This window comes from Microbulbifer sp. ALW1, from assembly GCF_009903625.1.
Taxonomy (GTDB): Bacteria; Pseudomonadota; Gammaproteobacteria; order Pseudomonadales; family Cellvibrionaceae; genus Microbulbifer.
In genome coordinates this window covers 3,820,686-3,878,356 of the sequence record NZ_CP047569.1, presented here as the reverse complement: position 1 = coordinate 3,878,356, position 57,671 = coordinate 3,820,686, and the positions used below count along the sequence as shown (strand labels likewise).

Here is a 57,671-nt window from a genome sequence, read left to right as displayed (position 1 = left end):
TCGCCACAGCGCCACACAGCAGCAGGCTGTGACATACGCCAACTGCGGTGACTGGGTCGACTCCATGACTGCGGTGGTAGAAGACAAACATGGTGCCCTGGATATTTTGCACTGGCACCGCACACCCAAAATTGCCCGTATCATGACAGAGGCGGTCGCCGCATGATTCAACTGGAAAACCTGTTACAGAAAAACCCCTGGTACAGTGCCGCACCGTCGAGCCCGACACGACGCCTGGTATCTGCCACGGTAAAGAAAATCTGCTGTGAACAGCAGTTGCAGCAGTTTGGTCGCGACTACCCCCATCTCGGCGGGCTGGATTTTATCCGCCAGGTGTTTCGTTCCTTCGATTTCCACTATGACATCAACCCCGCGGAGCTGGAGCGTATTCCGGCCCAGGGCCCGCTGGTGATTGTTTCCAACCACCCGCTGGGCAGCCTGGACGGCCTGGCCCTGATCGATATGGTGGCGCGGGTGCGCAAGGATGTGAAAGCGGTCGCCAGCCAACTGCTGTGGAATATCGAGCCTCTACGCAGTTATCTGTTGCCAGTGGACAACTTTAACGGCCGCACGCGTCGCAGCGATGTGGAGGGGATTTACCAGCACTTGCATTGTGGCGGTGCCATTATTGTTTTTCCCGCTGGCGAGGTTTCACGTCTTACGCCACAAGGGGTGCGCGATGGTCGCTGGAACCCGGGTTTTATCCGCTTCGCGGAAAAGACCGGGGCGCCGATTCTGCCGGTGCAGGTGCGCGGGCGGAATTCCCTCTGGTGGTACGGACTCTCGATGGTGAATAAACCACTGTCGACCCTGTGGTTGGTCAGGGAAATGTTCAAGCAGGTGCGCCGCGGCATCGATATTCGCATCGGCACACCGGTAACGCCGGAACACTACCGCAACTGGCCGATGGCGCCGCGTGCCCAGGCCAAGCTGTGGAAAAAGCAGGTGTACCGCCTGCACAAGAATTCGCAGAGCCTCGCGCCCGAACCCATTGCCTGTGCTGAGGTTGCTACAGAAGTGGCGGCAGTGTTGAGCCACTGCAAAACGCTGGTGGAGCAGGGCGAGTTCGCCGTCAAGCTGTATCACCAGCAGGCCGACTGCCCGGTAATGCGCGAGCTGTCACGCCTGCGGGAAATTGCCTTTCGCGCTGTGGGTGAAGGTACCGGCAACAGTCGCGACTGGGATGCCTTTGATGCCTACTACGACCACCTGCTGCTGTGGGACAAGGACCGCCAGCAACTGGCGGGCGCCTACCGACTGGTTAATACCGATGGCCTGAGTGCGGACAAGATATACAGCACCACGCTATTCAACTACTCGGGCTCCCCGGAACAATGTCTGCCGGGCTCTGCGGAGCTGGGCCGCAGTTTCCTGTTGCCGGAATACTGGCGCAGCCGCGGGCTGGATTTGCTCTGGTGTGGTATCGGGCAGTGGATTCAGCGCAATAATCGCCGTTACCTGTTTGGCCCCGTATCCATGCCGGGCAATTTCTCCCGCCGTGCCAAATCCGCCATAGTGCGCTATTTCCTGCATCACTTCGCCGCAGAAAAATCCATGGGCAATGCCCGCTTGCCATTTGTGGAGGCGAGGGATGACCTGCCCGAACTGACTGGCGATGCTCACCAGGACATGCTGCAACTGAAACAGATTTTGAAAGAAGACGGGGTAGTGCTGCCGCCACTTTTCAAAAAATACACCTCGGTAACCGTCCCCGGCGGCACCAGCTTCCACGCCTTTAACATCGATCCGGACTTCTGTGATTCGGTAGATGGGCTGGTGGTGGTTGACCTGGAAAAGATGGACCCGAAGTTTGCCAGGCGCTACCTGGCACGTGGTTAGTGTAATTGGATAGAGCGCCAGCTCACCATAAGGCCGACATTCCCGACTTCATGCGCGTTAAGGTATTCCATACTTTTTTGCCAGGCGATCGATGTCTTCCTGTGATCGCCGGGTTTTGGTGCACTTGATGTTGAAGCGCTGAGTGACATTGCTGTCGATATCTCCTGGTAGCAATTTCCTTTCTTTCCAGCAATGATTTCCTTCCTGAAAAAAACATCCTGCTATCGGTGGTGATCTCCATATCGGGAAGTTCAAGTTTCCGTACTCTTGCGCGCTCATGAATGCGTTATCTGGTGAGTTCCCGGTGGCGCCTCATGGTTTATGCCGGCGCAGGAAGTGTCGGCCGGTGAGTGGATTGGGCATCGCTTTCCTTATGCGTCCAGATGGTTCTGTTACGCTTGTAGTTTCCGTCCAGGCTTTCGCACCCGGAATAAACATCATGCTCAAGTGGTGGTCGAAAGAATTAATTGCCTGTCTGCTTGCTGTAGTGGCGCAGCTCATCTCTATTAGTATTTCTGCCCAGGAAAGCGAATCCGCAGAGCGGAAGCCGCATATTGCGCAGCTTTCTATCAATGGGCCAATAGGACCTGCAACAACGGATTACCTGACCCGTACCAGTGACAAGGCGCGGGAGCAGGGCGCACAACTCATTATCATCAATATGGATACGCCGGGCGGTCTTGATGCGGCAACCCGGGATATCATCCAGCACATTCTCGCTTCCGATGTTCCCTACGTTACCTATGTCACCCCCGCTGGTGCCCGCGCGGCCAGTGCCGGTACCTATATTCTTTACGCCAGTCATGTGGCCGCCATGACACCGTCCACCACCCTGGGCGCAGCGACACCAGTACAGATCGGCGGAGTGCCGGGGCAGCAGGAACCGCAGAAAGAGCCGCGGAAAGAGCCTGACAAGACAGCTGACAACTCCCCGGAAAAGCAACCGGAGACGAAGTCCGACAAAGCGCCGGAAGGCGCCGGTCAGTCGGGTTCCGCGGAACAAGCGAGTGCGCCGGAGTCAGAAGGTCAGGGCGGTACCGCCATGGAGCGTAAGGTCATCAACGATTCGGTCGCCTATATCCGGGGGCTGGCCAATCGCCACAAGCGCAATGCGGACTGGGCAGAAAAAGCGGTGCGTGACGCGGCCACCCTGACGGCAAAGGAGGCGCTGGCAGAAAATGTCGTGGATGTAGTTGCCGACAACCAGCAACAACTGCTGGCACAGCTTGCCGGCCGAGAAGTGGTCATGAGCTCTGGCAAGCAGCGCATCGCCGCAGAAACGACGAGACTTCCGGTAGTGACTTACGCGCCGGACTGGCGCAACGAATTACTGTCGCTGATTACCAATCCCCAGGTGGCCTACATACTGCTGTTGATCGGGATTTACGGGCTGATTTTTGAAGGCTACAGCCCTGGTGCCATAGTGCCCGGTGTGGTCGGGGTCATTTGCCTGCTACTGGCTTTTTATGCGCTGCAGGTGTTGCCAATTAACTATGCAGGCCTGGCTCTGATTATCGTGGGGGCGCTGCTGATTGCGGCGGAACTCTTTGTGCCAAGTTTTGGTGCCCTGGGTATTGGTGGGGTCATCGCGCTGATCATTGGCTCGGTAATGCTGATCGACAGTGATGTGCCAGGTATGCAGGTCTCCAGGGGTTTGATTGGTGCTATCGGCGGTGTCAGCGGGCTTGCGTTACTCGGTGTCCTGTACGCAGTAGGGCGCAGTTTGCGCAAGCCTAAAATTGCTGCCAACCAGGCGATGGTGGGGCGCACCGCGGTAGTCACCGAAGTAGAGCCTGAGTTGTTGGTGAAAATTGGTGGTGAAATATGGCGTGCTCGCTGCGACAACTTGTTGGTCGAAGGGCAATTGACGACGGTGGTGGCGGAGCACGGGTTGCTGTTGCAGGTTGCACCCGAATAGGGAATAGATGGGAGGCTAGGGATGATTAGCTACTTCGGAACGTTATTGGCGCTAGCGGTTGTATTGTTGGTTATGTACGCGATTCGTGTCTTGCGAGAGTACGAACGCGCGGTGGTGTTTTTTCTGGGGCGTTTTCAGTCGGTGAAGGGGCCTGGTCTGATCATCATTATTCCGATCATTCAGACCATGGAGCGGGTCGACCTGCGGGTGGTGGTCATGGATGTGCCAACTCAGGATGTGATCAGCCGCGACAATGTGTCGGTGAAGGTCAACGCGGTGGTGTATTACCGCGTGATCGATCCCGAGTCGGCGATCATCAATGTGGAAAACTACCACGAGGCCGTGAGCCAGCTGTCACAGACGACACTGCGTTCTGTATTGGGCAAGCATGAATTGGATGAAATGCTTTCCGAGCGCGACAAGCTCAATGTGGATATCCAGAAGATCCTTGATGAGCAGACGGATGCCTGGGGTGTGAAAGTCACCAATGTGGAGATTAAGCATATCGATCTGGACGAGAGCATGATCCGGGCGATTGCTCGCCAGGCGGAGGCCGAGCGTTCGCGGCGGGCGAAAGTGATTCATGCGGAGGGTGAGGCGCAGGCGGCGCTTAAGTTGACGGAGGCTGCTGACCAGCTATCCAAAAACCAGAATGCGATGACGTTGCGCTATATGCAGACGTTGATTGATATTGCCGGCGAGAAAAACTCAACCATTGTATTCCCGCTGCCGATGGATTTGATTAAGCCGCTTCTTGATCAGGGGGCAAAGCGCAGTGGTTCCGTTAGCTAGTTGAGTGGCGGCGGAGCACCGCCACTGGACTGCCTAACTTAATGCCAATACATCTGAAGTTACTTGAGAAGTAGCTTCAGAAGATGGGCCGTAGAACTATCCCAATCCTCCGGAATATCCCCCTCAATGGCCGCATGCACGCCATTACCAAGTACCTTGCCTAACTCCACACCCCACTGATCAAACGGATTGATATCCAGCAGGCAACCGAAGGTAAACACCTTGTGCTCGTAGAGCGCGAGCAGGCTACCCAGGTGGAAGGGGTCCAGCCTTTCCACAACCAGAGTGTTGCTCGGGCGGTTGCCGGGTACCACTTTATGGGGCGCCAGTTGATGAACCTCTTTGTGGGTATGGCCGGAAGCCTCCAGCTCTTTGCGTGCTTCTGCCAGGGACTTGCCCTTGAGCAGCGCCTGACTCTGGCTCAGGCAGCAGGACAGCAGCCACTGGTGCTGTTCTTTCAGCCCAGAGGTCGGTTCCTTGATGGCAACGAAGTCCGCCGGAATCATATCCGTGCCCTGGTGTAGCAGCTGGTGGAAGGAGTGCTGGCCATTGCTGCCTTCAGCCCCCCAGATGACCGAGCCGCTGGGGTAGGGCAGGTGTTCGCCACCGCGGGTTACGCTCTTGCCCAGGCTCTCCATGTCCAGCTGTTGCAGCCATGCCGGGAACTTGGCCAGGCGCTGGGCGTAGGGCAGTACGGCAAGGCTGCCGGCGCCCCAGCACTGGCGGTACCAGAAATGGATCAGCGCCATCAGTACCGGCAGGTTTTCCGCAAACTCCGCTTCGGCAAAGTGGGTGTCCATGGCATTGGCGCCTTTCAGCAAGTCGCAGTAAGCCTCGAAGCCGCAGGCCAGTGCAATCGGCAGGCCGATGGCTGACCAGAGGGAGTAGCGGCCGCCCACCCAGTCCCACATGGGGAAAATGTTCTGTGCGGCAATGCCGAAATCCTGGGCAGCGACAATGTTGCTGCTCACGGCAACGAAATGCTTTTCCAGATCAGATTCTGCACAGCCCGCGTCGAGTACCCACTGGCGTGCGGAAAGTGCGTTCTGGCGAGTTTCCAGGGTGGAGAAAGACTTGGATGCGACAATGAACAACGTTTCGTCAGCGGGCAGGCCAGCCAGGGTGTCGCTCAGGTCCGCGCCGTCGATGTTCGCGACAAAATGCACCGTGAGGGCCTGGGTGTGCCAGGGGCGCAGTGCTTCGCAGACCATGCGCGGGCCCAGGTCAGAGCCGCCGATACCAATGTTCACTACATGGCGGATACCCTTGCCGGAGAAACCGGTCCAGGCACCGCTGTGCACGCGCTTAACAAACTGTTCCATTTGCGCACGGCAATCGGCTACGGCCTGCTCGTGCTCGCTCCGGGGTTCTCCCTGAAAGCGCAGTGCGGTGTGCAGCGCAGGGCGGTGCTCGGTGTTGTTGATATTGGTTCCGGACAGTAGCGCGTCGATACGCAGCCTTAGTTGCGCCGTGTCGGTGTACGCCAGCAGCTGTTTCAGGGTGTCTGCGCTGAGCAGGTTTTTGCTGTAGTCCAGGTAGATGCCCGCAGCGGCCGCGCTGAACTCCTGGGCGCGTTTCGGGTTGGCAGAGAACAGCTCTCTGAGCGACCAGCGCTGCTGATCTTTGTGCTGTTGCAGGCTGGCGATGGCGGCGGAAAGAGGCAGAGCATCCATGGTCAATTATTCTTCACTGTCTGAGGAAAAGAGTGGTAACGGAAAGACGCAAATATTAGCGACAAATCCGCACTGCGGCCAGCGTGTGGCATGGGTGCAGCTTAGTTGCGGCCTGGGTGGATATGTCGAGTAAACGAAGCACAATAAAACAGCAATGGATTACTGTGGTTGCACCCGAATGGCGCGGTTACTGGTAAGTGCGGATGGAAAAACAGCCGGAGAAGCGGGTGTTTACAGGCAGTTTTGGGGTCGATAAATCGGTGGGAAAATTGGTGGGTAAGTCGGACGTCACGCTCACTGAGGCGTTGAGCGGGAGGTGTCGCCAGCATCACAAATGGATGTGGCAGAAATGCAAAATGCCGCTCCTAGAAGCGGCATTTGCATGAACCTGCTATGAACGTGATTATTTAACCACTTTCATACAGCGAACATTATCGGATGCCATCCAGCAATCCGCGTCCGCAGGACAGGCCATGGAAGTCGGAATTTGTTCTGACCCCGGAGGGCAGGCGGCCGGCATCGGAGCCGGTGCACAACAACCTGCGAGGACCAGTGCACATATAATTCCGGTTAAGTACTTGGCTGGAGTGAAATTCATCCCCTAACTCCTTTCCGTTGATGTTAGTCAATAGCATAGACAATAAAACGTCACCTGTTTGGTGTGCTTTGTAAAAATATTTTCTACAAACATACCGCCCAATGGAGTGTAATAGGCACGCGGTTAAAATAGCCGCCACAGGTGAATTCAGGATAAAACTGCCGCCAGTTTGTCACGCTCATCGGCCCTTATTTAAAGGGTTTTCCGCCAAATTGCGGTCTGATGTGTTGCGGAGCGGAGAATAAATTTTTTCAGCCAGGTGAAATAAATTTTATTTTCTTCTGGTGAATTGGTTTTTTGAATGGATTGGCGCCAGAAAAGTAAAAATTTATTTCCGTTGCGCGCAAAACAAGTGAATGAATTACGCGCATATTTTTTGTTGGCTGTGGAATCAGGGTAGATCAGCGGGCGTAGCCGTGCGGGTACGGTGGCGCCAGATCTCTCCTGTTGGAGAGGCGAAGACAATGGCTAACCGCGCAAGGCTTAGGAGCTGCCACCTGGGTGCAGGAAATTACCGAAGGCTTTGGCGACGGGTTCCGGCCTTTCCGGGTTGCGTAATACCCCAAGCAGGACATTGCGCAGCTGCGGTAAAAACAGCAGGTCGGTAAGCAACAGGTTGAAGGTTTCCTGCGGCTGGCTGCTGCTGAGTCGTTCCAGCCACAGCTGGGCGATCTCCGGTACCAGAAGGTCGTCACAGCACCGGCTGCCGATGGCGGCGAGTATTTCCCCCTCAGTAGCGGCTTCTGATTGCAGTAACCGAAGGAGAAATTGCTGGCGCATGCCCTTGGCGGGGCTGTGTGATAGGCCGCGAACGACCGCCGTTATCAGGTTGATATCGGGCTGGTCGCTGGCCAGCGACTGTTCCGCGCGGCGGATCAGCGGCTCGGCCAGGGGGTGATCAATGGCTTCACTCTCCAGGCACTGGCAGAGGGGAATCAATACCGGTGTGGCAAACCGCGGCAGGGTGTTTGCCAGGTTTGCCTGCTCGTCCTTCCAGCGCATCGCCAGGTCTGCAATACCCTGGACTGCCAGTTGTTCCCAGGGGAAGGCTGCGGGATCCTTGGCGTAGGCTTTGGCGGCCGGGTAGTGATCGCTGGCTGGCCGCTTCAGGAAGCGGGCGGATTTTGCGTGGAACACCGCGCGCCTTTCGGGGGGCGGGGCGAACATCAGGCCGCTATCGTCCAGTGCCCGCTGCAATTGCTTGCCAGGGTCCCGGCTCTGGTCTTTATCCGGTTGCGCTGCGGCCGCAGGCTGCAGTGCTTGCTGTAGCTGCTTGAGAAACCGATCGCGGATCGGAAGTAGCAGCTTGCCCTGCTCGTCCAGTGGCAGGCGTAAAAACCACACGATTGGCTCGGCGCTTGCCTTTTGCTGCTTTTTCTCTTCCTGCTTCGCGTTCTCTTCCTGCTTCGCAGTCACTGGCCAGAGCAATAGCCCACACCAGGCTTGGCGCAGGTAGGGGCTGGGCCAGGGGGCAGTGCCGGCTTCAAATGCATCACTGTCTTTTTTACTGATGGGCGTTACCCGCCGCCCCAGGTCAAACCAGCGCAGATTGAAGTCGGCGGCGGCAATGAATTCGGAAAGGGTGCTGGGGGGCAGGGGAGATGAAGTCATCTGGCTCACGGTGATAGGTCTGAAATCGTAAAAATGGCGGCGGGTAGCGAAGGTATTAACGGGTATAAGCAGGGATGTTGTTGCTGGCAAGCGAAAGGCACCGGGTTGGTCACTGGCGCCTTTCGCAGAAGAGGTGAGCCGGGTTAGCTTGCGCGGGTCTCTTCCATCGCAGGCTCGGCCTCAGGCAGAACCTCCTGTTTGCCCAGGGGCATCTGCTTGAAGTGCAGCCAGCCATAGGCGATGGCCAGCAGCGGGCAGATGATGTTGAACAGGGCGAAAGGCGCGTAGGTAAAGGTAGCGATGCCCAGGGTGGCGCTCATATAGGCACCACAGGTATTCCAGGGGATAAGTACCGAGGTAATGGTGCCGGAGTCTTCCAGGGTTCGGGACAGGTTGAGGCCGTGCAGCCCTTTGCCCTCAAAGGCTTCGCGGAACATGCGCCCGGGAATGATGATGGCCATGTACTGGTCGCCGGCGGCGGCGTTCATGCCGAAGCAGGTCAATACGGTGGAGGTAATCAGGCCGCCGACCGAGTGTACGCCAGAGAGCGCCCAGTTAACGATGCGCTCGAGGAATCCCGCTCGCTCCATCACGCCACCGAAGGCCATGGCGGAGATGATCAGCCAGATGGTATTGAGCATGCTGCTCATGCCGCCTTTGGACAGCAGCGATGCGACCGCTTCGTTGCTGGAGGTGGATTTATAACCATCGAACAGGCTGTGCCAGGCGCCTTTCAATAGGCTCAGTGGGCCTTCACCACCGGCCAGCTGGCGAGTGGCATTGGGCTCGAAAATGATGGCGATCAGGCAACCAACCAGGGCGCCGATGATGAGCGTCGGGTAGGCCGGGATCTTCTTCCAGGCCATGAACAGCAACAGTGCCAGCGGCAGCATGCTGACGATGGAGATGCGGAATTCTTCCTGGAGGGCGCCCAGCAGCTTCTGGATATCATCCGCGGAAGCGTGCCCCGTATCTGAGGAGAGACCAATGGCAGCGAAGATGACCAGGGCGATGGTAAATGCCGGGATGGTGGTCCACAGCATATGGCGGATATGCAGGAAGAGGTCGTTGGAGGTCACTGCGGCCGCCACGTTGGTGGTGTCGGACAGCGGCGACATCTTGTCACCAAAATAGGCGCCGGAAATGACCGCGCCTGCGGTAATCGCGGGGTTCAGCCCCAGTGCTGCGGCGATGCCCATCAGGGCCACACCCAGGGTGCCCGCCGTGGTCCAGCTGGAGCCGATACTGAGACCGACCACGGCGCAGATGATACAGCTGGCGGCGTAGAACCACTGGGGTGACAGCATCTGTACCCCGTAGTAGATCATCGACGGCACCGTGCCGGCGAGAATCCAGCTGCCAATTAGCGCGCCCACCGCCAGCAGAATCAGGATGGCGCCAAACACCAGGCTCATGCCGTGCAGCATTCCCCCTTCCATTTCCTTCCAGGTAAAGCCGTTTTTCATACCCATCAGGGCAGCGACACCGGCACACAGGAGCAGGGCGATCTGGTTAGGGCCGTAAGAGGAATCGGCGCCGTAGAAAAAGACGGACAGGAAGAGCAGGGCAATAAGAACAAGCAGGGGGATCAGAGCATCCAGCAGGCTGGGTTTGCGGTGGTCACTGCCGCGCGTGTTGCTGTTCGCGGGTGTGCTGGAACTGGTCTGGCTCAAGGTGTTCTCCTGCGTTTTTGGCAGCCCCGCTTGTGGCCGGTCCGCCGGGTCAGTTTCTTGTTATCTAGCGCACAAAGCGCCCTATTCTCGGGGGAGGCCCGGCAGAAGTCTATAGCCGTGCCCCAGCGGCGTATGTCAGTCGCGCCGCGGCGGCGCATATCAGTCGCGCCCCGGCGGTGCACATTCGGCGGGCACCCCGTGCTTCCGGTGTGTGGAAATCACACGCCGTGGAATTACCGGCCAGTCTGCCGCAAGACTGGCAGTTCTTCCTAGCATCCGGTATGTTCTGCGCCGTTTCGCCGGCTATACCCTGTGGGGACCTTTAGCTGGGCCACAATAAGAATTGGCCAGAGCGCAGCGTCCGCAGAGTTCGCGCGCTGAAGTTGGCAGGTAGCAATATCCCATGAATGCGAGAAATTTGGATCCCAGTCTCTTTGAAGATATCCGCCCTTACCGGGACGATGAGGTGCGCCCGGCGCTCCGCCGCCTGGTAGACGATCCGGAGATGTCCCGGGTGGTGGCACACTTCCTGTTGCCCGGTATGGCGAGCAAGCTCGAGCGCCCGCTGGCCTGGCTGGTGCGCCAGTTTGTCCGTTTTGAATTCCGCAAGGCCAACAATGTGCGTGGGGTTCAGGATGTTATTGCCCGCTATCTGGACAAGGCGGTCAATCGCACCAGCTGCGGACTCAGCATATCCGGGCTGGATACCCTGCCGAAAAATCGCGCCTGCCTGTTTGTGAGCAATCACCGGGATATCGCCATGGATCCCGCACTGGCCATCCTCGCCATGTACAAAGAAGGGCACGAGACCTCGCGCATCGCCATCGGCGACAACCTGCTGTCCAAGCAATTCGCCAGCGATATCATGAAGCTCAACAAATGCTTTGTGGTGAAGCGCAGTTCCGGCAGCCGCCGCGAGAAGCTGACGGCGGCCACCACCCTGTCCAACTATATCCATCACTCCATCGTCAACGACAACGAGCATGTATGGATTGCCCAGCGTGCCGGCCGCGCCAAAGACGGCCGCGACCGCACCAACCCGGCGCTGGCGGCGATGTTCGGTATGGCAAAGCCCAAGGAGCAGCCGTTTGCAGATTTCTGGCGCGAGTTGCACATAGTGCCGCTGTCCATTTCCTACGAGTGGGACCCTTGCGACCGCTACAAGGCGCGGGAGCTGTACATCACCGAGCACCAGGACGAGTACCAGAAAGAGGCGCACGAAGACCTGGGCAGTATTGCCAAGGGCGTCGTGGGGCAGAAGGGGCATATCCATGCGGCCTTCGGTACCCCGATCGAAAATGACTTCAACGATGTGACCGCACTGGCGGAAGAGATTGATCGCCAGATCATTGGCAATTACGTGCTGCACCCCACCAATCTCATCGCTTACCAGATGATTTATGGTGAGGCCCCGGCGCTCCCGGTGGGCTACCCGGCCAAGCCGTGGCACCCGGATGAGCACCAGGAGATTCGCGAAAAGTTCGAAGCACGCATGGCGGCGATCGACGAGCGCTGGCGCGACAAGGCGATTCAGGCCTATGCCAATCCGGTGGTGTCCCGCCTGGCGTTCGAGTCCTGATACCCGGTCTCTGTGCAATGTCAGCGGGTTTTGTCATTGGCTAAACCCTGAGCAAGCGTGGATAATGCCCGGCTGATTTAACCCCAATGTATTTTCAGCCGGTCCCCAGTGCTCAGCGATAAAGACAAAGAATCCATCCAAACCGCCTATCGTCAGTTTCTCAACGGTCGCGAACTGAAAGCCCGTTATGGGCAGAAACTGATGATTGCCTCGATCGCCCGCGCCCTGGGCGGAATCCAGCGCAATGGCGCCGGTGAGCGGGATCACGGCAAGACCGATGGCCAGCACATTTGCGTGGTCGAGGCGGGCACCGGTACCGGTAAGACGGTCTCCTACCTGCTGGCCGCGATCCCCATGGCCATCGCCCACGACAAGACGTTAGTGGTTTCCACGGCCACGGTCGCGCTTCAGGAGCAGATCATCTACAAAGATCTGCCCGAACTCATCCGCCACTCCGGTCTCAAGTTTGAAGTCTCCCTGGCCAAGGGCCGCGGCCGCTACCTGTGCCTGTCGAAACTCGACCAGCTGCTGACCGAGCTGACCTCCAGCGGCGTCGGTGCTTCCCTGGCACTGTACGAAGACGAAAAGCCGCAGGTCGATGAGGTGGGGATCAAGCTGTACCGGGAAATGGCTGATCAGCTCTCCACCGGCAGCTGGGATGGCGACCGCGATAACTGGAAAGACACCATCGAGTCGGAAGACTGGAGCCGCGTCACCACCGATCACCGTCAGTGCAGCGGCCGTCGCTGCCCCCATGTCAGCAGCTGTAGTTTCTTCCGCGCCCGCGAAAGCCTCGGTAAAAGCCGGGTGATTGTTGCTAATCACGATCTTCTGCTGGCGGATTTGGCCCTGGGTGGCGGCGCGATTCTGCCGCCGCCGGAAGACACTATCTATGTCCTCGATGAGGCGCATCACCTGCCGGACAAGGCTCTGAACCACTTTGCCCACCACAGCCGCGTCGGTGCCACCACCGGCTGGCTGGACCAGGCGAACAAGAACCTGAGCCAGTTGCTGGGTGAAATCGGTGATGGCGGTGAACTGGATCGAGCGGGTGAAGACTTGCCCGCGCTGTTCACTTCCGCCAAGCAGAAACTGGAAATGGCCTGGCCGCTGCTGGAAGACCTGTGTGACTTCGAAGAGGAGCGCGGCCGCTCTGGTGCCAATGGCCCCGGGCGCAGTGCCCGTCACCGCTTTGAGGGTGGCGTGGTGCCGGAGTCCCTGATGCAGCTGGCCGATCAGCTGCGAGAAGACTTCGATGAAATGGAAGCCTTGCTCAGCAAGATGGTGCAGGTGGCCCAGCGCATGATGGAAGACGCCCACAGCCCCGTACCTATTGTCGATCTGGAGCGCTGGTACCCGGTACTCGGCAGCTGGCACGGTCGCGCCGAGGCTAATCTGGAGCTCTGGGCCAATTATTCGAGAGTGGATGAGGGTTCCGTACCCCAGGCGCGCTGGGTAACACTGGTGGACTGGGGTGGCTCTTTTGATTTCGAGGTATGCAGTTCTCCCATCCTCGCGGGCAAGACACTGGAGTACAGCCTGTGGCGTCGCTGCTACGGAGCCGTGTTGACCTCCGCCACCCTGACCGCCTTGGGGCGCTTCGACCGGCTGAAAATGCGCGCCGGCACGCCGGACAATGCCAGTTATGAAGTCGTGCCCAGCCCGTTTGATTTTTCCCGCGCGGAATTGCGTGTTCCCAGGGATGCGGTAGAGGCGAATAACGCAGACCTGCACACGGACGCGGTGATTGAAGCGCTGCCGGGGCTGCTCGATACCTCGACGGAATCGTCCGGTGGCAATGGCGCGCTGGTGCTGTTTGCATCGCGTCGGCAGATGGAAACCGTCTACGAATCCCTGCCGGGCACCTGGCGCAATCGCATCCTGATGCAGGGGCAGCAGTCCCGGCAGCAGCTGCTCGACAGCCACAAAAAAAGTATCGATAGCGGCGGCCACAGTGTGCTCTTTGGCCTCGCCAGTTTTGCTGAAGGCCTGGATTTACCGGGTAATTACTGCAGTCATGTGGTGATTGCCAAGCTGCCCTTTGCGGTGCCGGATGATCCCATCGAAGCGGCACTGGCGGAGTGGATCGAAGCCAAAGGCGGCAATCCGTTTATGCAGATCACCGTCCCTGATGCTGCCCTCAAACTGGTACAGGCCTGCGGTCGCTTGCTGCGCACCGAATCGGACAGTGGCACCATCACCTTGCTGGACCGGCGGATTGTTACCAAGCGCTACGGTCGTGCCATGCTGGATTCGTTGCCGCCATTCCGGCGCGGAATTAACTGAGCGCCCCATTAACTGAACTAATTTGAATCAATGAAGTCGATTTACCCCGATATTGCCACCCTGTTACTGGAGCTGGAAGCGGAGCTGCGTACGCTCAATCTATGGGATGAAGAGTGGCCTTCGCCAGAAGCCCTGGCCAGCACCCAACCCTTTTGCGTGGATACCCTGACACTGCCACAGTGGTTGCAGTTTGTCTTTTTGCCGCGCATGAGCCACTTGGTGGAGTTCGAGCAACCACTGCCGCAGAAATGCGGTGTAGCGCCCATGGCAGAGGAGTTTTTCCGCGGTGGCGAGCTGCCGGTGGCCGCGTTGGTGCGCAAGCTGTCCGAGATCGACGAGCGCCTGGAGCAGGGCGAGGGCTGAGTCGTCGAGTTGGACGATTGGGGTGGTCAATTGGCGGCGCAAATAGTGCCGGAAACGGCCAGTGGATTCACTGTCGGGCCGGATGTCGCTTGATTCGTTGTGACCAATTGGTACCATCTCGTCTTGATTTGCGCCGGAGACTATCCTTCACCGGTTGCATTGGGTGCCGCTGGCCTTGGGAGTCCACCCTGGCTCCGGTGCAGCCTGACGGCGGATGAGGTACTATCCGGGCTTCGCAAAAATCGGGCGACATGGACGGTCCGACCCCCATACCGCCAGGAATACACAAAAAACATCGCACAGGGCCGGCTTTTCCGCCCCTTAAGGTAGTAATAAACAGATGCGGTTTTTGCCTTTAGTTTGCTTTTTACTGGTTGCGCAGCTGCTTGCCGGTTGCCAGAACCTGCCAGATATCGGTGCCGGAACCCCGGCAACGGATGAATCCCCGACCCTGACAACCGCCGATTTCGATCCGAGTCTCTGCCCTGCGGCGGAAACCGTGGTGTGTGCTGAGCCCGAAGTCAAAGTGGTGGAGCGGGTGATTGAGCGCAATTTCGAAAAAGTGGTGGAAGTGCCGGTTGCCAAAGACAAGCTGGTGCTGGGTTCGGAAGAGCTGTTTACCGTGGAGCCGGGCGGCGTGCGCCTGCGCGCACTGGTGGATACCGGCGCAGCGACTTGTTCGCTGAGTGTGCTGGACCTGACCCCATTCGAGCGCGATGGCAGCGAGTGGGTACGCTTTAAGCTGGGTGACGGCAGTGATGTCGAACCTGTCAATGTCGAGCTGCCCATCAAGCGCCATGTGCGGGTTGCCCGCCCGGGTTTCGATCGCCAGCGCCGCCCCATTGTCGACATGAGCCTCACCGTGGGTGAGGTGACCCATATGGTCGAGGTCAACCTGATCGAGCGCGGGGAGTTTGAGTTCCCACTGCTGGTGGGGCGCAACTTCCTGAAAGACGCCGCAGTAGTGGATGTCAGCCGCAAACAGGTACAGGGTAAGCCGCAATTGCCTTCCTTTAGCAAATAATTCCAGTACTAAAGCCCCAAAATGTGTGCCGGGCACTGGCAGATCCGCCAGTTACCGGCAAGAATAAGCAGCCACAAGCTGTACACAACAACTAAGCGGGGAATGGCGAATGTCGCCACGGGCTCAGGTCTATATTCTCGCCGCGCTGCTCGCACTGATGGGCGCCGGCCTCACCATCTATAAACATTTTGAACTGGGCTTCCCTCTGTTGCCCGGTGAATACCGCACCGTCTGGACTATCGAAGCCAAAGTAGGCTTTACCGCGGACGGCGGTCCTGTCAAAGCGGCCCTCACCTTGCCGCGCGCTCAGCGCAATATGGAAGTGCTGGGGGAAACCTTCAGTTCATCCGGCTACGGGTTCAATATCATTCGTGCCGATGACGAATATCGTGCGGTCTGGGCCAAGCGTCACGCGGCGGGGTCGCAATCCCTGTTTTATCAGCTGGATGTGCATCAGACACCCGGCGCAGCACTGGAACAGCCCCTCGATCTGAGTACGGAAGTCACCAAGCCCTTGCTCGGTGCCCGTGAGCAGGAAGCGGTGCGCCAGGCGATTTTCTCGCTGGTGGAAACCGCACGTGAGCGCTCCTCCGATATTCGCACCTTCACCTCCGAATTGCTGATTGCCCTGGGTGACAATCGCAATCAGGACCGCAACCTGATCTTCGGCTATTACCGCGATCAGTCCTTTGTGGATGTGTCGCTGCTGGTGCTGGCTGCCGCGGATATTCCCGCGCACCGGATTCGCGGGCTTTACCTGGAAGATGACCGGCGCCGCCTGGATCCGGAAGACCTGCTGGAAATCTATGACGGCAAGCGCTGGGTAGTATTCGAGCCGCTGAGCGGTTCTCCAGGGGTGCCGAAAAACTTCTTTATCTGGCAGCGCGGCGGTAAGAGCCTGTTGGATGTGGAAGGCGGGCGCAATTCCAAGGTCACCTTCTCGGTAATCTCCAACGATGTGCCGGCCCGCGATGTGGCCATGCTCAGCACCAGCCAGGAGAAAGAAGCCCTGGTGGACTTCTCCATTTACAGCTTGCCCATCGAGCAGCAGAGCATCTTCAAGCTGATCCTGCTGGTGCCGGTGGGTGCCCTGGTGGTAGTTCTGTTGCGCGTTTTTGTGGGCTTGCGCACTTCCGGTACCTTCATGCCGGTACTGTTGGCCATTGCCTTTATTGAAACCCAGCTGCTCACCGGCCTGTCCATTTTTGTGCTGATCCTGATTCTGGGGCTGTGGGTGCGCTTCTATTTAAGCCGGCTCAACCTGCTCCTTGTGGCGAGGATCGCCGCCGTGGTGGTGACGGTGGTGATATTGATGGGCGCCATCAGCGTGGTGAGCTACAAGCTGGGTATCGAGCAGGCGCTGACGGTGACTTTCTTCCCGATGATCATTCTCGCCTGGACCATCGAGCGCATGTCCATCGTGTGGGAAGAGGATGGCCCTTACGAAGTGGTGGTGCAGGCCGGCGGCAGTCTGCTGGTGGCAGTGCTCGCCTGGTGGGTAATGACCAACCGCTTTATTGAACACTGGACATTCAACTTCCCGGAATTGCTGCTGGTACTGCTGGGGGTAATCCTGATCATCGGCAACTACACCGGTTTCCGCCTTGGTGAACTGGCGCGCTTCCGCCAGCTGGTGCGCTAATGCAGTTGCCGTCCTTTTTCCGCGGCGGGCTGGTCTCGCCATTCCAGTTGCGCAAAATTGGTGTGTTGGGTATGAATGCGCGTAACGTGCGTTATATCGCACGTTACAACGACCGGGACAAATACCCGATTGTCGATGACAAACTCAACACCAAGCGCCAGGCCAAGCGTTTCCGTATTCCGGTCCCCGAGCTGATTGCGGCCTTTGAAACCCAGCCCAGCCGCACCCGGGTTATGCAGGTGATCGAGCCGCTGGAAAAGTTCGTGATCAAGCCGGCGCGCGGCTCTGGCGGCAAGGGTATTCTGGTTATTGTCGGGCGCGATGGCGACGATTACCTCAAGCCCTCGGGAAACAGGGTGACGGCACTGGATATCCAGCGCCATGTCAGTAATGTGCACAGTGGCCTCTACAGCCTCGGTGGTAAGCCCGACCGGGTGATGATCGAAGCACTGGTGGATTTCGATCCGATTTTTGACAAGTATTCCTTCGAAGGCGTGCCCGATATCCGCGTGATTGTATTTCGCGGTTTTCCGGTGATGGCCATGCTGCGATGTTCCACGCACGACTCCGATGGCAAGGCGAACCTGCACCAGGGCGCTGTGGGGGTGGGAATTGACCTCGCCACTGGCAAAGCCTCCCATGCGGTGCAGCGCGGTATCCGGGTGGATATTCACCCCGATACCCAAATGCCGTTTTCCGATCTTGAGGTGCCGGGCTGGGCGGAACTGGTGCGCCTGGCGGCCAGCTGCTATGAAATGACCGGCCTCGGTTACCTCGGCTGCGACATAGTCCTCGACCGCAAGCGCGGCCCTCTGTTACTGGAGGCCAATGCCCGTCCGGGTCTTGCGATCCAGATTGCCAATGGCATCGGCTTGCGCACCCGCCTTGAGCATATTGAGTCGATGGAGATGGAGCAGCTGGAGAAAAACGTGGAAGAGCGGGTGGCATACTCCATGGACTATTTTGCCGCACCCGGCTCGATGTAAATCGCTTTAAGGCAATCAAAACAATAAATGGCGAACCGTTTCCGGTTCGCCATTTTTTTACCCGTAAATCGTGAGACTTACAGGTTTTTCAGAGATTCCAGCTGCTGCTCGAAACGGGCGCGGGCGCTTTCCATTTCTGCCAGCTTGGCCTTCTCTTTGTCCACAACTTCCTGCGGGGCCTTGTCGACAAATTTGGGGTTGTTGAGCTTGCCGGATACGCGGCCTAGCTCTTTACCCAGTTTGTCGATCTCCTTCTGCAGACGCGCGCTTTCCGCTTCTACGTCGATCAGGCCTGCCATCGGCACCAGCAGTTCCAGCTCGCCGACCAGGGAGGTGGAGGAGGCTGGCGCATCGGTACCTTTTTCCAGCCAGTCGATGGACTCCAGGCTCGCCAGTTTGGTGAGCAGGCTGCGCGTCTGGTTCAGCAGGTCCTGGTCCTGCTCGGAACCGTTGCGCAGGATCAGCGGGATTTTCTTCGCCGGGGAAATATTCATTTCACCGCGAATATTACGCACGCCTTCGATGACGCCTTTCAGCCAGGCAATCGCCGCTTCGGCATTGTCGTCGATGCGGTGCTGGTTGGCTTCCGGGTAGGGCTGCAACATGATGGTGTCGCCGCTCGCGCCGGCGAGACCTTTCACGCGCTGCCAGATCTCTTCGGTGATGTACGGCATCAGCGGGTGTGCCAGGCGCAGAATGGTTTCCAGCACGCGGATCAGGGTGCGGCGGGTGCCTTTCTTCACCGCATCCGAGGCGTTGTCGTCCCACAGCACCGGCTTGGACAGTTCCAGGTACCAGCTGCAGTACTCGCCCCATACAAAGTCGTACAGTGCCTGGGAGGCCAGGTCGAATCGATAATTATCGATTGCTTCCTTTACGGTCAGCTCGGTGCGCTGCAGCAGGGAAATGATCCAGCGATCGGCGATGCTCAGCTCAAAATCTTCGCTGCCATCCTGGCCGCAATCGTGACCGTCGCAGTTCTGCAGCACGTAGCGGGAGGCGTTCCAGATCTTGTTGCAGAAGTTTCGGAAGCCTTCGATACGACCCACATCGAACTTGATGTCGCGACCGGTAGAGGCCAGCGAGTAATAGGTGTAGCGCAGGGCATCGGTGCCGTAGGCGGCGAGGCCTTCCGGGAATTCTTTGCGGGTCTGCTTCTCGATCTTCTCGCGCAGGTGCGGCACCATCATGCCCGAGGTGCGCTTGGCTACCAGGCTCTCGAGGTCAATGCCGTCGATCAGGTCGATGGGGTCCAGCACATTGCCCTTGGACTTGGACATCTTCTGGCCCTGACCGTCGCGCACCAGGCCGTGTACGTAGACGGTTTTGAACGGCACTTCTTTCTTGAAGTAGAGGGTCAGCATCATCATGCGTGCGACCCAGAAGAAGATAATGTCGAAGCCGGTGACCAGCACGGAGGTCGGGTGGAACGCCGCCAGCTCCGGGGTTTCTTCCGGCCAGCCCAGTGTGCCGAAGGTCCACAGGCCGGAGGAGAACCAGGTGTCGAGTACGTCGTCGTCCTGGCGCAGTTCGATATCGCCCAAATTGTGCTTCTGGCGTACTTCTTCCTCGCTGCGACCGACGTAGACCTTGCCGTCGTTGTCGTACCAGGCCGGGATGCGGTGGCCCCACCACAGCTGGCGGGAGATACACCAGTCCTGGATGTCGCGCATCCAGGAAAAGTACATGTTCTCGTAGTTTTTCGGCACGAATTCCACGCGGCCGTCTTCCACCACCTTGATGGCTTCGTCTGCCAGCGGCTGGGTTTTCACGTACCACTGGTCGGTGAGCCACGGCTCGATCACGACACCACTGCGGTCACCGCGGGGTACTTTCAACGTGTGCGGGTCGATTTTTTCCAGCAGGCCGAGATCATCCAGGTCGTCGACAATCTGCTTGCGCGCGGCAAAGCGTTCCATGCCGCGGTACTTCTCCGGCACGTTGTCGTTCAGATTGGCGTCTGCATCGAGGATGTTTATCATCTCGAGGTTGTGGCGCTGGCCCATTTCGTAGTCGTTGAAATCGTGGGCCGGGGTGATCTTCACACAACCGGTACCGAACTCCAGGTCGACATAGTCGTCGGCGATGATCGGGATCTCGCGGTCGGTGAGCGGCAGTTTGATGGTCTTGCCGATCAGGTGCTTATAGCGCTCGTCTTCCGGATGCACCGCCACGGCGGTGTCGCCGAGCATGGTTTCCGGGCGGGTGGTGGCAACCACGAGATGGCCGGAGCCGTCAGACAGTGGATAGCGGAAGTGCCACAGGTGGCCCTGTTCTTCCTCGTTCAGTACTTCCAGGTCGGAAATTGCGGTGTGCAGTTTCGGGTCCCAGTTCACCAGGCGCTTGCCGCGGTAGATCAGGTCGTCTTCGTAAAGGCGGATGAAGACTTCCTGCACCGCCTTGTAGAAGCCGTCGTCCATGGTGAAGCGCTCGCGCGACCAGTCCGGGCTGGCGCCGAGGCGGCGCAGCTGGCGGGTGATATTGCCGCCGGACTCTTCCTTCCATTCCCACACTTTCTCGATGAACTTGTCGCGACCCAGTTCGTGGCGGTTCTTGCCTTCTGCGCTCAGCAGACGCTCCACCACCATTTGGGTAGCGATACCGGCGTGGTCGGTACCTACTTGCCACAGGGTGTTGTCGCCCTTCATGCGGTGGTAGCGGATCAGGGCATCCATGATGGACTCCTGGAAACCGTGGCCCATGTGCAGGCTGCCGGTGACGTTCGGCGGCGGAATCATGATGCAGTAGGGATCGGCGGCGGTATCGCCGGAGGGCTTGAAGTAGCCGTTGTCTTCCCAGGTTTTGTACCACTGTTGTTCGATGGCGTTGGGCTGGTATGTCTTGTCCATGCGCGGGGGAATGCCTTGCTTTGAATCGCTTTGCCGCCCGGGGCCGGATCAATGGTCACACCGGGGCGATGAAATGTAAGGATGAGTATAAAAGGGTGAGTATATAAATAGGGGCGGAATTATACCGCCGGGGCGGGTAGGGCAAAAGGCTGCCCGCCGTCGGATGGCAGACCCGAGCCCGGATAAGAGCTACTCGGGTGCTTCCAGGGGGTAAATTTCGTCCACCAGCGCCGTGATATTGGCCCTGAGCTGTTGTTCCAGCTCGGCCATTTGTTCCCCCACCAGTTGCTTGATCAGGCGTTCCCGTTCACTTGGCGTCGGCTGTTTTTGTTCCTGTTCCTCTTCCGGTGCCGCAGCGGGTTCCTGGGCGATAGCCGCAGGCTCCGGGGAGGGAGCTGCTGGTTCGACCTCGGGACGCGGAATCCGGCCGCCCGTCAGGCGTGCGCGGATATGTGGGGGCAGGAATGGGTTTTCGGTCATTACCGGCACTTTGTATTGGCTGGCTTTTTTAATCGGTGCTTCTTTTGCCGGTTCTTCTGTTACCGGTGCATCTGGTGCCCCTTTGGAAGTTTCGCGTGGCGCAGCAGATATTTGAGGCTCTATTACCCGGTCTTTCGGGCGTTGTTCTTTGGAATCCTCTTTGGAGCTCTGCTTGAGGGGAGCTTGTTGCTGCACGATCTCCTGCACACTTGGCTCCTCGCCTTGAGGGCCCTCGAACAGGCTGGGCTGAAACTCTTCGCGAGGCTCCTGTCGCTGTGCATTCAACTCTATTGGCTCCCTGTCGGCCTCGATGCGGACTTCCGCTGCTGGCGACTCCGGCGAGACGGTCTCAATCTGCGGTGCCGGTGTTCCAGGCTTGCGCGGCAGGTTCTGTAGCGGGCGCAGCAGTTCCAGGTCGGCGTCGCTCAGTTGCGAGGTCATCTCCTCGATCGGTTCTTCGTCGACCGGGCTGAACAGGATAGGCAGGTCGGCTTCCTGCAGCGGGCGCGGCGGTGCCAGTGGTGCGCGCTGTGATGGGGATGGGTGGCTACTTGCGCTGGCTGAGGGCTGATCGCTGCTGCCGGGGGAGGGTGTTGCAACCTGGTCGAGCAGGGGGATATCGGCTTCCATGTCACTGCCGAGCAGTTCCCGCAGCGAGTTGAGCTCGTTGAGCAACTCGTGGGAGGGCTGGCCGCGGTGGTGTTTTCTATTTTTCTTTCGACCGGACATGGTTGGCGTTTGCTGTGCGCTTTAGTTGGGAATTTTATGGGATTGTAACGGATATCCCCTGTCGCGAAAGTGACTGTATCGCGTTCTGGAGCGGGCGAGGGAGTCCGGATGCTGGCAGACGATTTCCGCGAGGCGGTCGAACTGGCTGAACCAGGTGGGTATGTCGGCACAGAGGTTGATGAGGAGGCCGTGGTGTTGGCCGGGGTCTTCGCCGCTGTTGATTTCGATGGCGGCCTGCTGGTCGGCGTTTTGCGGAGCGTGGGGCAGGAAGCTGTCTTCCCGGAAGTCCCACAGCAGGTCATCGAATTTTTGTGCCTGTTCGGGCGTATCCACGGCAATCAGTACCCGCAGGCCGTTGCGGAAGGCTTTCTCGGCAAGGCGGCAGGCGAAGTTGTCGATTTCTCCCGGGTTTTCAGAAGGGAGGACGTAGAAGTCTATTCGGGTCATTAAATAGTCGCTTTTGTGCTCGAAAGGCAGGTGCGAAGGCGACGGTGCCCCGTATAGCCTTGTAAGACCTTCCGCGAGAGGGACCTCGCGGAAGAGCCCCCATGGATGGGTTTACGGCGTGTCTTACAAGGCTGTACCGGGTAGCGGCGCCGCCACAGATCTGGTTCCGTGCTCCGAAATAAATGCTGTGGCGGCGGAACCGGCGGTGACGATTTGCGAGACACGCCGTGAACCCATCCCTGGGGGCTCGGCTGCGGCCGTCCTGGCCGCAGACGGTCTCGCAAATCGTCCCCGCCGGTTCCGCCTTCGCTTCGAGTTTTATACTTCGTAGTTTCCTGTATTTTTCGTGGTGCAGCCGATTATTTTTTATTCAGAATGTATTGCAGCAGCAGCGGTACCGGGCGTCCGGTTGCACCTTTGGCGGCGCCGGACTTCCACGCGCTGCCAGCGATATCCAGGTGCGCCCAGTTGTAGTCTTCGGCGAAGCGCGCCAGGAAACAGGCGGCGGTGACGGAGCCGGCTTCGCGGCCGCCGATATTCTGTAGGTCGGCGAAGTTGGAGTTCAGCATCGGCTGGTACTCATCCCACAGCGGCATGCGCCAGGCGCGGTCACCGGTGGTTTCGCCAGCATTGATCAGTTCTTCCGCCAGTTTGTCTTGGTTGGCGTAAAGGCCAGTGGCGTGGTGGCCGAGGGCGATTACACAGGCGCCGGTGAGGGTGGCGATGTCGATAACCACGCTGGGCTTGAACTTGCCGGCCCAGGTGAGGGCGTCGCAGAGCACCAGGCGGCCTTCGGCATCGGTATTCAGGATCTCGATGGTCTTGCCAGACATGGAGGTGACGATGTCGCCTGGCTTACTGGCGCGGCCGCTGGGCATGTTTTCCGCTGCGGCAACTACGCCGACAACGTTCACTGGTGCGTTCATCTCCACCAGGGCATTCATCACCCCGAAGACACTGGCGGCGCCACACATGTCGAATTTCATTTCATCCATCTGCATACCGGGCTTGAGGCTGATGCCGCCGGTATCGAAGGTAATGCCCTTGCCCACGAGGACGATGGGCTTCTGGCCCGTTTTGCCGCCCTTGTAGTTCATGGCGATCATCGCCGCCGGCTCGTCACTACCCTTGGCGACGCTCATGAAGGCGCCCATGCCGAGAGATTCCATTTTTTTGTTGTCGAGCACTGTAGTGGTCAGCTTGGTATGTTTTTTCGCCAGCGCCTTGGCTTCTGCCGCTAGGTAACTGGGGGTACAGATATTGCCTGGGAGGTTGCCGAGTTCGCGGGCAATGTTGCTGCCAAGGCCCTGGGCACTGCCGATATCGACGCCTTTCTGCACTTCTTTCAGCTGCTTCTTGTCGCTGGCATGCACAGTGAATTTCGCCAGCGGGTAGGGTTTGGCTTCACTGAGGCATCGGGTGAACTTGTAGGCGGCGAGACCGGCGGCCAGTGCCAGTTGGTTGGCCTGCCAGTTGGCGTCGGCATCGCTGACGGAAACTTCGGCAAGGTAGCTGGTGGCTTCTTTCTGGGCGGTTACGGCTTTGGCGCTGGCATCGGCGAGTTTGCGGAACTCCGCCTTGCTGATCGGGGTTTTGCCAGAGCGCACCAGCAGGGCGCGCTCGGCGCCGCCTTCCAGAAGCGGCACCATCAGGGTGCTGCCCGCCGCGCTGCCGAGGTCGCCGCGCTTGAGCAATTTGGCCAGGCTGCCGTTGCTCGCCTTGTCGAGGGCATTGCCGCTGTCGGTAAAGCGGTTTTTGTTGTCGACGGCGATTATGGCGCAGGCAGTGCGCTGTTTGCTGATGTCGGTGACCTTGGCGGTAAACTGCATGTAATGGTTCCTTGATGTTCTTTTAGCGATGCTCTTATAGCGAGTAAGCCCCGGCGGCTGATTGTTCACCGCAGTCGACACCGTGCTGTGTCGCTTCGGTAGTGCTTTGGTGCTGCCGTTGTGGTTCTGCCGTTCTGTCTTCCCGACCCCGGGCCCTTGAGCAAAACTGCGTTTGGGGCGGGGGAGCATTGAATATCCGAGCGCGAAAATGGGCAATACTCAGGGTAGACAATTCCCAGTGCAGGCAAAACGGGGCGATCAAATTGGCCTGAATAATTACAGGCCGAGACATCGCTGGGCTTTTTGGTGATAATGCGCCGCACAAGTTTAACCCGAGAAGGATCGGATTGCTTGATTGGGTGTCTTATCCTGACACCGCCCGATGGCAATATTCGGGATCTCAATTTTCATCCGCCATTTCTACCTATAGCAATCTGGGAAGCTGGCCGTTCTGTGATTATTTTCCGCTACCTCTGCCGCGAACTGCTGGGAGCAACCCTGGCTGTCAGTGCTGTGCTGTTGCTAATGGTGATGAGTGGCCGCTTTGTGAAGTATCTTGCCGAGGCAGCGGCGGGCGACCTCTCGGCAAGCATCCTGTTTGCGCTGATGGGTTACCGCTTGCCGGGGTTCCTCGAGCTGGTGATTCCCCTTGGTTTTTTTGTGGGTGTTTTGCTGGCCTACGGGCGCCTGTACATCGAAAGTGAAATGACGGTGTTGCACGCCTGTGGTTTCAGTGAGCGTCAGCTGTTGCGCTATACCCTGATGCCGGCGTTACTGGTCGCTGCGTTTGTCGCGGCGATGAGCCTGTACCTGACCCCCACCGGTATCGAGCGCACCTCCCACCTGCTGACCGCAGACAAGACCCGTAACGAGTTCGATCACCTGGTGCCGAAGAAATTTGTGTCTACCGAGGGCGACCGGGCGGTGTATTACGCAGACGGGCTAAGCGGCGACAAGTCCACGATGCACAATGTTTTTCTGGCGGAGCTGGGGAATTCCCGCGGCGAGACGGAAACAGACCACCAGATTGTTACTGTAGCTAGGGAAGGGGTGCAGCAGATCGACCCGGAAACGGGCCTGCGGTACCTGGTATTGCGCGACGGTTATCGCTACGAAGGTGTTCCCGGGCAGAGCGACTACCGGCAGATGGCCTTTTCCAGTTACGAGGTACTGCTTGAAGTGCCACGCTTGCGCATCAAGGCCAGTGAGCGGCTGCAGTCCATGTCCACCGCAGACCTGTGGAAGAGCGAAGACCCGCGCGAGCGGGTGAACCTGCATTGGCGCCTTTCTCTGCCAGTGCTGGTCCTCATCGTCGCGATTCTGGCGGTGCCCCTCAGTCGCACCAATCCTCGCCAGGGGCGCTACGCCAAGATGATTCCCGCAGTGCTGCTGTACATCGTTTACCTGGTGGCATTGCAAGGGGTGCGCGGCGCTATTGAAGACGGCAAAATCGAACAGGCCTGGGCTATTTGGCTGGTGCACCCGCCGTTCCTGATTCTGGGACTGCTGTTATTGGGCGGCCGTGACAGAAAGCCGCGCAAGCGGACTAAGACGCCAACTTCCGGTCGTGGAGATGGTCGTGGAAATGGAGGTGCGGCCGATGTCACTGCTTGATCGGTATATTGCGCGCACCGTCACTCTTGCGATCCTCGCCGTGCTACTGGTGATCCTGGGGCTGGACATCATCTTCGCTGTTGTCGATGAACTCGGCGATTTGGGGGGCGATTACAAGCTCTCCAATTTGCTCGAATACGTGATGTGGACCTTGCCTGACCGGGTATACAGCCAGCTGGGCTTTTCGGCGCTGGTGGGGTGCATGGTCGGACTGGGCACCCTGGCGGGTACCAGTGAGCTGACGGTTATGCGTGCGTCCGGGATCTCCATTGCGCGCATTGCCTGGGCGGTGATGAAGCCGGTGTTAGCGCTGATTGTTGTGGGAATGCTGTTGGCGGAGCTGGTGATACCTGTGACAAACCAGACCGCCGAGAGCCGCAAGGCAATTGCGCAGGGCGAGCTGGAAAACTCAGGGCTGGAGCAGGGGCTCTGGTTTTTTGAGGACGGAGAGTTTGTGCACTTCAATGCCGCACTGCCCGGCGGTACTCTGTTTGGGATAACCCGGTATCGATTTGATGAGAACCGCCAGCTACAGCAGGTGGAGTTCTCCGAACGCGCGCACTTCAGTGACGGTCGGTGGGAGTTACAGAACAGCCGCCAGACTCGGTTAACCCCGGAGCGGGCGAGTAGCAGCCAAGCCGAGCGCTCACAGTGGAACTCCGATATGTCGCCGGACCTGTTCTCTCTGGTGGTGCCTGTGCCATCCGACCTGTCGCCGCGTAACCTCTGGTCTTATGGCCGCTTCCTCGACCGCAAAGGCGAAGATTCGGCCCGTTACTGGCTGGCGTTCTGGAAGAAGGTATTGCAGCCGTTGACCATTGCCGGTCTTGTGATGATGGCGCTGTCGTTTATTTTCGGCCCCCTCCGCGAGGTGACGACCGGATTGCGGGTGTTTACTGGGGTGATCGTGGGGATCGTATTCCAGACGCTGCAGGATATGCTCGGGCCGTCTTCCGTGGTGTTCGGTTTCCCGCCGTTTGTTGCGGTAATCGTGCCTATCCTTGCCAGCTTCCTGCTGGGCTGGTTGCTGTTGAAGCGGGCGCGTTAAGCGCCGCCCGCTTCAAATTCCCCTGTAATTGTCGCCTTCAGAGCTTTTTAGCTTTCTTTTTCTTCGGCAGCTGCCTTACTTCCGAGTCTGAAGCGAGATCGTGCCAGCTGGCGCGGTCGGCGCGGAAATACCCCCAAAAGAACCCCAGCCCCAGGCAACCCAATGACACCGGGCCCACCAGGGCGCGTATAAAACACTGGTACCAGCTCAATTGCACACCGTTTCGGTTTGCCACCATCAGGCGCCAGGCGCGCATACCAATGGTCTGCCCGGCAACCCGCCAGGACCAGAAAAAATAGCCAGCGGTGACCAGCAGAAGCCCCAGCTGATACAGGGGGCCGCCAACACAGGGGGTGTAGTCGATATACTCGGGTTGGCATTGCAGGCCGCCAAAGGTGGAGACCAGCAACATGGCGAGAAAGCCATACACCATCCAGAGCCCGGCAATGATCAGCGCGTCATAGATGAGAGACAGTAACCGTGGCAAGACGCCGGCGTAGGGGAGATGATCGAACTGCTTGGGGGTGTTAACTATGTCGGACACGGGAATCTCCGCCGTTGAAAATGGCGGAGATTCTAGCAAATCTGGGGAGGGGGCTGCGCGACTATGGCTTGCAGAGGTTTGCAGAGGTTTGCAGACTGCTGCGAAAAGTACGGCGAAAAGAGATTACCGCGCGCCCAGGGGCTCAGAATTCGTATTCGAAGGAGATCTTGAACTTGTCGTCCGACAGGCGGACATCGTAGTCCAGAGCGCTGCTAAAGCTCCCCTGGCTGTTGGTGTAACGCAGCAGGGGGTGCTGTTTGCTGCGCTTGTGTTGCGCCATGTAGGTTTTGAATCCCATTTTCAGGATTTCATTCACCGCGCGACCGCCGGTCACATTCTCTGAGCTCTCGGGTCTGGTGTGCAGCTCCAGCCACTGGTGGTTCAGCCGGCGCTGGATCATTCCCATCGAGTTGTTGCGCAGGTTTTCTGCAGAGTCGTACAGGGCCTGGTTGTCCATTCCGAAGGCGCTATCGATGAAAAACGCGTTGTCGGCCTGGAGGTTGAGGGCACTGGTGGAATCCGGGATGAAAAGGTCGTCGGCGCATACCAGGGAGGAGAGGGGGAGCAGCAATATGCCAAACACGACCGGTAGCTTACCAGTCAGGCAGTTGCTGAAACGGAACCGAAGACTACAAACTTCCATTTTTCCACCCCGGGGCATTTTTACTTGACTCATGTGGTTACTGAACAACCACTGAATTTATTATGGCTCACCGCGCTTAAAGCGTTATATCTCACAAATCGTGCCATTTATCCAATCCGGGTTGCGAATGCGGGCCATTTGTCAGTCATATCTGTGCGGGGCCCGCCATTGCTGGGTGTTTAGAGTTTTGCCCATTTTCCGGGGCCTGCGGAGAGGTTTCCGCCAATGTTTTTTAAGATCAAAACCCTTAGTTAATCAAATTTCTTATAAAAACTTAGTCTATTGACCTGTAATCCAGATCGGGGAAGTGGGCCGCCAGCCTGTGCGCGGAGGAAATTTTTGATGACTACGGCTTAATTTTTGGTCGCGATTCGCGGTCGGGATACTTGGCGGCCTTCAGGGAAATTCCGGGTATATGGTGACTCCACTGGCTGCATTATTGACAGCGTTGTCTTTTTCGCTATGGTGGTGATCTCCCCGTCGCTGGATACGGGGGTGAAAGCATAAGAAACCAAAACATTCATAAAGCATCCATTAATAGAGAAGATCCATGAAACGGCTTCCCTTCTTTGCCAGCCTGGCACTGTCGGCTTTCATTGCCTCCTGCGCTGATTCCGAGTCCCCAAACAAGACTTCCTCCATCGACGCTCCGGCGGCTGCGCGCATTGCGGCCAATTTCGATGTCACTCAGGAAGTGCTCACCAACTTCCAGGGGGCCGATGAGGCACTGCGTGCCGAGTGCAAGAAGGTGGGTGGCAGCGCTGCAGCCTGTTTTACCTATCGCATCAGCCTGATCAACAAAGGCCCGGCGGTGGCTGCCGGGGAGCGGGACTGGACACTCTATTTCCACTCGGTGCGCCGTTCGCTGGCACTGTTGAACAGTGATGCTTTCACCCTGGAGCGGGTCAATGGCGACCTGCACCGGCTGGTTCCCACCGAGAAGTTTGATGGTATTGCCGCCGGGGAGACTCTGGAGCTGGATTTGCTGGCTGAGAGCTGGGTGCAATTTGAGTCGGACTTCCAGCCGCGCCTGTTTGTCGTTGGCGCCGACGGCGAGGCCCAGGTTATCGCCTCGACGGATACCGACGACCTGAAAGACATGGTGCTGCCGATCAATAAGAACAGCCCGGATAACTGGAAGCGGGCTGCGGATGATGACAACACGCTCGCCACCGCTGCCAGCCGTTACCAGCAGTTTACTGCCGATGCGGAAATACTTGCCGAAACCTCCACCGCGGGAGATTCGGAAGCGTGGCGCGGCCGGATTATTCCCAAGCCGGCGTCGGTTGTTCTCCCGGAGGGAGCTGCAGTGCACCTAGAACACGGCATATCGCTGGTGGCAGAGGGGGTGGATGAGAACACGATCGAAGCACTGAACCAGCGCCTGGCGCAGCTAAAGTTGTTGCCGCAAGGCGACGCGGCCTACCCGTTGCAGCTGGCGGTGGTGCCCGACGCGTTTAAAGACAAACCCGCAGGCGCCTACCGCCTTGAGGTGGGACCGGAGGGTGCCCAAGTTACTGGGGCAGAAGCCAGCGGTGCTTTCTACGGCGTACAGTCACTGCTGGCCCTGGTGGACCTCCGCAGCAACAGCCTGCCACAGGCGTTGGTGGAAGATGCGCCACGTTTCCCCCACCGCGGTTTTTTCCTCGATGTGGGCCGCAACTTCCATAGCAAGAACGTGGTGCTGAAGCTGCTGGATCAGATGGCGGCCTACAAGCTCAACCGGTTCCATTTCCATCTCTCGGACGACGAGGGCTGGCGCCTGGAAATCCCCGGGCTGCCGGAACTGACCGATATCGGCAGCCAGCGCTGCTTCGATCTGGAAGAGAACCGCTGTCTGCTGCCGCAATTGGGCTCTGGCCCCAAGGCGGATAATTTCGGTAGTGGTTACTTCAGCGTCGACGACTATGTGGAAATCCTGCGCTACGCCGCCGCGCGACACATCGAAGTGGTACCGGAATTCGATATGCCCGCCCACGCCCGCTCTGCAGTGGTGGCGATGGAAGCGCGCTATCGCAAGCTGAAGGATTCTGACCCGGCTGCCGCGGAGGCCTATCGCCTGATCGATCCGCAGGACGACACCCAGTATCTGTCGGTACAGTTTTACGACGACAGCTATATCAACCCCTGTGTAGATTCGACCTACCACTTTGTTGGCAAGCTGATCCGCGAAGTAAAAGCCATGCACGACACCGCCGGCCACCCACTGAAAAGCTGGCACTTCGGCGGTGACGAGGCGGTGAACATTCTCGCCTCGGATTCGTTCGAGGTAGGCCCCGGCCAGAATCCGGAAAAAGGGGATGTGGTTGCGGACAAACGCAACAAGCCGTGGAGCAATTCGCCCCAGTGCCAGAAGCTGATTGCCGATGGCGAGGTGAAATCCATTGATGAACTGGGTGAACTCTACGCCAAGCGCGTGAGCCAGATGGTGGCCGATGCCGGTATTCCCACCATGGCGGCCTGGAACGATGGCGTGAAGAAAATTGAAAGCGCCGAGGAAGAGCTGGCCACCGAGCACAACTATGTGAACTCCTGGGCGCCACTGTTCTGGGGTGGTGGTGACGAGAGTGCGCATTTCGCGGAAACCGGGTTTGACCTGGTGCAGTCCCACTCGGACTACCTCTACTTCGACATGCCGCAGGAAGTGGATCCGAAAGAGCGTGGCTATTACTGGGCGTCCCGCTACACCGATACCCGCAAGACGTTCAGCTACGCGCCGTTGAATACCGCGCAGTTGGCTGAGGTTTACCCGAACCGCGATGGCAAAAGCTGGACCGCTACCTCACCGGAGGCTGAGTTCGCCGGCAGTGTGCGCGGTATCCAGGGACAGTTGTGGAGTGAGGTGGTGCGCACCGATGAAGCGGTGGAATATCAGGTGTTCCCGCGCCTGTTGGCATTGGCGGAACGCGCCTGGCATCAGGCCTCCTGGGAGCTGCCGCTCAAAGCGGGGCAGACCTTCTCCGGGGAAACCACCTTCGTCGACCAGCGCGCGCTGGCCCGCGATTGGCAGGACTTCTCCGCTGCGCTGGGCAACAAAGAGTTGCTGAAACTGGATCGCGCTGGCATTGGCTACCGGGTACCGGTGCCAGGTGCGGTAGCGCAAAGTGAAGGTATCCAGACGGCGTTGCCTTACCCTGGGCTGCCGCTGGAATATTTTGATGGCGCGCAGTGGGCACCTTTCACCGACGAAGTTGCGCCGGAGTCTGTTGTGTCACTGCGGGCTCGCAGCGCCGATGGCCAGCGTGCCGGTCGCGCAGTGGAAATCGCGCCGGCCGGAGTATTGGGCGCCAGATAATCGGCTGATGAATGAAGGGGCGGTTACGCCGCCCCTTGTTTGTTTTTCCCCGTCAAATCCCTCTTCTTTCCCATCCTTACCGACTGCATTATTTCTCATTTACCGCTTTCCTCTCCGCCGATCCCATCACTTCAGCGGAATTGCCGCGCCATGCGGGTCTACAATAGCTGGGTCAATCACTAACACATAAATTAAAGAAGTGAAGCGCATGGCTAGAAGCATGGTATTCGACTATGTGATCGTCGGCGGGGGTTCTGCGGGGTGTGTACTCGCCAACCGTCTGAGTGAGGACGAGCAAAACCGGGTTTGCCTTTTGGAATCCGGCCCGTCTGATCACAACCTCCTGATCCAGATGCCTGCGGGTATCGGCTACCTGGTTCCGGGCAAACGCTTCAACCTGCATCACTACACCGAACCGCAAGCCCAGCTGTGCAATCGCCGCCTGTTCTGGCCCCGTGGTCGTGTGCTGGGCGGCAGCAGCGCCATCAATGCCATGATCTACACCCGGGGCAACCCGGGGGATTACGACGCCTGGGAGCAGGCCGGCAATCCCGGTTGGGGTTGGTCGGACATGCTGCCCTATTTCCTGTTAGCGGAGGGAAATCAGCGCGGCAGTGATGCTTATCACAGCGGCTATGGCCCGCTGGCGGTCTCTGATCTCAAGTGGAAATCGACGGCGGGACGGGCCTTTGTGCGCGCGGCCCAGGACGCAGGCCACCGCCTGAACAATGACTTTAACGGCTACCAGCAAAACGGCGTGGGTTTCTATCAGGTGACCCAGAAGCGCGGTCGCCGATGCTCGTCCGCCACCGCTTACCTGTACCCGGTAAAAAACCGCCCCAACCTGAGTATCTACACCCGCTGCCAGGTGGCGGGCCTGGAATTCAAGGGCGACAGGGTGTGCGCGGTAACCCTGTTGAACGGTCGCCGTATTGTGGCCAATAAAGAAGTGATTCTGTGCGCGGGAGCGATTCAATCCCCGCAACTGTTGATGCTTTCCGGGATTGGGCCCGAGAATGAACTGAAAAAGCTGGGTATCCTTCCCCAGTGCCACCTACCAGGGGTCGGGCAGAATCTGCAGGACCATCTGGATATTACTCAGGTGGTGGAGACCAATGGCTGTGTCGGTTTCAATAACGGGTTCTGGCCCAAATTGAAAACCGCCATGCACCTTCCGGAGTACCTGCTGCTCAACCGGGGTATGCTCACCAACAATATTGCCGAGGCCGGAGGCTTTGCCAGCTCGAGTAAGGCCGGGGAACATCCGGATATTCAGTTTCATCTGAGTGCGGCGCCGCTGTTCAGTCACGGGCAGGATAAAAGGCCGGGTAATGGATATTCCCTGCACGCCTGTGCGCTCAGGCCCCTGAGCCGGGGGCATATTCGACTTGCCTCTCGCGACCCCAGCGCAGCGCCGCTGATTCAGCCGAATTACCTGGAGGCAGCAGACGATCTTCAGGTGATGGTGGAAGCCTTCGAAATGGCCCGGGAAATCATTGCGCAGTCAGAGTTGCAAACACTGCACAAGCGCTGGTGGAACCCCGGCGAATGTTTGACACAGCGGGATGCTATCGCCAATTTTATTCGTCAGCAGGCCGAGTCGATCTATCACCCCGTGGGTACCTGCAAAATGGGCGCAGATGAAAACGCGGTTGTCGATCACGAGTTGCGCGTGCGTGGTGTTGATGGACTGAGGGTGGTGGATGCCTCCATAATGCCGACCCTCATCAGTGGCAATACCAATGCGCCGGTTATTGCCATCGCCGAAAAAGCCGCAGAAATGATTTTGAAAAAAACGGCGGCCCACAGACAACAGGAAATCAGCGAAAACGCATGATCTGGCAATGCCCCCATTGCAAACAGTCCCTTGAATTGCACAACAGAAGCTGGCGTTGTGCCAGTGGCCATAGTTTTGACTGTGCAAAAGAAGGCTACGTAAACCTGCTGCCGGTGCAGCAGAAGCGCAGCCGTGAGCCGGGTGATTCCGCGGAAATGCTCAATGCTCGCCGCAACTTTCTGGAGGCGGGACATTACCAGCCACTGGCGGAAGCCATTGGTGCTCTGCTGGCGAACCTGGGAAATAGTCACGCGGTATTGTTGGATGTGGGCTGTGGTGAAGGCTATTACAGTCGCGCTCTTCAAGCCTATGGTTGGCGTCAAGAGCAGATCTGCGGGATCGATATTGCCAAGGCTGGCGTGCGTCTGGCATCAAAAAAGCAGAAAGCTGCACATTTTGCCGTGGCCAGCAGTTACCACCTGCCAGTGGCCGATGGCAGTGTCGATGCCATTTTGCGCGTCTTCGCACCAGGCCCTGTCGAAGAGCTGGTGCGCGTACTGAAACCGGGTGGCGTGTTGCTGGATGTTTCTCCTGGTCCAGAGCACCTCTGGAGCCTGAAAAGCCGACTGTATGAAAGCCCCCAGCTGCACGAGACGCCGGCGCCACTGGCAGGTTTGGATCCGGATGTGGAATTGCGCTGCGGCTTTCCGCTGAAAATCGCCGGGCAGCCGCTGATCAAGGATTTTCTTTCAATGACGCCGTTTGCCTGGAAAGGGCGCAGTGAGGCACGCGAGTCTTTGGAACAGCTGGATCGACTGACACTGGAAGCCGATTTTCTGTTGCGCCGCTTGCGTAAGCCCAGTGAATAATGTGTGCCAAGCGGAACACGGGATCAAAGCAGTAACTTCAATCGAGCAGGAAGGTTAACCTTGGCCACACCACGGGATTTTATGTACATGCAAAGGGCACTGGAGCTGGCGTCGCAGGCCGCTGCGCTGGGAGAAGTGCCGGTAGGTGCTGTGGTGGTGTTGGATGGGGAGATCATTGGTGAGGGTTTCAATCAGCCGATTACGGCGTCCGACCCCAGTGCCCACGCAGAGGTGGTTGCCCTGCGCGCAGCCGCCAGCCATCAGGACAATTACCGCCTGCCCGGTGCCACCCTGTATGTCACCATTGAGCCCTGCACCATGTGTTTCGGAACCCTGATTCACGCGCGTGTTACGCGCCTGGTTTACGGCGCGGCCGAACCCCGCGCGGGGGTAGTAGCGAGTCAGCTGCAGTTGCCCGAGAAAACATTTTTCAACCACCGGGTACAGGTTGAAGGCGGCGTTCTACAGGAACAAGCGGGTACACTGGTCAAGGAATTCTTTCAAAAGCGTCGCTGATATGCTGCTTTCCTTTCTGATAAATGCCGCCCTGGTGTCGTTTGCTGTCGTGATCCATCACGAGGTGCTCAACAGCCTGTTTTTTCTCGGCCACAAACTCAAGCTGCGCCGCAATTTGGGTGTGTTGATTGGTGTTTTCGGTGCATTGGTGGGGCATGTGCTGGAGATCTGGATGTTCGCGGTGGGTTACTACTTTATGTATAACTCGCCATTTTTTGGCACGCTTACCGGCAACTTCAACGGCACGCTGATCGATTGTGTGTACTTCTCCTTCACCACCTATACATCGCTGGGTTTTGGCGATGTAGAGCCTCATGGCGAGCTGCGTTTCACTGCGGGCCTGGAAGCGCTGACCGGACTGGTGTTGATTACCTGGACGGCGTCCTTCCTTTTTTTGAAAATGCAGCGTTACTGGAAGCGCTACGAGGAGCAGAGCTGAAGATCCGCCGCCCCTCCTTGCTGGCGCTTCCTCCGTGGTCCGTTTATGCCTGATTTGTTGGCGTAGGAATCGCTGTAATCGTCTGCTGCACCAGGTCGCGCAATTGCGCGGTCGCCACTTCGTCCACCAGTTTTCCGTGCTCATCAAAGATGTTCATCGAGCTGGGCACTGCCAGCATGGTAGGGCTTATCCAGGTACCCAGTGGCTGCAGAATGTCTCGCAGGTGATTGAGGCCGCGCATGCCGCCAAGGCCACCGGGTGAGGTGGCGAACAGCGCCGCGCGGCGGCCGGCGAAGAGCTCTGCGCGCGCAAACTGCCCATCCGGGCGAGAAACCCAGTCGATCATGTTTTTCAGTGCGGCCGTTACCGAGCCATTGTATTCCGGACTTGCGATCAGCAGGCCATCGGCCGTCGCAAACAGGTCTTTCAATGCCCGTGCATTGTCCGGGATGCCGGCCGCTTCCAGGTCCTCGTCAAACAGAGGCAGGGGATAGTCACGCAGGTTGACTTCAACCACTTCCGCACCCGCTTCACGGGCCAGCTGTGCGGCACTGGCAGCCAGTTTGCGATTGTAGGAGTCTTTGCGCAGGCTACCGGCAAGCGCCAGCAGACGCGGTTTGCGTTGGTCGTTGGTTACGTCGGTGATTGCAGTGCTCATGGGGAACCCTCTTTATCTGGTTCCGGGCCCGTCTGCCAAAGGGCTGGACGCCGGGGATTACTTCAATGGCAGGGATTCTGGCCGATTCGCGGAAGAACATAAATGCACTCTACGCAATGCTGCTGTGCGTATTTGCACAGAAGGTGTGATTCGTCTAGCCTGCTTGAGATCAGTGGGGAGCCCGAATAGCGACCACAGAACGGAAACCAGGCACCATCCGAGGATTTGGCGTGGCGGTTAAAGACTGGAACAACCTGCACTATGCGCTGGCGGTGGCCCGGGCGGGTACCCTGTCGGGAGCGGCGTTGGAGCTGGAGGTATCGCACACCACGGTGTTAAGGCGCATCGACGCTCTGGAAAAGGCGCTGAAAACCCGCCTTTTCCACCGTCATGCCCGCGGTTACATTCCCACGGAAGCCGGCCGCATGCTGATGAGTGCCGCGGAAAACATGCAGGATCAGCTGGATCAATTGGTCGGCCGGGTACAGGGGGTAGATGAGGAGCTCCGCGGAACTCTCATCGTTACCACGGTCAATAACCTTATTCCGCAGCTGATGCCAATCGTGCGCGGATTTCAGCAGCGCTATCCACAGGTGCGTCTGCAGATAGTGGCTGATCGGCGCCACCTGCGCTTGGAGCACGGTGAGGCGCATATTGGCATTCGCCCTGGCGCCCGCCCCACGGCACCAGATTATGTGGTGCAGTTGGGCGCCAGCCTGCAGCATAGTCTCTACGGGTCGAAAGACTATGTGCGGGAATGTGGGTCGCTGGAAAGCCTCGAAAACATCGAGGGGCACCGGTTTGTCAGTGCCATCGAAGAAATGGCCTTTGTGCCATTTATCGATTGGATAGCGCGCAGTGTGCCCGACGAACAGGTGGTGTTCCGCTGCAATGAGTTCGGGCCCTTTGAAGATGCGGCTTTGCAAGGTGTGGGGCTGGCGCCCTTGCATTGCTGGGGTGCCGCCAGTAATCCAGGGTTGCGCCAGATGCTGCGGCCACCGGAGTCCTGGCGGATAGACCTGTGGCTGATTACGCACCGGGATATGCACCGGACACGCAAGGTGCAGCTGTTTTTGCAGTGGATCAAGCAGGAACTGTCGAAGCTGCCTCCGGAAATTGCGCTGGTGCCCTGAGCCCTGGGTTTTCAGGCGCTAGACTCGCTACACAAATAGTCAACTCAATATCAGGATAAGGCTTACCGTGATTCAATCATTTTCTCGTCAAACGCTACCTCTGTTACTGCTCTTGTTGCTGTGCTCTCTCCTCGCCCTTACCGCCTGCGACAACCGGCAGTCCCCGGCGGAAAAGCGTGATACGGCGGCATCGACGAAGCCCACGGCGAATGACCAGCAAGCAGCGCCCGCGGAGGGCCTGGATAGCCTGGATATGGATCAGCTGGCGCAGGACTATGTGCGGCTGGTGCTGACCTTGGGCAATCACGACAGAAGTTACGTGGATGCCTACTATGGGCCGGCCGAGTGGAAGGATGCAGCAATGCAGGATCCTGCGACGGCGGCAGAATTGGCCAGCCGCGCGGAACAGTTACTGGCGCGTCTGCCGCAACAGGTAAAGCCGGCATCGGATCTGGATACCCTGCGTGCCCACTACCTAAAAACCCAGTTGCGGGCGGTGGTTTACCATGCACACCACCTCGCTGATGCCAGCTTCCGTGACTTTGACCGCGAGGCACTGGCGCTATACGACACGGCACCACCGATACAAGAGTACAGTGAATTTGAGCCGGTGCTGGCAGAGTTGGAACAGCTGTTGCCAGGGGAGGAACCACTGTACCTGCGGGTGAAAGCCTTTCAGGACCAGTTCGAAATTCCCGCCGATAAAATGGCCGCGGTGTTTGACGCCGCCATCAAAGGTTGCCGGGAAAGAACCAAAGCCCATGTGCAGCTGCCCGCCAATGAAAACTTCGTGCTGGAGTATGTGCAGGACAAACCCTGGAGCGGTTACAACTGGTATCAGGGTAATGCCCAGAGCCTGATCCAGATCAACACCGAGCTCCCCATTCATATTGACCGCGCGATTGATCTCGGCTGCCACGAAGGTTACCCGGGGCATCACACCTACAACGCGTTGCTGGAGCAAACCCTGGTGAAAGACCAGGGGTGGGTGGAATACAGTGTTTACCCATTGTTCAGTCCACAGTCGCTGATCGCCGAGGGCAGTGCAAACTACGGTATTGATCTCGCCTTCCCGGGAGAAAAGCGACTGGCATTTGAAAAAGAAGTGCTCTATCCACTGGCGGGGCTGGATCCCCAGCAGGCAGAAAAGTATGACCAGGTTCTGGCACTGAAAGGCAAGCTCAGTTTTGCCGAAAATGTGGTCGCCCGCCAGTATATCAATGGCGACATTGACCGCGAAAAAGCCGTAGAACACTTTCAGCAATACGCTGTGATGAGCCCCGAAAAGGCCCGGCAGCGGGTGCGCTTTGTGGATACCTACGGTGCCTATGTGATCAATTACAACTGGGGCAAGCAGTTGGTAAAAGAGTACGTGGAGCAGGGCGAGGATTCAGAGCAAGCGCACTGGCAACGCTTTTCCAAACTGCTGTCTTCACCGCGTCTGCCGTCTTCACTGAACTGGTAATCTTTGGCGTGCGGGACAAAGCCATGTGTCCGACAAAGTCTTTCGTGGTGCTACTGGCAATGCTGCCAGCCTTGATGACACCCGGCGTGAATTGGGCCGAGGAAACCGGTGACGAGTCCTCGCCGCGGATCAAGAACGCGGATAGCTGCTGGAGCGACGACTACGCCAGTTGATCGACCTGATCCCGAATATTCAGGGCGCCGATGCGGAAAGAACTGGCATGTGGGGACACAGTCGCGGTGGAATTCAGACCTTCATGACCGCGCGAACCGGGGTGCCCGCCAGGGCACTGGTCGTGGCTGCGGGCGTCTCGGACCTGGCCGCAGGATTGGAAGAGCGCCCGGACATGGAAAAAGTATTCCGCAACAGAATACCCGGGTACGACGACGATAAATCGACGGCACTGCAGCGTCGCTCGGTACTCTACTGGGCGGATTCACTGAACCGGGAGGTCCCGATCCTGCTGATACACGGCAGTGCAGATGATCGGGTTTCCATTGAACAGTCCCGCAAGCTGGATCAGCGCCTGGAAACCCTGGGATTCAAACACCGCCTGGTGGAGTTCGAGGGCGACGGCCATAGCTTCAACAAAAATCGCCAGGCCTATATCCAGGCAGTGGCAGACTGGTTTCATCAACATTTAGCCCCATGAACTATTCCAGCGCGCGCAGCTATTTGCTTACTCGTCCCGAAACCGTTGAGGACTTTCCCTTCGGCCCCGATGTGGCGGTGTTCAAAATCAAGGGAAAAATGTTCGCTACCCTGGCAACTCAGGATGGTTTGGCTCGCACCAACCTGAAGTGTGACCCGGATGAAGCCCAGGCCCTGCGGGATATATTTTCCGGGGTTTTACCCGGTTACCACATGAACAAGAAACACTGGAACACGGTGTTACTGGACGGCAGTGTGCCGGATCATGAAATCGAGCGGATGATGGACCGGTCTTACGGCCTGGTCGTCAAAGGCCTGCGCAAGTCAGAGCGCGCGGCACTGGAACTCGCCTATGGACCGGACCAGGTTTACCGATAGTAACCGCTCGCTGGCGATCCTTCGGCTTGCCTTATTCGGTCTGCTCACTCCTGTTTTTCTTCGCTGACCCCCTCATCTCATAGTGTCCATTTCTGGGCGCGACTTGCTGCTCTGTGTCTCGTGTGCATTCTCACTGCCTGGACACCGGCTTGTGACCCATCTTTCTCTATCGGTCTCTGTTTAAAAGATGACTTTAGGATGAACGCTTCCCTGCAATTAATTCAATTTATATGAACTAAGTGGGTTGGGAGTTAAACCAGTTTTCACAATTGTGTCATTGGTGTGACGTGATAATGACAGCACAGCAAAGGGTAGCGTCGTTTACTAGATCCGGGTTCAGGAGGTATTTAATGAATATAAGACACTCAACGGGGCTAATGCTTGGCACCATCGCCATGGTATTGGCGACGCTGGTACAAGCTTCTGAACCCCTGCGTATTGCACTGATCCCGGCTGAGGATTCACGGGCAATGATTCGACAGTCCAGGCAGCTGATGACCGCTCTGGAGCAGAAGCTCGGTGTTGAGGTAGAGGGCTTCGTTGCGACGGACTATAACGGCGTGATCGAGTCGCTCAGGGCCGGGCATGTGGACGTGGCCTATCTGGGACCCTTCTCCTATGTAAAGGCGGCCCAGGTTGCCAATGTCGAAGCATTCGCCGTCGCGGAGACAAAAGACAAGGGCGGAGTGGCTTACCACAGTCAGATAGTGGTGCGTGCCGACTCGGATATTCAAAGTGTTGAGCAGCTGCGAGGACGTGATTTTGCCTTCGTCGGCCCGACCTCTACATCCGGTTATGTATTTCCCATGGTGGGCCTCAAGAAGGCCGGCCTCAATCCCCGCAACGACTTCCGCAACGTGATCTATACCGGTGCCCACGATGCCAATTTGCTGGCGGTGAAACATGGCCGTGTAGATGCCGCGACGGTGGCCGACCGGATTCTCAGTGCCGCTGTCGAGAAGGGCCAGATAGACAAGGCTGACCTGCGCGTGATCTGGCGTTCCGGCGCAATTCCAGAGTCCCCCATGGTGTGGCGTAAGGACCTGCCGGAAACAACGAAACAACAGCTCCGTGACGCCTTCCTGAGTATCCGCGATGTGCAGTTTGGGGACCAGGGACAGGTGAGTGAATACCGCGCGACGGATGACAGTGCTTACGACATTGTGCGCGAAGCCGCGCGCCTGGCCCGGAAATAGACCGCCTCGAACCTAAGGCGACCCCAATATACGGCCGCGACAAACACTATTTGAAGAGCGCAGCAAAATGATTGAAGTACGCAATTTATACAAATCGTTCAACGATACCGACTATGTGCTCGAAGACATCAGCTTTAAGGTGGACGCCGGAGAATTTGTGGTAATTCTCGGGCAATCCGGTGCGGGTAAATCGACCCTGTTGCGATGCCTGAATCACCTGACCCCCGCTTCATCCGGGGAAATGATCATCAATGGCCTGCAGTGTGATTACGGTAAAAAGTCCCACCGCCGTGTCTTGCGCAAGCGCGTTGCCATGGTGTTTCAGCACCACAATCTCATCCGCCGGCTCAGTGTTGTCAAGAATGTATTGGTTGGGCGCATGTCGCGGCTACCGTTCTGGTCGTGCTTTTTCCAACTGTTCCCCAGACACGATGTTAATATTGCGCTGTCGGCGATTGAGCAGGTAGGACTTACCGACAAGGCGTGGACCCGGACTGACAACCTGAGTGGCGGACAGCAGCAACGGGTGGGTATCGCCCGTGCCCTGGCGCAAAAACCAGAGTTGATGCTGGCGGATGAACCGGTGGCCAGTCTGGATCCAAAAACCTCCAGGGAAGCACTCAATTATCTGCGGGATGCCTGCCGCAAGAACAATATCGCCGTGCTGTGTAACCTTCACCAGATCGATTACGCGATGGAATTCGCTACGCGCATCATCGGTCTTGCCGGTGGCAAGATCGTGTTTGATGGACCGCCAGAGCAGGTGACGCCCGAGGTCATTGAAGCGATCTATCCGGGAATCAAAGACGACAATATTTCCAAGCTTGTGGTGCGGATGTCCGACGAAATTCGCAAGCAAAAAACGCAAATTGCGCAAGCGGTGTGAGGCCAGTATGTCAGTTTCTTCTTATACCTTTGTTGCCAGCCGCCCGCAAAATGCGCTGGGCTGGTGGGTCTTGCTGCCGGTCGCAGTTGTTTCAACACTCATTCTGATCTGGCTGATCAATGGCACCGGCACGAGTTTTAGCAAACTGGTAGATGGTCTGCCCTGGATTGCAGATTTCCTGTCGCGGATGTTGCCGCCAAATATTTCCTATATCACCGACAATCTGATCGGCCCTGCACTGCAGACTGTACAGATTGCGCTGCTGGGAACCCTGTTCGCGATACTGCTGGCGATTCCGCTGAGCTTCTTTGCCGCGCGCAACCTTTCTCCAAACGCGGCGATATATCACTTGTCGCGACAGGTATTGAATATCGGTCGCGGTATTAATGAAATTATTCTTGCGCTGATTTTCGTCGCCGCGGTGGGGCTGGGGCCCTTTGCCGGAGTGCTAGCCCTGGCGCTGCACGGCGCGGGCATGCTGGGAAAATTTTTCGCCGAGGCCATTGAGGAGATCGATCGCGGCCCGGTAGAAGCAATGGAATCCGCCGGCTGCAGTGTGCCGCATATTATCCTGTTCGCGATTATTTCCCAGGTTCTGCCGGCGTGGCTGGGTGTCATCCTGTACCGCCTCGAAGCGAATATCCGGGTATCCACGATTCTGGGCATGGTCGGTGCTGGAGGCATTGGCTTTGAACTGATGACCACCATGAAACTGTTCGAATATGAAAATACCGCGGCCTGCGTGCTGGTGATTCTCGGCCTGGTGTTCGCCGCAGACCTGATCTCCGCACGGTTGCGCAAACTGGTTCGCTAACCGGACTACATACCACCGCAAACACGTTACCTATTCCCAGACTGTTGCGTTTGCCGCAGCAGAAGGGACGCTTGTACCCGAATTTTGAGTTGAACCCTGGAATTGATTATGTGGTTATACAGGAATCCGGTAGAAATCATCGCCGGTGAGGACGCACTAAACTCGTTAGCAAGGTTGGTTGCAAACCGCCGCTATGCCGTGCTCACTTATGATGCGCCGATATTCGGGCAGTACCTGGAGCGGGTAGCGGCGGCGGTGGGATACGGCCCGGTAGCGGTAGTGACTAATATCGATGAAAACCCGGATATTACAGGCCTGCAATGTTTGATCGACAAGATAAGCGGCCTCGTAGAGCGTCCGGAACTGCTGGTTGCCCTGGGTGGTGGTTCTGTAATCGACACCTGCAAGGTAATTAGCGGTTGTGTAGGGCAGGGGGTCCCGCTGCGCAATCTGCTTGCCAGCAAGGACGCCATCGAAAACCCGATTGACTATGTGAGCATCCCTACTACCGCAGGGACCGGCAGTGAGGTGACCTGCTGGGCAACCGTTTGGGATCCGGACAATGGGGTTAAGCACTCGCTGTCGGATCCGGCATTATATGGTCGGGCGGCTTTGCTGGATCCTACCTTGACGCTCTCCCTGCCCGAGTCGATTACCGTCAGTACTGCACTCGATGCGCTGTCACATGCGCTGGAAAGCCTTTGGAATGTCAATCGCAACCCGGTAAGCAGTTTGTTTGCGATCCGCGCGGCACAGCTCGTTCTTGTCGCACTGCCGGAAGCCATAGAGTCACCGTCGAACTACCAGGCCAGGGAGGCATTACTGCAGGCTTCACTGTTTGCAGGCATGGCGTTCTCCAATACCAAAACCTCCATTGCCCACAACATCTCTTACGCAGTGACCTTGGAGAAGGGCTTACCACATGGAGTCGCCTGCAGTTTCACGCTGCCGATGATCATTCGTGCGATTGAGCCCGGCACAACCCTGGCGGGTGATATCGAGATGATATTTGACTGTGACTACCTGCAGGCGGCGGACCGGCTGGAGGATTTCTTCCGCGACGTCGGTGTGGAAACGAATCCGGCCGCCTACGGATACGATGTGTTCCAGTGGACAGAACTGGTGGCCAAGGCATCGTCCGGCGATCGCGGGCGGAATTTCAATGGCGACATTTTCAAACTAACGTCCCTGTTCCGGGAAGACTTTATGCAACGAGGAGATGCACTATGCCAGCCGTAGAAGGTGTGGTCTTTGACTGGGCCGGTACCACCGTCGATTTCGGTTCCTTTGCACCTACCACCATTTTTGTGGAGGCGTTTAAGGCCGCTTTTGATTTTGAACTGTCACTGGAAGAGGCACGTGGTCCCATGGGACTGGGCAAGTGGGACCATATCCGTACCCTCGGGAATGATTCCACCATCAATGGCCGCTGGCAGGCACAGTTTGGACGCGCCATGAGCGATGCGGATGTTGATGCTATCTACGATACCTTTATGCCTTTGCAGATCAAAAAAGTGGTTGATCATGCCGAGCTGATTCCCGGCACTGCAGATACCATTGCCTTTCTGCGGGATTCCCAGATCAAGATCGGTTCCTGTTCCGGCTACCCACGCCCGGTTATGGAAGTCCTGTGTGCAAAAGCCGCCGAAAACGGTTACAGCCCGGATTGTGTTGTGGCCTCCGATGACCTGTCCGCGGGTGCCCGCCCCGGACCCTGGATGGCATTGCAGAATGTGATTGAATTGGGCATCAAAAATGTTGCGCACTGTATCAAGGTGGATGATTCTGCCCCGGGTATTGAAGAAGGGCGCAATGCCGGTATGTGGACCGTGGCACTGACCCTTTCCGGTAATGAATCCGGGCTGACTCTGGAGCAGTTTCTGGTTGCAAGCGAGTCTGAAAAACGTATTGCGCGGGAGCGGGCTCTGTCGCGGCTAGAAGGCGCAAAGCCTCACTATGTTATTGATACCATTGCCGACTTCCCGGGAGTTGTTGATGATATTAATCGTCGCCTCAATGCCGGGGAGCGGCCATAAGGAATGATGATTATCGGGCGGCTCCCGGTTAGCCTTTGCCTAGTTGTGTTTTGATTTAACTGTATTTGGATTCTCTCTCCTGTCAATTGACTGGTCTTAAATCGTTGCCTCGACGTTGTCGAGGCTTTTTTTAACACCAAATTTAATGACCTGTCTGCTGAGGAGAATTCATGAACAGATACCGTACCCTGAACCGATACTCTGCCCTGAACCGAAACTGTGCCCTGATCGGTACTTTTTTGGCCGCGACATCATTTGCGGTCAACGGCGCCGATATTGACCGATTCGCTCAAACCGTAAATGCGGCAATTTCCGGCTATAACAATGTGCACTTAAGCGGTGTAACACCGGAAAATTGTGCCGTAGAGTGCCTGGCACTGAATGACTGGTGTGTGTCTTTTGACTACTACAAAAATAGTAGTGCCTGCGATTTGAGTGACAGGCGTGCCGCTGATGTGGGTGGCCTGAAGACCGATTATTCGGGTAACCCCTACGATCACTACAGCCTGCGTGAGCCGGCTTTGCCGCAATTTACCGTAACCGAAAACGCCGCTATTTCCGGCTATAACACCGAACAGCTGAGCGGTGTGACGCCCGAGGATTGTGCCACAGCCTGTACCGAATCTTCGCGTTCTGCCTGGTGCCTCTCTTTCGATTATCACAAAAGCAATAGTAAGTGCGACCTGAGTGACAAGTCTGCCGATCTGGTGGGCGGCCTGAAAACCGACTACGCGGGCAACCCCTATGATCACTATGCGCGTAACCAGCCTACCGGTGTGCCGAATCCGATTCCGGGGAATCGACATGTGCTGTTGATCGGTATCGATGGTTTGCGCGGTGACAGTATTCAGTGTGCCGGCTGTGCGTCTACACCGGCCATGGATGCGCTCATTGGCTCTGGTGCTTTTCACAGCAACGTGGTCGCCGGGGGTATCCAGTCCACCTACAGCGGGCCCGGCTGGTCTTCGGTATTTACCGGCTACTGGGCTGATGAGCACGGGGTCACCTCCAATAGCAGCGGCCTTGCGCTGCAGAAACCCCATGTATTCGACCTGATCAAGCAGGCGTATCCCACGGCGGAAACCGCGGTGGTGGCAGATTGGTACAACCTGACACACAATCTGCTGCCGGGCGATGTCAATTATGTTGTGGCCAATAGCAGCAAGAACTCACAGCAGGCGACGGATACGGTTAAGGGTTGGCTGAATATGCCCAACCCTCCGGTAGCCATTTTCTACTACCTGCACAATGTGGACATCCACACCCAGAGCTATGATCCGCTGCACCCGACCTATCAGCAGAAACTCAGTGCGGAAGACGCTCAGATCCAACAAGTCCTGGACGCGCTGGTTCAGCGACCGAACTATCAGAATGAAGAGTGGCTGATTGTGGTGACCTCTGACCACGGCGGCCTCAATTCCGGTCACGGAGGTCAGAGTACTTCTGAACGTAATACCTTCGTTATCCTGAATAACAACTACCTGAATCCCTCCAAGGCGAGCTACTGTGCGGGCAACCTGAATAGTTTGAGTCTGACCCAGGTCGATGGCACTACTCCGCATATTCTCGATTTCCTGGGTTTGACGAATACCACGGCGGGGACCAAGCATCCCGCGTGTGGAAACTGATCCCTCCTGAACAGATTGTGTTCGGCTGAGATTGACCTGACAAAGTCGCCGGGTCACTCGAAGTTTGTAAGTCGTAATGACGGGGCTGCTGCTGGAGTTAGCCCCGTATTTTTATTGTTCCATGTCATTTTTGTGACATTTTTGTTGGGTATGTTGGGGCTATGTGCCCGCTCTGCCAAGTCCATTACCGATAGCCAAAATGCAGTGAAACCCTATGCCTGGAAGTAAAATCAGCCTGTCCCAGATGGAGGCCTTCTGTGCCCTGGCGAAATACCGCAGCTTCAAGGAGGCTGCCCACAAGATGGATATCTCCCAGCCGTCGCTGGTGAACAAGATTTCCCTGTTGGAGGAGTACTACAATGCAAAGCTATTTGTACGTCGCCGGGAAAATAATCGCCTGACGAACCTGGGTCTGTCATTGCTACCGCTGTTCAAGTCAGCACTCAATTCCGTGCGGGAAGCGGAATACCTGATGATGTGCCATTCGCAAATGCAGGCGGGTGAAATCCATATCGCTGCGGTGAGTCCCTACAAGGTCTCGCGTATTATCAAGGCATTCAATCATCGTCACCCGAATATCAAGCTCAAGGTATCGTTTGCATCGTCGAAGAAGATTCAGCAGTTACTCGAGCTGGGGGAAGTGGATGCGGCTTTTTTTGTGCCCGAGGGGCGCAGAACCGGCCAGCAGTCCTTTCGCTGCTACGAGTATAGCCTGATCGCCATTCTACCTGGTGATCACCCACTGGTTGCAAAGCCCGTATTATCGATCCGCGACTTTTTCCATCAGAACTTCATCATCCGCGAAGACGGTTCCCTGACGCGTTCCATGTTCGAGGCGGCATTGGAACAAGCTGGAATCTCGGTAAATGTGTTGTACGAGCTGGGAAGCCGCGAGGCGATTCGCGAGGCCGTAGGGCAGGGGTTGGGTATTTCTGTGGTGGCCGAGGATGAACATGTGGATCACCCCAATATTGTCACCCGCCGGATAGAGTGCGACGCACTGAAAACTTCCAGCAGCCTGGTGGTCCTGAACGAGCGGGTATCGACACCTCTGACCAAGGCCCTGATTGATGTGGTGACGTCGCTGGAGCTTACGGCCGAAGTAGCCTAACGCGTTTGGTTTTTTTCAGCGAAAAAAGAAGCGGGCCGAATGGCCCGCTTATTCGTTTCTGAGCGTCAATCCGATCAGAAATTGTAGTTGAATCCCAGCATGCCTTTAGCGCCGTAGAATTCGTACTGCAAGGGGCGCTGGTCACTGCCCAGGTAGTAGTACAGCGGCTCATCGGTCAGGTTGTTGAGTTCCAGGTAGACCATGGCGCTGTCATTAATGGTATAGGACGCCGTCATATCCAGGCTGGTGTACTCGCCGTAGTAAGTATCGGAGTCCTTGGAGTCGCCGTGCTCCTCGATGTAGGCGCCTTTGTGGTTTACGGCCAGGCGCGCGGCGAATACCGAGTCGTCGTAGTAAACCCCGAAGTTGTACAGGGAATCTGCCTGACGGGGGATGCTTACGGAATCTTCACGACCCGGAATATTCATTTCGGAATCCATGAACGTGGCATTAGCCTGGATGCCGAAGTTCTGCAACTGCGGGTTAATGAAATCGAGGGAACGGTTGAGGGCCAGCTCAAGGCCCATCAGGGATGCGTTGTCGCCGTTGTCCGGACGGATCTTGGTAACCCCGTCAACGCCCTTGTAATCACCGATTTCGACACTCTGGAAAATCGGGTCGACGATATCCTTGTAGAAGAAGCCAGCTGAAACCAGACCGAGACGCTCGAAGTAATACTCCATCATCAGGTCGAGGTTGTTTGAGTAAGTGGGATCCACTTCCGGGTTGCCGGAGGTGAGTTCGAAGTCCGCCTCGCGGTACAGGGATCCCGGTGTCAGATAGCCGAAGTCCGGGCGGGCGAAGGTGCGGCTCACTGCCAGGCGGTAATTCAGGTTGTCGGTGGCCGCGTAGGTCAGGTGTACCGATGGCAGCACCGAGAGATAGCTCTTGTCCTGGGTCACCAATTCAGCGGAACCATTGCCCTCGGCATCTACCTCGTAGGCCCAGCCTTCCACTTCGGTGTCGGTGCGGGTCAGGCGCAGGCCGCCGACGATGGTCCACTGCTCGTCCGGTGTGTAAGTGGCCATTCCATACGCGGAGGTGTGCTTCTCAAACACGTTGAAGTGACGGCCACCGGCACCGCCGTTTTCGATCAGCGCGGAGGCATTGGTATCGAGATTAAAGTTGTCACGGTTGTTGTTCCAGAAATCCTTAATCGCGCCGACGGAAGCAACTTTGGTGAACTGGTCAGCGAGGGCCACACTCAACTGGTCGAGGTAATCAGTACGTCCGGGCTGGTCGCTCAGGGCGAAATCGCCGAGTACCGGCACCGGGCCGTTGGCGGTGTCCCACTTGTAGAATTCATCGGAATAGGTGGAGATGCGTTCCTTGTCACGGTACTTGCCACCGAACTTCAACGTCAGGCTGCCATTCATATCGTGCGTCAGGTCAGCACTGAGAACGATGTTGTCCTTTTCATTGATGTAACCCTTGTAGAGCTGGATTTCGGCGAGCGCCATCTGGCTCGGGTCCATCTCAAAGTCTTCCGGCAAATGGTTGCTGAAGGCATCCCAGGGGTCACGGCCGCCGTCGACGATGTTGTAGGCCAGGTTGCCGGCGCCACGGTCTTCGAGGCCGACAAAGCCGACATTGGTCTGGTCGAAGCGGGCAACAAAGTAGGCATTGTCTTCGGTGTTGGGATGGTTGTCATAGCGGAATTCGTTGTCGTAGTGCGCGGCCTTCCACTCCAGATTGGTTACGTCGCTGAGGGCGTGCTCACCACCGAATTCCAGCCCCTTCATCTCGGTAATCATTTCGTTATAGATGTGCTGGACTTCGATGCGGTCCTTATCGAAACGCAGACGGTGTTTGTAGTGGGTTTCGTCGTCCTGCAGGGTGCCGTAAAGCGCGGTGGCATAAACGCGGCCGTCTTCCAGCAGGTACTCGCTGCCCAGGTTCAAGCCGTAGGTGTCGCGAGTGCCGGTGTAATCGCGCAGTTCCAGGCGGCGCACACCGATTCCGTCGCTGCCGCGGCGAGGCTCGTAGTTGTCGGTGGCCCATTCGCGGTTCCATGCAGTGGCGTTCACGATGTAACCGAAGCGGCCATCTTCCGAGCGGTCACCGTAGGTCAGGTTGGTGGAGTAGTCGGACCCCTCGGCACGCTCGTGGGTGCCACCTGCAACGTTGAAGGCCAGGGTAAACTCGTCAGGTGCAGTACGGGTTACGAAGTTGACGTTACCGCCGATGGCGTCGCCATCCATATCCGGGGTAATGGCCTTGCTCACTTCCACGCGCTCGATCATTTCGGAAGGCAGGAAGTCGAAAGCAGTACCGCGGTGGCTGGTTTCCTGTTCGGCGGTAGGCAGGCGGTTGCCATTGACGGTGGAACTGCTCCACTGGGAGGGCAGGCCGCGTACTGCGACAAAGCGGCCTTCGCCCATGTCGCGCTCGATGGATACACCGGGAATACGCTGTACCGCTTCGGCGGCGTTGCGGTCTGGCAGTTTGCCGATGCCGTCGGCGGAGATCACGTTGATGATACGGTCGGAATTTCTCTGGGCTTCGCTCGCGGCCATTTCGCCACGCACGATATGGCCGACAACGACCACTTCTTCCTGCAAGCTCGTTTCTGGAGATGTATTACCGTTGGCGGTCTGCGCCAGGGCACAGGGCGCAGCCAGCAGCGCGATGGCGGCGGCCAGTGGATTCAACTTGGTCATGGTTCCCCCAATAGAAGGTGTAATGGTTGGTCAGAAGTACTTATCGGGATGGCCATTACGCCAGCGGAATATGACAGTGGGAGCACACCTGATTTAGCTTTCTAAAACTACGTATTGGTGTTTGGGAATCATGACTAATTAGAGTGAGTGGTTCCTCGCCTTGACCAGATGGCTTGTAAACGGCGAGATCGGGCTGAAAATTGAACGGATGGCCTGTGCACGCGGCGCCAGCAAGTGGAGCCGCAAACTAGTCGGAGAGCTGTTCAATGGTCTTGCCGTGAAGATACGTTAATACCCGCAAGACTTGCTGCTGCAGGCACTGGCTAGCCCGGGCCAGGTTTTCCACAAAGTGTGCTTCGGATTCGCCCGGGTGATCGAGCAGGTTGGTGATGGACTTTACCGCCACAAATGGGGTGCCTTTCAACATGCACACCCAGGCTACAGCCGCGGCTTCCATTTCCTTGGCGACGGCGCCAAACGTCTCAATCACGTCAATATCCCGCGGATGCTTCTGTAGCGAGCTGCCAGAAGACACAATCCCAGTGGGCAGGCCCAAGTCAGCTGCCATGCGCCGCACATTCAACGCGGGGTAGTGCCCGATAGAAGATTGATCAAACCCGGGCAGGGGCACCACGCGATCATGGAAGACAAAGCGATCATCGCTCAGGTACACGGTGCCGATTTCTGCCCCTCTTGCGGCAAAGCCGCCGGCAGTGCCGGCGCTGATCACCAGGTCGGGCGAGAAACAGTCTATGGTGGTGTAGCTCATCAAGGTGGCCGCAACCGGGCCGATGTTCTCCACCTGGAAGCGCGGATCCTGCCCACTCACAGTAAGCGACAATTGCAGATCTCCCACCGAGCCAGAATAGGTGACAAACGGCAGGTCGCTATCATGCAGCGCCGAATCCCTGGCAAGGCCTAGTGCGGCGATGACAGGGGCGGCCTCTTCTTCCATGGCGAACAGCAGGGAAACTTTGTGAATGGGATTGGACATGGTCAGTTCCGGGCGTGAGGCTGTGGGCATAGGGTTGTGGGCATGGAGTTGCGGGTTCTGGCGGCAGTTTACCTGTTACCCTGGGCGCCCGGGGATTTTCGAGCCATCGGGCTGCGATCAGCGCTGAATCCGGTATCATAGCGCGCTAAATTTGCCCGATCACTGGCCGCCTTGGCCAAATGTGGCGGTGCAGGCAAAGTTGCCCAATTCAGGAGTTAAAGTGGAAGAATTCATTGTTGACGTAACCGCCCAGAATGCTCAGCAGGTGCTGATCGAGGAATCCATGAAGCGCCCGGTGGTGGTGGATGTGTGGGCGGAATGGTGTGAGCCCTGCAAGCAGCTGATGCCGGTTCTGGAAAAGCTCGCCAATGAATACGCCGGCCAGTTCCTGCTGGCAAAACTGAATGCGGATACCGAGCAGGCGCTCGCCGGCCAGCTGGGCGTGCGCAGCCTGCCGACGGTGATGTTGCTGAAAGACGGCCAGCCGGTAGACGGTTTTGCCGGTGCCCAGCCGGAAAAGCAGATCCGCGAGATGCTGGACAAGTACCTGCCCAAGTCCTGGGACCTGCAGCTGCAGCAGGCGCAGAAACTGATTGGCGAAGACCAGCTGGACGAGGCGCTGCCGCTGTTGCGTCAGGCCTACGGGGATTCCGGCGAGCGGGCGGATATCGCCAAGCAGTATGCGGCGGTGCTGCTGGAAAAGAATCGCGCAAAGGATGCCGAAGAGGTGCTGGGCAAGATTCTGATGGCGGATCAGGATGCCGATTACCAGCAGCTGATGGCGCAGCTGGAGCTGAAATTGCAGGCGGCAGACTCCCCGGAAATCAAGGCGCTGCAACAGGCGCTGGCGGAAAACCCGGACGACCAGGAGTCAGCCTACAAACTGGCGGTACAGCTGAGCCAGGCCGATCGTCACGAAGAGGCGCTGGAGATTTTGCTGGGACTGCTGCGCAAAGATATGGGTTTTGCCGAAGGTGCTGCCAAGCAGGCCTACCTCGATATCGTCAAGGCACTGGGCGCCGGTGACCCGGTCGCCACCACCTACCAGCGCAAGCTGATGACCCTGTTATTTTGAAGTTCGTGATCTGACGATGTACAAACTTTGCGTCTACATTCCCGAGTCGCACCTGGAGCCGGTGAAGCAGGCATTGTTTGCTGCCGGCGCTGGGCGTATCGGCGACTACGACAGTTGCTGCTGGCAGGTGTTGGGGATGGGTCAGTTCCGCCCGCTGGACGGCAGTCAGCCGTTTATCGGGCAGACCGGGCAGGTGGAGCAGGTTGCGGAATACCGAGTAGAAACCGTGTGTGCCGACGAGGTGGTGGACGCGGTCCTCGCCGCCATTCGCAGCGCCCACCCCTACGAAGAACCCGCCTTCGATCTGTGGCGGCTGGATGATCGCTGCGCTTAGTGGGCCTTTCCCGTGTAATTCAGATCAGAGCTTCCGTTCGATCACTCCGCGGTGCAGGCCATAAACGCCTTTCTCCCGGTCGCTGAAATAGTGCTTCAGCGTCTGGGTCATCACCGGAAAAGCCATCTCCTCCCAGGGGATGTCTTTCTGATCAAATAGCTCCACTTCCAGAGACTCCGGGCCGGGGCCGAAATTGGTATCGGTGAGTTCGCCGCGATAGATCAGGTATATCTGATTGATATGCGGGATGTCGTAGACCGAAAACAGCTCGTCGACCCGGATATTGGCCCGTGCCTCCTCCCAGGATTCCCGCAGGGCACCCTGTTCACTGCTTTCCCCGTTTTCCATAAAGCCCGCCGGCAGGGTCCAGAGCCCGTGGCGCGGCTCAATGGCACGCTTGCACAGCAATACCTGATCGCCCAGGTAGGGCAATACACCGACGATTACCCGTGGATTGACATAGTGAATGGCGCCGCAATCCCGGCACAGATGGCGGGGGCGGTCATCCCCGGCGGGGATTTCGAATACGACGGAGTGGCCACAGTGGCTGCAAAATTTCATGGCGCAAGTATACGCTCAGTACCGAATGGCGTCAGCAGGCTCAGCTGTTTCCGCCGGACTCGGAGATCGATGCCGAATCCAGCTTCACCAGCTTGAACCCGGTATAGCCATACAGCACGCTGAGCGCGGGACTCGCGATATTGAACAGGCAAAACGGCAGGAAAAGTAGTGTGGGTACACCCAATACCGCAGCCATAAAGGCACCGCACGAATTCCAGGGAACCAATGGCGATGTGACGGTGCCGCAGTCTGCCGCTAGTCGCGACAGGTTCTGCGGTGCCAGTCCGCGCTTTTCGAATTCCGCGCGAAAAATTCGGGTAGGCAGTACCAGTGCAATGTACTGATCTCCTGCGACGACGTTGAGGCCGAAAGCACTGGCAAATACCGTCAGGAACAGGCCGCCAACGGTCTTTGCGCGGTAGATCAGCGGGTTGATCAAGCGCTTGATCAGGCCAAATTCATCGAGCAGCGCACCGAAGGTTACGGCACCCATAATCAGCCAGAGGGTGTTGAGCATACTCGACATGCCACCGCGGGACAGCAGTCGGTCGACGTCGGCAACGCCGGACTCCATGGAGAAACCGTTCGCCATTGCCAGCCAGATGGCTTTGACCGCGCCGCCAATACCGAGCTGATTCTCCCCGGCAAATTCGCTATAGACCGTTGGTTGTATAAAGGCGCCGAGGATACCGGCAAACATCGCAGAAATGAGTAGTGATAGCGACGCCGGAAACTTGCGGATCGACATAATGACCAGCAACAGGAGCGGTAATAGATTGAGGGCGGTAATCCGGTAGATACCGTTGAGCGAATCCAGCTCCACCACTTTTTGCAGTTCGGTCTGTCCTTCGACATCCACCCGTCCGAGGCCGAGTAGGGTAAAAATAACGGCGGCAAACAGAAACGCGGGTACAGAAGTCCATGCCTGATTGCGGATGTGCGTATAGACATCCACCTTGACCATCTGCGAGGAAAGAATCGTGGTTTCCGAGAGCGGCGACAGCTTGTCGCCAAGGTAAGCGCCGGAGATCACAGCGCCCGCGGTGATTGCGGTGGATACTTCCAGCATGGTGGCGATACCCACCAATCCCACGCCGATGGTCCCAGCGGTGGTCCATGAACTGCCGATGGCCATGGCGATCACGCCACAGATCACCGCACTCGCCACGTAATACCAGGTAGGCGAGAGAACCTGAATACCGTAATAGACCAGCGTGGGAATGGTGCCAGAGAGATTCCAGCTGCCGATCAGCGCACCAACCGCGAGTAAGATGAAAATGGCACTGGTGATGGATGCCAGTGCCCCCTGGCCGGCCTTCTGTACGGCGGTCCACGGGTGCCCGTTTTTCAGGGCGATCAACGCGGCCACCATGCAGCAAACAATCAATGCGGTCTGGATGGGACCATCCAGCGCCGCCATGCCGAACAGTGCCAGGGAGCCGCCGATCAGCAGTGCCAGTGTCAACAGGGGGATCAGCGCATCGATGACTGATGGAGTGCGAATAGGTTTACGTTCGCCAGTGTCAGCCATAGTGAAGATGTCTCATACGGCAGGAGCTGTAGTTCGGTGTGGCGCCAGTGCCGATGCCCGGGTGATAAGTCGTCAGAAGTCGTCAGAAGTCGACGGGATCGCGAACAATCGGGCAGGTCATACAGTGACCGCCGCCGCGGCCACGGCCGAGTTCTGCACCGACGATGGTGACCACCTCAATACCTTCCTTGCGCAATTGGGTATTGGTATAAGTGTTACGATCATAGGCAAACACCACACCGGGCTTGGCTGCCACCAGATTATTGCCGCTATCCCATTGCTGGCGCTCCGACGCGTAGTGATCGCCACCGGTCTCCACCACACGGATTTTTTTCAGGTGCAGGGCTTTGGCGACCACATCCACAAATGGCTTGTTTTCCAGCGTGATATACAGGTCTTGCGGATTGTCTTTCGGGCGTACCACCAGTGTGTGTACCTGATTCATTATCTCGGGGTAGAGCGTGACCACATCGCGATCGGCAAAGGTGAACACCGTATCCAGGTGCATCGCCGAGCGCAGTTTGGGCATGGCGGCGACGATCACCTGTTCCGCCGCGCCCTTTTCAAACAGCGCCGCCGCCAGCTGCGAGATGCCCTGGCGCGATGTACGCTCGCTCATACCGATAAGTACGATGCCGTTACCGATCGGCATTACATCACCACCCTCCACAGTGGCGAGGCCGAAATTGGTATCCGGGTCTCCCCACCAGACCTCGAAGGTCTCCTTGGTAAACATCGGGTGAAATTTATAGATGGCAGTGGTGAGGAAGGTTTCTTCTTTGCGCGCGGGCCAGTACAGGGGGTTTAGGGTAACGCCGCCGTACAGCCAACATGTCGTATCGCGGGTATACAGAGTGTTTGGCAGCGGTGGTAATAAGTACTCGGTCGCACCGTGGGCCTCACGGGCAAGCTCCATAAAGTCGGATCTGGAGAATTCATCGGGCAGATCTATGACCGATAAGCCTCCGATTAGGAATTCCGCCAGCTCCCGAGGCTCGAGACTCTCGAGGTAGCCGCGAGTGTCTTCCATCATGCCAATGCCAACGTTGTTCACCGTGACCTTGCGATCCAGCAGCCACTTGCGGGCCTCCGGGATGGCGACGGTTTCCGCCAGCAGGTTGTGCATCTCCACCACATCGACGCCGAAGTCGCGCATTTTGGTCATAAAATCGAAGTGGTCGCGCTTGGCATTCTGAACCCACAGCACATCGTCAAACAGCAGATCGTCGCAATTGGTGGGCGTTAAACGGGTGTGCGCCAGGCTGGGCGCACAGACCATCACTTTGCGCAGCTGACCGACCTCGGAATGAACACCCAGCGTCGCAGTAGACTTTGACTTGGCTTTGGCCATGAAAACCTCTTTTTAAAGAACCTTCTTTTAAAGAACGATGGCGCCGGTGATCAGGGAGTAGATACCGATGATGGCCCCGATAACGATCAGCGAAAAAAGGATTAATTCTTTGGCGGTAAAAGTGCGCAGGTTGAGTTCCCGGCGCGCGAAGATGAACAGCAAGGTTCCGGGTGCGAAAAGAATGCAGGAAAGCAATACGTACTCGAGGCCACCGGCGAGAATCATGAAAAAGGTATACAGCGTCGCGATGGCGCCGATCACCAGCTCTCTTGTACGCAATCCCGAAGGATCGGACTCGTATGTCTCCCGGGTAAACGCCAGTTTCAGTCCGTAGCCCGCTACGAGCAGGTAGGGAATCAACGTCATCGAGCTGGTCAGTTCCAGGGTCAGGTCAAACGCATACTGGGCGAAGATGGTAAGAATCAGGAAAATCTGTACCAGGATATTGGTTAACCAAAGCGCGATGGCGGGCACACCGTTCTTGTTCTCGCGTCCGAAGATTTTGGGAACAAGGTCGTATTTTGATGCCGTAAACAGTGCTTCCGCACACAGCAGTGTCCACGCCAGATAGGCGCCAAGAACTGAAACGATCAGTCCTGCACTGACAAATACGGCGCCCCAAGTGCCTACCACAGCCTGCAGAACACCCGCCATGGAAGGCTGACGCAAATCTGCGATTTCCGGCCGTAGCATTACCCCGTAGGGCAGCAGGGTAACCAGAATCATCAGACAGAGGACGCCGAGAAAACCCATTACCGTTGCCCAGCCAACGTCAGCGCGATTTTTCGCATAGCGTGAAAATACACTGGCACCTTCGACACCGATAAATACGAATACAGTAACTAGCATGGTGCGGCGAACCTGCGACAAGACGTCGCTCATGTTGTAGTCGCCACCACCCCAGAAGTTGTCGACAAATAGGTCTTTCTTGAAGGCCACTGCAACAATAATGATGAACAATATGATCGGTATGATCTTAGCCACAGTGACGATTTTATTGATGGCGGCAGCCTGTTTAACGCCGCGTAAGATCATGAAGTGAATGGACCACAGTATGACCGACGAAATGGCAACCGCGGGAATGGTGTTTCCCTCACCAAAGGCTGGAATTGCCGCGCCCAGGGTCGATTTGATCAGTACAAAATAGGTAGTGTTGCCAAGGCAGCTGCCAGCCCAAAAACCGAAAGCCGCCATAAAACCGATGTAATTTCCGAAACCATCTTTCGCGTAGGTAAAGATACCGGCATCGAGGTCTGGCTTGCGCACCGCCAGGGTCTGGAACACGAATGCCAGCATCAACATACCGGTGCCGGCAATACACCAGGCGATCAGAGCGCCAAATGGACCAGTGGCATTGGCAAAGGTGGCGGGGAGGGAAAAGATACCGGCACCCACCATGGAGCCAACGACCATGCCCATCATGGTTGTGCGCGTCAAATTCTGTTGTGACTCTGTGCTCATACTGGTTTACAGCCGATTAATCGCTGTTTTCAGTGTAGATGGGCGAGTGGACCTGGCGTTTGTATCCTCCAATACGATTTGCTATGAAGCGACGGTGGGATATAGCGATTTAATTGCCGGAGAAGTGTAGAGCGCGCATCTGTGAATAACTCACCAGGGTGAAGTAGGCATACAGCCCCACCATGGAGATTGCGTAGGCTATTGCCGCGCCCGTGGCCTCCAGTCTGGGGACCAGCATCAGTAACAGAGCGACCTGTGTCACCGCTGCCACGGCCAGTGCCGGAAAAATAATACGGCTCTGTTTCCGGTGCTTGAGATAAATTGGTGCCACGCCCATGGCCACGGTAGCGGAGGTGGTAACCGCCAGAATACGGAACGCGGTGGCGCCCTCGGCGACGAAATCGGGATGGAAAAGCCCGAGTATTTCTTCTGCAAATGTCAGTGATACGAATAGAAATAGTCCCAGGGCGGGAAGCAGCCACTGCAGGCGCTGAATTCGCAGGCGCCGGATGGCCGAGTATTCACCAGTTTCCAAAATGATCGATAACTCTCGCGCATAAATACGATTGGTGGCGGCTGCGAGTACTGTGGCGAATGCGGCGGTCGAGATCGCCGCCGCATACGCCCCCGTGGCTACCGGCGAAGGTTGTAGCCAATCCAGCAGGATGATTGCGATTTGCGCGAT

Annotated in this window: 48 protein-coding genes (1 of these 48 only partly in view); 31 read left to right on the top strand and 17 right to left on the bottom strand. The window is 57.5% G+C overall.

Annotated features, from left to right (window positions below; all coding sequences use genetic code 11):
- The 4 genes from GRX76_RS16070 to GRX76_RS16055 form a co-directional block, all read left to right on the top strand.
- Positions 1-166 carry the final stretch of a UDP-2,3-diacylglucosamine diphosphatase gene (locus GRX76_RS16070; RefSeq protein WP_160154233.1) on the top strand. 626 nt of this gene lie to the left of the window's left edge, so 166 of the gene's 792 nt are visible here — the last part of the coding sequence; its start codon lies beyond the left edge, outside the window; its stop codon occupies positions 164-166.
- Positions 163-1,839, top strand: coding sequence for a lysophospholipid acyltransferase family protein (locus GRX76_RS16065; protein ID WP_160154232.1), 1,677 nt, complete (start codon positions 163-165; stop codon positions 1,837-1,839). The genes GRX76_RS16070 and GRX76_RS16065 overlap by 4 nt, the downstream gene beginning before the upstream one ends.
- A gap of 439 nt (positions 1,840-2,278) precedes the next feature.
- The gene (locus GRX76_RS16060; protein ID WP_160154231.1) at positions 2,279-3,757 is read left to right on the top strand and encodes a nodulation protein NfeD; all 1,479 of its coding nucleotides are present in this window, start codon (positions 2,279-2,281) and stop codon (positions 3,755-3,757) included.
- A 21-nt stretch (positions 3,758-3,778) separates the two neighbouring features.
- Positions 3,779-4,549, top strand: a complete 771-nt coding sequence (locus tag GRX76_RS16055) for a slipin family protein (protein WP_160154230.1) — start codon at positions 3,779-3,781, stop codon at positions 4,547-4,549.
- A 59-nt stretch (positions 4,550-4,608) separates the two neighbouring features.
- On the opposite strand, the gene pgi is transcribed toward GRX76_RS16055, so the two are convergent.
- The 3 genes from pgi to nhaC (GRX76_RS16040) all read right to left on the bottom strand — a co-directional run bounded on the left by pgi (position 4,609) and on the right by nhaC (GRX76_RS16040) (position 10,104).
- Positions 4,609-6,222, bottom strand: coding sequence for a glucose-6-phosphate isomerase (pgi, locus tag GRX76_RS16050; protein WP_160154229.1), 1,614 nt, complete (start codon positions 6,220-6,222; stop codon positions 4,609-4,611).
- A gap of 1,081 nt (positions 6,223-7,303) precedes the next feature.
- On the bottom strand, positions 7,304-8,431 hold the full coding sequence (locus GRX76_RS16045) for a DUF3549 family protein (RefSeq protein WP_160154228.1): 1,128 nt from the start codon (positions 8,429-8,431) through the stop codon (positions 7,304-7,306).
- 143 nt (positions 8,432-8,574) lie between these two features.
- Entirely contained in the window at positions 8,575-10,104 is a 1,530-nt protein-coding gene (gene nhaC, locus GRX76_RS16040; protein ID WP_236250416.1) for a Na+/H+ antiporter NhaC, read from the bottom strand.
- 403 nt (positions 10,105-10,507) lie between these two features.
- Between nhaC (GRX76_RS16040) and GRX76_RS16035 the strand changes: the two genes are divergently transcribed.
- The 6 genes from GRX76_RS16035 to GRX76_RS16010 all read left to right on the top strand — a co-directional run bounded on the left by GRX76_RS16035 (position 10,508) and on the right by GRX76_RS16010 (position 17,984).
- Positions 10,508-11,683 carry a 1-acyl-sn-glycerol-3-phosphate acyltransferase gene (locus tag GRX76_RS16035; RefSeq protein ID WP_160154227.1) on the top strand — a complete coding sequence of 392 codons (1,176 nt, stop codon included), beginning with the start codon at positions 10,508-10,510 and terminating at the stop codon, positions 11,681-11,683.
- Positions 11,684-11,791: 108 nt separating this feature from the next.
- Positions 11,792-13,969, top strand: coding sequence for an ATP-dependent DNA helicase DinG (gene dinG / locus GRX76_RS16030; RefSeq protein ID WP_160154226.1), 2,178 nt, complete (start codon positions 11,792-11,794; stop codon positions 13,967-13,969).
- Positions 13,970-13,999: 30 nt separating this feature from the next.
- Positions 14,000-14,332 carry a YqcC family protein gene (locus GRX76_RS16025; protein ID WP_160154225.1) on the top strand — a complete coding sequence of 111 codons (333 nt, stop codon included), beginning with the start codon at positions 14,000-14,002 and terminating at the stop codon, positions 14,330-14,332.
- Between the two features lie 349 nt (positions 14,333-14,681).
- Positions 14,682-15,356, top strand: coding sequence for a RimK/LysX family protein (locus GRX76_RS16020; RefSeq protein WP_160154224.1), 675 nt, complete (start codon positions 14,682-14,684; stop codon positions 15,354-15,356).
- Positions 15,357-15,465: 109 nt separating this feature from the next.
- Positions 15,466-16,998 (top strand): UUP1 family membrane protein, encoded by a 1,533-nt coding sequence (locus GRX76_RS16015; protein ID WP_160154223.1) that lies wholly within the window; start codon positions 15,466-15,468, stop codon positions 16,996-16,998.
- Positions 16,998-17,984: an alpha-L-glutamate ligase-like protein gene (locus GRX76_RS16010; RefSeq protein WP_160154222.1), complete on the top strand. Its 987-nt coding sequence runs from the start codon at positions 16,998-17,000 to the stop codon at positions 17,982-17,984. Before GRX76_RS16015 ends, GRX76_RS16010 begins: the two co-directional genes overlap by 1 nt.
- Positions 17,985-18,061: 77 nt before the next feature.
- On the opposite strand, the gene GRX76_RS16005 is transcribed toward GRX76_RS16010, so the two are convergent.
- From GRX76_RS16005 to GRX76_RS15990, 4 genes are all read right to left on the bottom strand, one after another.
- Complete coding sequence (locus GRX76_RS16005; RefSeq protein WP_160154221.1) at positions 18,062-20,833, bottom strand: valine--tRNA ligase; 2,772 nt, start codon at positions 20,831-20,833, stop codon at positions 18,062-18,064.
- Positions 20,834-21,022: 189 nt separating this feature from the next.
- Positions 21,023-22,042, bottom strand: coding sequence for a hypothetical protein (locus GRX76_RS16000; protein ID WP_160154220.1), 1,020 nt, complete (start codon positions 22,040-22,042; stop codon positions 21,023-21,025).
- Positions 22,043-22,063: 21 nt separating this feature from the next.
- Complete coding sequence (locus GRX76_RS15995; protein WP_160154219.1) at positions 22,064-22,489, bottom strand: DNA polymerase III subunit chi; 426 nt, start codon at positions 22,487-22,489, stop codon at positions 22,064-22,066.
- Between the two features lie 359 nt (positions 22,490-22,848).
- Positions 22,849-24,318 (bottom strand): leucyl aminopeptidase, encoded by a 1,470-nt coding sequence (locus tag GRX76_RS15990; protein ID WP_160154218.1) that lies wholly within the window; start codon positions 24,316-24,318, stop codon positions 22,849-22,851.
- 453 nt (positions 24,319-24,771) lie between these two features.
- On the opposite strand from GRX76_RS15990, the gene lptF reads away from it, so the two are divergent.
- Positions 24,772-25,932 carry an LPS export ABC transporter permease LptF gene (lptF, locus tag GRX76_RS15985; RefSeq protein ID WP_236250415.1) on the top strand — a complete coding sequence of 387 codons (1,161 nt, stop codon included), beginning with the start codon at positions 24,772-24,774 and terminating at the stop codon, positions 25,930-25,932.
- A complete protein-coding gene (gene lptG, locus GRX76_RS15980) occupies positions 25,919-26,980 on the top strand; it encodes an LPS export ABC transporter permease LptG (protein WP_160154217.1) in 1,062 nt (353 codons plus the stop codon). The genes lptF and lptG overlap by 14 nt, the downstream gene beginning before the upstream one ends.
- 37 nt (positions 26,981-27,017) lie before the next feature.
- On the opposite strand, the gene GRX76_RS15975 is transcribed toward lptG, so the two are convergent.
- Both GRX76_RS15975 and GRX76_RS15970 read right to left on the bottom strand, forming a co-directional pair.
- Positions 27,018-27,524: an RDD family protein gene (locus tag GRX76_RS15975; RefSeq protein WP_160154216.1), complete on the bottom strand. Its 507-nt coding sequence runs from the start codon at positions 27,522-27,524 to the stop codon at positions 27,018-27,020.
- A 142-nt stretch (positions 27,525-27,666) separates the two neighbouring features.
- Positions 27,667-28,200: a hypothetical protein gene (locus GRX76_RS15970; RefSeq protein ID WP_236250414.1), complete on the bottom strand. Its 534-nt coding sequence runs from the start codon at positions 28,198-28,200 to the stop codon at positions 27,667-27,669.
- A gap of 517 nt (positions 28,201-28,717) precedes the next feature.
- Here GRX76_RS15970 and GRX76_RS15965 point away from each other — a divergent pair.
- The 5 genes from GRX76_RS15965 (at position 28,718) to GRX76_RS15945 (ending at position 35,063) form a co-directional block, all read left to right on the top strand.
- Complete coding sequence (locus GRX76_RS15965; RefSeq protein ID WP_160154215.1) at positions 28,718-31,462, top strand: family 20 glycosylhydrolase; 2,745 nt, start codon at positions 28,718-28,720, stop codon at positions 31,460-31,462.
- A gap of 208 nt (positions 31,463-31,670) precedes the next feature.
- Entirely contained in the window at positions 31,671-33,299 is a 1,629-nt protein-coding gene (locus GRX76_RS15960; protein ID WP_160154214.1) for a GMC family oxidoreductase, read from the top strand.
- Positions 33,296-34,108 (top strand): 23S rRNA (guanine(745)-N(1))-methyltransferase, encoded by an 813-nt coding sequence (gene rlmA, locus GRX76_RS15955; protein ID WP_160154213.1) that lies wholly within the window; start codon positions 33,296-33,298, stop codon positions 34,106-34,108. Before GRX76_RS15960 ends, rlmA begins: the two co-directional genes overlap by 4 nt.
- Before the next feature lie 81 nt (positions 34,109-34,189).
- Positions 34,190-34,624: a tRNA adenosine(34) deaminase TadA gene (tadA, locus tag GRX76_RS15950; RefSeq protein WP_160154212.1), complete on the top strand. Its 435-nt coding sequence runs from the start codon at positions 34,190-34,192 to the stop codon at positions 34,622-34,624.
- 1 nt (position 34,625) lies between these two features.
- The gene (locus GRX76_RS15945) at positions 34,626-35,063 is read left to right on the top strand and encodes a potassium channel family protein (protein ID WP_160154211.1); all 438 of its coding nucleotides are present in this window, start codon (positions 34,626-34,628) and stop codon (positions 35,061-35,063) included.
- Positions 35,064-35,106: 43 nt separating this feature from the next.
- Here the strand turns inward: GRX76_RS15945 and GRX76_RS15940 are convergent, their stop codons facing one another.
- Positions 35,107-35,721 (bottom strand): NADPH-dependent FMN reductase, encoded by a 615-nt coding sequence (locus GRX76_RS15940; protein ID WP_160154210.1) that lies wholly within the window; start codon positions 35,719-35,721, stop codon positions 35,107-35,109.
- Between the two features lie 230 nt (positions 35,722-35,951).
- Here GRX76_RS15940 and GRX76_RS15935 point away from each other — a divergent pair, with 230 nt between their 5' ends.
- From GRX76_RS15935 to GRX76_RS15880, 12 genes are all read left to right on the top strand, one after another.
- Positions 35,952-36,854, top strand: coding sequence for a LysR family transcriptional regulator (locus tag GRX76_RS15935; RefSeq protein WP_160154209.1), 903 nt, complete (start codon positions 35,952-35,954; stop codon positions 36,852-36,854).
- Positions 36,855-36,921: 67 nt separating this feature from the next.
- Positions 36,922-38,319, top strand: a complete 1,398-nt coding sequence (locus GRX76_RS15930) for a hypothetical protein (protein ID WP_236250412.1) — start codon at positions 36,922-36,924, stop codon at positions 38,317-38,319.
- A gap of 23 nt (positions 38,320-38,342) precedes the next feature.
- Entirely contained in the window at positions 38,343-38,492 is a 150-nt protein-coding gene (locus tag GRX76_RS15925; RefSeq protein ID WP_160154208.1) for a hypothetical protein, read from the top strand.
- On the top strand, positions 38,489-38,971 hold the full coding sequence (locus GRX76_RS15920) for a S9 family peptidase (RefSeq protein ID WP_160154207.1): 483 nt from the start codon (positions 38,489-38,491) through the stop codon (positions 38,969-38,971). The genes GRX76_RS15925 and GRX76_RS15920 overlap by 4 nt, the downstream gene beginning before the upstream one ends.
- Positions 38,968-39,348 (top strand): MmcQ/YjbR family DNA-binding protein, encoded by a 381-nt coding sequence (locus GRX76_RS15915; RefSeq protein WP_160154206.1) that lies wholly within the window; start codon positions 38,968-38,970, stop codon positions 39,346-39,348. The genes GRX76_RS15920 and GRX76_RS15915 overlap by 4 nt, the downstream gene beginning before the upstream one ends.
- Before the next feature lie 350 nt (positions 39,349-39,698).
- Complete coding sequence (gene phnD / locus GRX76_RS15910; RefSeq protein WP_201276844.1) at positions 39,699-40,544, top strand: phosphonate ABC transporter substrate-binding protein; 846 nt, start codon at positions 39,699-39,701, stop codon at positions 40,542-40,544.
- 67 nt (positions 40,545-40,611) lie between these two features.
- Positions 40,612-41,430 (top strand): phosphonate ABC transporter ATP-binding protein, encoded by an 819-nt coding sequence (phnC, locus tag GRX76_RS15905; protein ID WP_160154205.1) that lies wholly within the window; start codon positions 40,612-40,614, stop codon positions 41,428-41,430.
- Between the two features lie 7 nt (positions 41,431-41,437).
- Positions 41,438-42,244, top strand: a complete 807-nt coding sequence (gene phnE, locus GRX76_RS15900; RefSeq protein WP_160154204.1) for a phosphonate ABC transporter, permease protein PhnE — start codon at positions 41,438-41,440, stop codon at positions 42,242-42,244.
- A 108-nt stretch (positions 42,245-42,352) separates the two neighbouring features.
- Entirely contained in the window at positions 42,353-43,483 is a 1,131-nt protein-coding gene (locus GRX76_RS15895; RefSeq protein WP_160154203.1) for a phosphonoacetaldehyde reductase, read from the top strand.
- On the top strand, positions 43,471-44,280 hold the full coding sequence (gene phnX / locus GRX76_RS15890; RefSeq protein WP_160154202.1) for a phosphonoacetaldehyde hydrolase: 810 nt from the start codon (positions 43,471-43,473) through the stop codon (positions 44,278-44,280). Before GRX76_RS15895 ends, phnX begins: the two co-directional genes overlap by 13 nt.
- Before the next feature lie 170 nt (positions 44,281-44,450).
- Positions 44,451-45,908, top strand: coding sequence for a PAN domain-containing protein (locus tag GRX76_RS15885; RefSeq protein ID WP_160154201.1), 1,458 nt, complete (start codon positions 44,451-44,453; stop codon positions 45,906-45,908).
- Positions 45,909-46,122: 214 nt separating this feature from the next.
- Positions 46,123-47,019 (top strand): LysR family transcriptional regulator, encoded by an 897-nt coding sequence (locus GRX76_RS15880; protein WP_160154200.1) that lies wholly within the window; start codon positions 46,123-46,125, stop codon positions 47,017-47,019.
- Between the two features lie 74 nt (positions 47,020-47,093).
- Here the strand turns inward: GRX76_RS15880 and GRX76_RS15875 are convergent, their stop codons facing one another.
- Positions 47,094-49,679 carry a TonB-dependent receptor gene (locus GRX76_RS15875; RefSeq protein WP_160154199.1) on the bottom strand — a complete coding sequence of 862 codons (2,586 nt, stop codon included), beginning with the start codon at positions 49,677-49,679 and terminating at the stop codon, positions 47,094-47,096.
- Between the two features lie 247 nt (positions 49,680-49,926).
- On the bottom strand, positions 49,927-50,673 hold the full coding sequence (locus GRX76_RS15870; protein WP_160154198.1) for a 5'-methylthioadenosine nucleosidase: 747 nt from the start codon (positions 50,671-50,673) through the stop codon (positions 49,927-49,929).
- A gap of 220 nt (positions 50,674-50,893) precedes the next feature.
- Between GRX76_RS15870 and trxA the strand changes: the two genes are divergently transcribed.
- The gene (gene trxA, locus GRX76_RS15865; RefSeq protein WP_160154197.1) at positions 50,894-51,748 is read left to right on the top strand and encodes a thioredoxin; all 855 of its coding nucleotides are present in this window, start codon (positions 50,894-50,896) and stop codon (positions 51,746-51,748) included.
- Positions 51,749-51,764: 16 nt separating this feature from the next.
- On the top strand, positions 51,765-52,082 hold the full coding sequence (locus GRX76_RS15860; protein WP_160154196.1) for a YqfO family protein: 318 nt from the start codon (positions 51,765-51,767) through the stop codon (positions 52,080-52,082).
- 24 nt (positions 52,083-52,106) lie between these two features.
- On the opposite strand, the gene GRX76_RS15855 is transcribed toward GRX76_RS15860, so the two are convergent.
- The 5 genes from GRX76_RS15855 to GRX76_RS15835 form a co-directional block, all read right to left on the bottom strand.
- A complete protein-coding gene (locus GRX76_RS15855) occupies positions 52,107-52,643 on the bottom strand; it encodes an NUDIX hydrolase (RefSeq protein WP_160154195.1) in 537 nt (178 codons plus the stop codon).
- Between the two features lie 40 nt (positions 52,644-52,683).
- Positions 52,684-54,174, bottom strand: coding sequence for a Na+/H+ antiporter NhaC (nhaC, locus tag GRX76_RS15850; protein WP_160154194.1), 1,491 nt, complete (start codon positions 54,172-54,174; stop codon positions 52,684-52,686).
- A gap of 82 nt (positions 54,175-54,256) precedes the next feature.
- Positions 54,257-55,525, bottom strand: a complete 1,269-nt coding sequence (gene arcA, locus GRX76_RS15845; RefSeq protein WP_160154193.1) for an arginine deiminase — start codon at positions 55,523-55,525, stop codon at positions 54,257-54,259.
- A gap of 27 nt (positions 55,526-55,552) precedes the next feature.
- The gene (locus GRX76_RS15840) at positions 55,553-56,986 is read right to left on the bottom strand and encodes a basic amino acid/polyamine antiporter (RefSeq protein WP_160154192.1); all 1,434 of its coding nucleotides are present in this window, start codon (positions 56,984-56,986) and stop codon (positions 55,553-55,555) included.
- Between the two features lie 109 nt (positions 56,987-57,095).
- The gene (locus GRX76_RS15835) at positions 57,096-57,521 is read right to left on the bottom strand and encodes a hypothetical protein (protein WP_160154191.1); all 426 of its coding nucleotides are present in this window, start codon (positions 57,519-57,521) and stop codon (positions 57,096-57,098) included.
- Between the last annotated feature and the right edge of the window lie 150 nt (positions 57,522-57,671).

Coding starts and splice junctions, on each gene's coding strand:
- GRX76_RS15990 (WP_160154218.1), bottom strand. CDS start 24,318: ATGCAGTTTACCGCCAAGGTCACCGACATCAGCAAACAGCGCACTGCC.
- GRX76_RS15875 (WP_160154199.1), bottom strand. CDS start 49,679: ATGACCAAGTTGAATCCACTGGCCGCCGCCATCGCGCTGCTGGCTGCG.
- GRX76_RS16065 (WP_160154232.1), top strand. CDS start 163: ATGATTCAACTGGAAAACCTGTTACAGAAAAACCCCTGGTACAGTGCC.
- GRX76_RS16010 (WP_160154222.1), top strand. CDS start 16,998: ATGCAGTTGCCGTCCTTTTTCCGCGGCGGGCTGGTCTCGCCATTCCAG.
- GRX76_RS15995 (WP_160154219.1), bottom strand. CDS start 22,489: ATGACCCGAATAGACTTCTACGTCCTCCCTTCTGAAAACCCGGGAGAA.
- GRX76_RS15880 (WP_160154200.1), top strand. CDS start 46,123: ATGCCTGGAAGTAAAATCAGCCTGTCCCAGATGGAGGCCTTCTGTGCC.
- GRX76_RS16000 (WP_160154220.1), bottom strand. CDS start 22,042: ATGTCCGGTCGAAAGAAAAATAGAAAACACCACCGCGGCCAGCCCTCC.
- pgi (WP_160154229.1), bottom strand. CDS start 6,222: ATGGATGCTCTGCCTCTTTCCGCCGCCATCGCCAGCCTGCAACAGCAC.
- GRX76_RS15940 (WP_160154210.1), bottom strand. CDS start 35,721: ATGAGCACTGCAATCACCGACGTAACCAACGACCAACGCAAACCGCGT.
- GRX76_RS15870 (WP_160154198.1), bottom strand. CDS start 50,673: ATGTCCAATCCCATTCACAAAGTTTCCCTGCTGTTCGCCATGGAAGAA.
- nhaC (WP_160154194.1), bottom strand. CDS start 54,174: ATGGCTGACACTGGCGAACGTAAACCTATTCGCACTCCATCAGTCATC.
- GRX76_RS15855 (WP_160154195.1), bottom strand. CDS start 52,643: ATGAAATTTTGCAGCCACTGTGGCCACTCCGTCGTATTCGAAATCCCC.
- GRX76_RS15895 (WP_160154203.1), top strand. CDS start 42,353: ATGTGGTTATACAGGAATCCGGTAGAAATCATCGCCGGTGAGGACGCA.
- phnX (WP_160154202.1), top strand. CDS start 43,471: ATGCCAGCCGTAGAAGGTGTGGTCTTTGACTGGGCCGGTACCACCGTC.
- GRX76_RS16005 (WP_160154221.1), bottom strand. CDS start 20,833: ATGGACAAGACATACCAGCCCAACGCCATCGAACAACAGTGGTACAAA.
- GRX76_RS15965 (WP_160154215.1), top strand. CDS start 28,718: ATGAAACGGCTTCCCTTCTTTGCCAGCCTGGCACTGTCGGCTTTCATT.
- tadA (WP_160154212.1), top strand. CDS start 34,190: ATGTACATGCAAAGGGCACTGGAGCTGGCGTCGCAGGCCGCTGCGCTG.
- phnD (WP_201276844.1), top strand. CDS start 39,699: ATGAATATAAGACACTCAACGGGGCTAATGCTTGGCACCATCGCCATG.
- GRX76_RS15860 (WP_160154196.1), top strand. CDS start 51,765: ATGTACAAACTTTGCGTCTACATTCCCGAGTCGCACCTGGAGCCGGTG.
- lptG (WP_160154217.1), top strand. CDS start 25,919: ATGTCACTGCTTGATCGGTATATTGCGCGCACCGTCACTCTTGCGATC.
- GRX76_RS15960 (WP_160154214.1), top strand. CDS start 31,671: ATGGCTAGAAGCATGGTATTCGACTATGTGATCGTCGGCGGGGGTTCT.
- GRX76_RS16060 (WP_160154231.1), top strand. CDS start 2,279: ATGCTCAAGTGGTGGTCGAAAGAATTAATTGCCTGTCTGCTTGCTGTA.
- phnE (WP_160154204.1), top strand. CDS start 41,438: ATGTCAGTTTCTTCTTATACCTTTGTTGCCAGCCGCCCGCAAAATGCG.
- GRX76_RS16055 (WP_160154230.1), top strand. CDS start 3,779: ATGATTAGCTACTTCGGAACGTTATTGGCGCTAGCGGTTGTATTGTTG.
- GRX76_RS16035 (WP_160154227.1), top strand. CDS start 10,508: ATGAATGCGAGAAATTTGGATCCCAGTCTCTTTGAAGATATCCGCCCT.
- GRX76_RS15840 (WP_160154192.1), bottom strand. CDS start 56,986: ATGAGCACAGAGTCACAACAGAATTTGACGCGCACAACCATGATGGGC.
- rlmA (WP_160154213.1), top strand. CDS start 33,296: ATGATCTGGCAATGCCCCCATTGCAAACAGTCCCTTGAATTGCACAAC.
- GRX76_RS15970 (WP_236250414.1), bottom strand. CDS start 28,200: ATGAGTCAAGTAAAAATGCCCCGGGGTGGAAAAATGGAAGTTTGTAGT.
- arcA (WP_160154193.1), bottom strand. CDS start 55,525: ATGGCCAAAGCCAAGTCAAAGTCTACTGCGACGCTGGGTGTTCATTCC.
- GRX76_RS15915 (WP_160154206.1), top strand. CDS start 38,968: ATGAACTATTCCAGCGCGCGCAGCTATTTGCTTACTCGTCCCGAAACC.
- GRX76_RS16045 (WP_160154228.1), bottom strand. CDS start 8,431: ATGACTTCATCTCCCCTGCCCCCCAGCACCCTTTCCGAATTCATTGCC.
- GRX76_RS16015 (WP_160154223.1), top strand. CDS start 15,466: ATGTCGCCACGGGCTCAGGTCTATATTCTCGCCGCGCTGCTCGCACTG.
- GRX76_RS15925 (WP_160154208.1), top strand. CDS start 38,343: ATGTGTCCGACAAAGTCTTTCGTGGTGCTACTGGCAATGCTGCCAGCC.
- GRX76_RS16025 (WP_160154225.1), top strand. CDS start 14,000: ATGAAGTCGATTTACCCCGATATTGCCACCCTGTTACTGGAGCTGGAA.
- phnC (WP_160154205.1), top strand. CDS start 40,612: ATGATTGAAGTACGCAATTTATACAAATCGTTCAACGATACCGACTAT.
- GRX76_RS15885 (WP_160154201.1), top strand. CDS start 44,451: ATGAACAGATACCGTACCCTGAACCGATACTCTGCCCTGAACCGAAAC.
- GRX76_RS15945 (WP_160154211.1), top strand. CDS start 34,626: ATGCTGCTTTCCTTTCTGATAAATGCCGCCCTGGTGTCGTTTGCTGTC.